A 56211-nucleotide genomic window follows, 5' to 3' on the forward strand; every position below is an offset into this window, starting at 1 on the left:
GCGAGATGCTAGTGCGCCTGATGCACGAGGCCGGCGTGCCGCACGATCAGGTGCAATGCGTGATCGGCGGCCCGGCGGTCGGCGAGGCGCTGGCGGCCGCGCCGGATGTTCATGGCGTGCTCTTCACCGGATCGACCCGCACTGGCCGCGCCATCAACCGCGCCTGCGCCGACCAACCCGGCAAGCTGCTGGCCCTGGAAATGAGCGGCAACAATCCGATCATCGCCTGGGACACGCCGGACATCGCCAGCGCCGCCGCGCTCATCGTCCAGTCCGCCTTCGACATGAGCGGGCAGCATTGCCTGTCCGCCCGCCGCCTCATCGTGCGCGACACCCTCGCCGAGCCGCTGCTCGTTGCGGTGAAAGCGCTGACGGACCGCCTGATCGTCGGCCCGCCGACCGCCGATCCGCTCCCCTTCATGGGGCCGGTGATCGACATGGACGCTGCCGACGGCCTCACCGAAAGCTTCCTCTATCTGATGAGCCATGGCGGCCGGCCGATCCGGCACATGCAGCGCCCGGTCGAAGGCCTGCCCTTCGTCACGCCCGGCATCATCGACGTGACGGCCATGGCACCGCGCAGCGACGTAGAACTGTTCGGCCCGATCTTGCAGGTCATATGCGTCGCCAGCTTCGACGAGGCGATCATCGAAGCCAACAGCACCCGCCACGGCCTGTCCGCGACGCTGATCGGCGGTGGTCCCGAGCAATATGATCGCTTCTGGGCTAATAGCCGCGCCGGCATCGTCAACTGGAACCGGCCCACTTACGCGCTTGCACCTAACGCACCAGTCGGCGGCACAGGCCTCTCGGGCAATCACCGCCCGGGCGGCAACTATATGGCAGACAATTGCGCCTACCCCGTCGCCTCATCCGAAATGCCCCAGCCACGCGCGACAATTGGGGTTGGGCTGAGGCCGATCGTGGCGGATCGGTGAGGGTCAAGGCGATCAATCATGGCTTGCCTCTGTCAGCCAGTATCGAGTGAGCAAATAGACTGCTTTATGGCTGCTCTGTCGCTTACTCATTGTAGCGCGCGGCGACCGCTTTGGCATGGGGAGCGAGCATTGTGGTGCTGACCGTCAGATGGAGATCGCTATGATATCGAAGATGATCGAGGAGGGACTGCGAATTGCAGGTGTCGTTGACGTCGACACCGGTGATGATTTCAGCTTTGAATTTCCGCTGCGTGACCTGTATTTTCCTGAATTTGGTACAGCTCACCGGGGTCAGCCAAAATTCGGATTATTCATCGGTTGGGAGTTGCGCGCTGACACAGCTCAAGCATTTCTAGAGGTGTCATCTGAGGCCGCAGCAGTTTTTGCCTGGCGCTTTACTGCACTTTGGCATCAATGTGGCGGACACTTGTGTAGCCAAGAAGCTTTCTTAGCTACTCCGATGCGAGTTCGAGCAGACACCCTTGAAACCGTAAAGGAAATTGTCGACAAATACTGGTATTCAAATCTGCAGAGAGCGCCTGCGGAAAAGCATTTTACGGAGTATAAGGAATTTACGGCTGCCCGTAAGATTGCGGTCGACGAGGCGCTGGCGCGTACGGACTGTTTCATGGAATCAGTCTACCCCATGGATGCCAGCCGGGCCAATCTTGAACGCTTGGCAGCCGATCCTGACCGCCATATGAGGTCTCTGGAGCCCTTCATGGAGAATAAGCTTCTCTCAGAACGACTTTGCATTTTCCTCATTTCAGATAATTGCGATTAGCGTCGGCAGGGATTTTCTCTGCGCCGATGGGCTGCTTGTTTTTAGACCCCGATGAACACCCTCACGCCGCCAGCGGCTGCTCGTCCCGCCGCAGCGTCAGCACCTCGACGCCGGTCGCCGTCACCGCCACAGTGTGCTCGAACTGCGCGGAAAGCTTGCGGTCCTTCGTCACCACCGTCCAGCCGTCGCCCTTGGTCATCACGCCGCGCGTGCCCTGGTTGACCATCGGTTCGATGGTGAACACCATGCCCTCGCGCAGTGTGAGGCCAGTGCCCGGACGGCCGAAGTTCATCACCTGCGGGTCCTCGTGCATCTCGCGCCCGATGCCATGGCCGCAATATTCCCGCACGACCGAGTAGCCATGCTTCTTGGCGTGGCGCTCGATGGCAAAGCCGATGTCGCCGAGGCGCGCGCCGGGGCGCACCTGGCGGATGCCCTGCCACATCGCTTGCTGGGCAACACGCACAAGCCGGCGCGCGGCGGGCGAGACCGTGCCGACGAGATAGGTCTTGCTGCTGTCGGCAATGAAGCCGTTCTTCTCCAGCGTGATATCGAGATTGATGATGTCGCCATCCGCAATGATCCGGTCGGCATCCGGCACGCCATGGCAGACGACCTCGTTGATCGAACAATTGAGCACATAGGCAAAGCCATATTGCCCCTTGCTCGCCGGACGCGCCGCCAGATTATCGACGATGAAGCGGTCGACCAGATCGTTGACCGCCATGGTGGAGCGGCCGACAAGATCCTCGCCGTCCAGCATCTCGAAGACCGATGCGAGCAAGCGGCCGGAGATGCGCATGAGGGCGAGTTCGTCCGGCGTCTTGACCATCTCAGGCGGCCTGCGCGGTGGCGAGGTCCTGCCGGTCCTTTTCCATCTTCACGATCTCGTTGAACGACAATGTGGGATGGGCCTCGGCGAGCATCCCGATCTTCATCCAGAACTCGGCCTGAGCATTGATGGAGCGGCACATGACGGCGCTGGTGCGGCGCGCTTCCTCGTGTAACCCATCCTCTATCTTGACCAAACCCATGAACCGCTCCGCATATAGAGAATATGCGGACCATATATGGTTCATATCGTCATACGTCAAACGATACGGTTCAGCTGGTGAGACCCGCCAGCGTGGCCAGGCCCAGGAAAGAGAGGAAGCCCATCGAATCGGTGACCGTCGTCACGAAAATCGAGGAGGCAACCGCAGGATCGACGTTGAACCGCTCGAACAGGATGGGCACCGCAACTCCGGCGAAACCGGCGGTGACGATATTCAGCACCATCGCGGAGCCGATCACCCCGCCCAGCAAGGGGTCCTGGAAGAACAGCCCGACGCCGATGCCAAGCACCACCGCCACGGTCGCCCCGTTTAGCACGGCCACGCGCAATTCGCGCATGATCATGCGCCAGGTGTTGGAGGCGGTGATCTGGTTGGTCGCAAGAGCGCGGACGGTCACCGCCATGGTCTGGCTGCCGGCATTGCCACCCACGCTGGCGACGATGGGCATCAGCACGGCTAGCACGACCATCTTTGCAATCGCATCCTCGAATGCGGCGATGATGGCGGTGGCGAACAGCGCGGTGATGAGATTGGCGAGCAGCCAGCGCACGCGCGCCTTGTAGCTCTCCCGCACCGGCTCGTTGATATCGCCTTCACCCGCACCGGACAGGCGGAGAATGTCCTCGCCAGCCTCTTCCTGAATGATGTGGACCACGTCGTCCACGGTGATCATGCCGACGAGACGCCCACCCGGGTCGACCACCGCAGCCGAGATCAGCGCATATTTCTGGAAGCGCAGCGCCACCTCTTCCTGATCCATATCGACCGGGATCAGCGTCTGCTCGCGCTTCATCACATCGCTCATGGCGATTTCGCGCGGGCAGCGCAGCACCCAGGAGAGCTGGCAAGAGCCGATGGGCCGGTGGGCCGCATCGACCACGAAGATTTCCCAGAAATCCGATGTCAGGTCGCGGGTATCACGCAAAAAGTCGATGGTCTGGCCGACCGTCCAATGCTCGGGCACCGCGACCAGATCGCGCTGCATGAGTCGGCCCGCGGATTCCTCGGGATAGCCCAACGCGCTCTCGATGGCGGCGCGGTCTTCCGGCTCCATCGCATCGAGGACGGTCTGCTGGTCCTCCTCGTTGAGATCCTCGATAATGGCGACGGCATCGTCGGTATCCAGTTCGCCGGCCAGTTCCGCGAGCTGCTCGAGCTCCAGCGCCTCGACGACGGTATCGCGCACATAATCGTTCAGCTCGGACAGCACTTCCGCGCCGACCAGCGAGCCCAGCGCATGAACCAGCCCGGCCCGTCGATCCTCGGGCGTCAGCTCGAGAAGGTCGGCGATGTCGGCAGGGTGCAGCGTCTCGACCAGCGCCTGCGCGGCATCGTCCTTGCCCTCCTCGACGGCGGACAGAACGGCAGAGACGAACTCCGGCCGAAGACGATCGTCCTCGTCCAGATTGGTATCGACGAGCGCGTCTTCCTCCTCGGGAGGGATCGCGCCGGGCTGCGATGCGGCCTCGGTCTCGCTCATGCGGCGCCTCCCTTTCCGGCTGCGGCCGCCACTGGCCACGCCTGCTCTCGATAATCGCTCCTTTTGCCCATGCCCGGGGCAAATGCAACGTCATGCAGCCTTCCCTTGACGAAAGCAGTCACTATAGAGGCCGCTCCATTCCCCCGCCCGCTTTCGCTCCGCATTGCGACCCGAGGCCGGTAGAGACAAGGAGACTGCCCCCATGGCCGACCAGACCCTTACCCTGACGCTCGACACCGGCGACGTCGTGATCCAGCTGCGCCCCGATCTGGCGCCCAAGCATGTCGAGCGCATCAGTGCGCTTGCCAAGGACGGCTTTTATGATGGCGTGGTGTTCCACCGCGTGATCCCCGGCTTCATGGCGCAGGGCGGCGACCCGACCGGCACCGGCATGGGCGGCTCGAAGCTTCCCGATCTGCCGGCCGAGTTCAACAGCGAGCCGCATGTGCGCGGCGTGTGCTCTATGGCACGTAGCTCCAACCCGAACAGCGCCAACAGCCAGTTCTTCATCTGCTTCGACGATGCGACGTTCCTCGATCGTCAATATACCGTCTGGGGCGTTGTGACCGAAGGCATGGAGCATGTCGACGCGCTGCCCAAGGGCGAGCCGCCGGCAAAGCCGGGCAAGATCGTCAAGGCAACGGTGAGTGAAGCCTAAGGCAAGATTGCCTGCGCGATTGTAATACTATCGCGAAGTCTTCAAGTAAAACTGAACGCCAAGTGAATGGCTCCGTTGTGTAGCACATGTGCAACAGCGGGGCCTTTCCACAATTGCTCCACAATTCATTCGGGAACGGTTCATCTGGCTGAGCCATTTTAGGGACAGTGATCGACGCAGGTCGGTCGCGAAACGAGGACCTAAACAGTCCTGTTCTGTTAATAGAAGGTTCAGTGTTATGAAAGCTTTTCCCCTCACCCTCGCCGTTGCTCTGGCAGCGGGTCTCTCGGCCCCGGCTCTGGCACAGGACGCGCAGGGCCTGCAGCCCTATGTCGGCGTGATGGGCGGCCTGCATGACTTCGACAACCAGCAGCCCGCAGGTGGACCGCCGAGCGGCTATCGCGGCTGGGTCGCTGAAGGCGTGGCCGGTCTGAACTACGACCTCGGCCCCGTCGTGGTCGGTGCCGAAGGTAGCGTCGCCAAGGGCTTCGACAAAGACATCGACTGGGAATATGGCGCCGCAGGCCGTCTGGGCCTCAAGGCCGGTAAGGACAGCATGTTCTTTGCCAAGGTCGGCTATCAGTGGACCCAGTTCAATGACAAGACCGTGCCGCTGGCCGACACCGATCGCCACTATCATGGCGTGACCTATGGCGGTGGCGTCGAGCTCTCGCTGGCCGACATGGGCAGCACGGCCGAAACCAGCAACATCCGCCTGCGTGCGCAGGTCGATACGCGCGGTAACTTCAACAGCTTCCGCCCGATGGTCGGTGTTGTTGCCAAGTTCTGATGATCCAATGACTGCGATCCGCTCGATCTGAGCAGATCGCATGAAAAGAAGCGGCCGGGAGCTTCCTCCCGGCCGTTTTTTAGTGGCTTACCCTTCCGTTCGCCCTGAGCTTGTGGAAGGGCGAACGGATGAGTGAGAGGGGGCGGCAACGCCTGCCCGCCAGCCGTTCCTTAGCCGCTGTTGCGCAGAGCCGTGGCAATGGCGTTGATCGAGAGTTCAATGCCCTCCCGTATACGAGGATCGGTCTCCCCGGCGCGGTGGCGCTTGAGCAGCTCCACCTGCAGGAGATTGAGCGGCTCGATATAGGGCAGCCGCAAGCGGATGGAGGCATCCAGCGCCGGGCTGTCCGCCAGCAGATGGGTCTGCCCGGTGGCAGCGAGCAGTTGGTCATGCGCCAGATGCCAGCCCTCGCGGATGCGCTCGAAGATCGGATCGCCCACCGCGCGGTCCGAGACCAGCGGCAGATATTTGGCGGCGATCTCCAGATCCGACTTGGCGAGCACCATTTCCATATTCGCCATGCTCGCCCGGAAGAAGGGCCAGGCCTGCGCCATGTCCTTGAGCAGGGCGTCATCCCCAAAATCGCGCAGCGCCTGCCCGACGCCATACCAGCCCGGCAGCATCACCCGCGCCTGGGCCCAGGAGAAGACCCACGGGATCGCGCGCAAATCCTCGATCCGATTGCTCTTGGTGCGACTGGCCGGGCGCGAGCCGATCTTGAGGCCGCTGATCTCCTGAATGGGGGTCAGCTCGCGGAAGAACTCGCGAAAGCCCTTGGTCTCGTACACCAGCCCGCGATAGGCTTCAAAGGCGAGACCGGAAATGCGCGTCATTGCCTGGGTGAAGCGCTCGTTGTCCGCAGGGGAGAGCCGCTCGGGCTCCAGACTGGCGAGCAAAGCCGCGCTGGTTACTGCCTCAAGATTGGTCCGCGCGCTCTCCAGCGTGCCATATTTGGCTGCGATGACCTCGCCCTGTTCGGTGATGCGAATGCGGCCCTGCACCGTGCCGGGCGGCTGCGCCTGAATGGCCGCGAAGGACGAGCCGCCGCCGCGCCCGACTGCACCGCCGCGCCCATGGAAGAGCTGCATCGCAACGCCAGCTTCCTCGAACACCGGTGTGAGCGCAAGGCTGGCTTCGTACAGGCCCCAGGTCGAGGTGAGATAGCCGCCATCCTTGTTGGAATCGGAATAGCCGATCATCACTTCCTGATGGCCCCGCGCCCGGACCAGCGCGCCGATCTCCGGCAGGGCGAAATAATCGTGCATGATGGCGGGTGCCTTTCCGAGGTCCGCGATCGTCTCGAACAAAGGCACGGCCATGATCGGGGCATAAGGCGCACCCTCGCCCTGCCCCGCGCGCCACAGGCCGGCTTCCTTGAGGAGAATGTTCACCTCCAGCATGTCCGACACGCTCTCCGCCTTGGAGATGAGATAATGGCGGATACAGGCCGCGCCATATCGGCGATGCGCCTCTGCGGCGGCCTCCACGATGCCGAGTTCGGTGGCGGTTTCCTCGCTCCAGTCCGCAAAGCGGGAGCCCAGCGGGCGGTTGGTGGCCAGTTCGCGGCGAAGCAGGGCGACGCGCGCCTCTTCATTGAGCGCGAGATAATCCGGCTCGACACCGGCAACCTTGAGCAATTCAGCGACGACGCGCTCATGCACCGCGCTGTTCTGGCGCATGTCCAGCGTGGCGAGGTGGAAGCCGAACAGCTCGACCGCCCGGATCAGCCGGGCGAGGCCGCCACCGCTGCCGAGCGCGCCATTGCCTTCGACGGCGAGGCCGCGCCCAAGCGTCGCGAGATCGGCGCGCAGTTCGCCCGCATCGGCATAGGGCTCGCCCGCCAGGCGAGAGGGCCGCGGCGGCGGGGTACCGATGAGCTGTTCATAGGTCGCTGCGACGCGCGCGTAGATACCCGCCACCGCCCGGCGATAGGGCTCGTCGCGCCGGCTGGCAGCCTCGTCACCACTGGCGGCCGCCAGATCGCGCACGCCGGCTGGAATAGCCGCAAGCTCGCTGGAGATGGAGAGCTGTGCGCCCAGCTCGTGCAACGCATCCATGTAGAAGCGCAGGGTCGATCCGCTCGCCCGGCCCAGGGCCGTGCGCAACTGCTCGGCCTGCACGAAGGGATTGCCGTCCCGGTCGCCGCCGATCCATGTGCCCAACCGCAGGAAATTCGGGACGCGCTGGCCCAGCACCCGATCCCAGCGGGCGTAAAGGCTCGGAAGCACCGGCATGAAGATATCGCGAAAATAGGAGAGCGCATTGTCGATCTCGTCGCGCACGAACAGCCGCTCACGGCGCAGTGGCCGCGTTTGCCACAGCAGGGCGATTTGACGGCTGATCGCCTCGTCGATCGGCTCGCCATGGTCCGTCTCGCTCGCGCCGGTATCGCGTAAGGCCATGAGATCGGAGATGACGTTGCGATGGTCGATCATCGACTTGCGGCGCACTTCCGTCGGGTGCGCGGTCAGCACCGGCACCACCAGCGCCGTCTCCAGCCGCTTGACGATATCGGAGGGGCTGACGCCATGCTCGCTCAGCTTGGCGGTCGCACTGGCAACGTCCGCGCCCGGTTCGGCGGCGACGCCCTGGCGGTCCTCGGCGAGATTGGCGAGCATGGAGAACAGCATGAAGCCGCGCACGAAGGCGAGCGTATCGTCCAGCGTCAGCGCATCGAGACCGCTGTCCACGCCCTCGGCCGGGGCCACGCCGCGCGCCCGGTCGACGGAGGCAGACCGGATATATTCGGTCTGCTTGAACAGGCGCTCGCCACCATAGACGCGAATGACATCCCCGAGCAGGCGCCCGAGATAGCGAATGTCAGGATTTTGGGTGATGGCGGGTCGCATGGGTGACATGCACACCATGCTGCATTGCAGCGATCAACGGGTCAAGAACGGATTGGGCGGGCGGGCCGCAAGTTCACCCACCAGATCAGTCGGTCAGGCGTGCTCCAGCGTGCACTGGAGCGGATGCTGGTTCTGGCGGGCGTAATCCAACACCTGATTGACCTTGGTTTCGGCGACTTCGTAGCTGAACACGCCGCACACACCGACACCGCGCTGGTGGACGTGGAGCATCACGCGGGTCGCCTGTTCAATGTCCATGCGGAAGAAGCGCTGCAATACGTCGACGACGAACTCCATCGGCGTGTAGTCGTCGTTGAGCATCAACACCTTATAAGGCGTGGGCTTGCGGGTGCGTGCGCGGGTCCGGGTGGCAACGCCAAGACCGGGATCGCCCGGCCCTTCCTCATCGGGCCGCCCAGCCATGAGCGGCTGATTCATGATCGCGCTTCTGTCTTGCATGGCCCAAAAATAGGGCATCGCCCCCCTTGGTTGCAAGGGCACAGAGACGGACTGCCCAAAAAAGCAAAGGCGGCCCGCCGGAGCGAGCCGCCTTTTCTGAATCCGATCGGCCCGATCAGGCTGCGATCGACTTCACCTTTTCCGTCACAACCGACACGCGGTTGCTGATCGGCTGGGAAATGTCGCTCACCAGCTTGAGCATCTTTTCACTGTTCTTGGCAGCCTCGGACGCGAAGCTGTCCATCGTCTGGCTGAGCAGCTCGCTCTGGAGCTGGAAGAACTCGGCCGGCGACTTGATGGAGGCAAAGCTCTTCATCGTGGCGCTCGACTTCTCGAAGGACTTGCGGCCGAATTCGGCGGCGTCCTGGCCCAGCGTTTCCATGCCCTTGGCAGCGATCTTGGAGGATTCGACCATCGCCTCGAGATTGCCGCGCGTCAGTTCGCCCAGCTCTTCGAAAGCCCTGCCAGACTTCTCCATGGCCGCCTTGGTCTTCTCGTTCATTTCAGTGAAGGCACTCTGCATACGGGTCTTGGCCTCCTCGGCATAGGTTTTCGCGGTGTCCATCATATCGGTCATGGTCGGTTCGCCTTTCGCTGCGGCGGATTTCCCGGTGTCGGGAAGGGGGATTGCATCCGCCAATTCTGGGTTCGAGACAGGTGAGAGGGGCGCCGGACTGGCATCAACGGCTTCAGCCTTGGGGGCAGCGCTGACGGGCCACTCCACCGGCGTTTTCACGGCCGGCACATCGACTGGCTTGCGCGCAACTGTCGACGTCGCAGGTGCGGCCTTAGGAGCCGCTGCGACGACAGGCTTGCGCGCGACCGGAGCCTTCGGCGTCACAGGCGCCTTGACCGGCATCGGAGCGGCCGCCGCGACCTTCTCACCCGTGGGCTTAGCCACAGGCTTGGAAGCGTCGTTCTTGGCCGGACTCCGTGCAACGGACGTCGCGGGCCGGGGACCGGCTTTGGACGAACGGGACTTGCGCGGGGTTGCCAACAGACTCACTCCTCGAACTTTGCTGCGATGCAACATAAGCGAATCGGATAGAGTCTGCAAGCAAAATGATGCAGTGCAACAAAACTGTCTTATAGGCGGCGAATCAACGTAAAAGCGCCGGTCAACGCTGCGTGACGTAGCGTCCGGGCGCATCCTCGATCGCGGGAAGTTTGCCTTCTCCCGGCATCCGCGCACCGCTGGCACTGACCGTCTCCGGTGACAGCTCCCCCAGCCACGCCCGCCAATCCGGCCACCAGCTTCCCTTCGTTTCCTGCGCGGTCGCGCGGAACGCGGCAAAGTCAGGCTGTGGCGCCGCGCTGGTCCAATATTGATATTTGCCTGCCGCTGGTGGATTGACCACACCGGCAATGTGTCCCGAGCCCGCCAGCATGAACCGCCGCGGCCCGGAGAACTGATCCATCAGCTTCCATACGCTGCAGGGCGGCGCGATATGATCCTCGACACCGGCCTGAATATAGGAGGGTGTTTCCACCTTGCGCAGGTCGATATGGATGCCCTCAATCTCAAGGCCGCCCGGCACGACCAGCCGGTTGTCGCGATATAATTGGGTGAGATAGGCCCGGTGCCATTTCGCCGGCAGGTTGGTGGTATCGCCGTTCCAGTAGAGCAGGTCGAACTGGGGATAATCCTTCCCCAGCAGGTAGTTGTTGACCACATAGTTCCAGATCAGATCCTGCCCGCGCAGCAGGTTGAATGTTGCCGCAAGATAGCGCCCATCCAGATAACCGTCCTTCACGAAGCCATCGATCAGCGCCAGTTGCTCGTCGTCGACGAAAAGAGCGAGATCGCCGGCCTCGGAGAAATCGACTTGGGTGGTGAAGAAAGTGGCACTGGCGACCTTGTCGCTCTCCCCGCGCGCGGCCAACCATGCGAGCGTCGCGGCCAGGAAGGTTCCGGCCACGCAATAGCCGATGGTATGAACGCTCGGCACATCGAGCAGATCGCGCACCACATCGATCGCGTCCACCTGCCCCTTGAGCATGTAGTCGCCCAGGTCGAAATCGGCCATGCTGGCATCGGCGGATTTCCAGCTCACCATGAACACGGTCAGCCCCTGATCCACCGCCCATTTGACGAAGCTCTTCTCCGGGTTGAGATCCAGAATGTAGAAGCGGTTGATCCACGGCGGGAAGATCAGCAGCGGGGTCTTCATCACCTGCGGCGTGGTCGGCTCATACTGGATGAGCTGGTAGAGCGGGGTCTCGTAGACCACTTTGCCCGGCGTGGTGGCGATGTTGCGCCCCAGCTCGAAGGCGGAGCCGTCCGTATGGGTGAGCTGGCCGCGATCGAGGTCGGCGAGCATATGCTCCAGCCCGGTCAGCAAGCTCTCGCCCTTGGTTTCGATCAGCCGCTGAAGCGCGGCGGGGTTGGTGAACAGGAAGTTCGCCGGGCTGGCCGCCTCGACAAACCGCTCGGTCACGAAGCGCAGCTTCTCCTTGTCCCGCACATCGAGACCATCGACGCTATCGGCCAGTTGCATGAAATAATCGGAGGCCAGCAGATACATCTGGCGAATGAGGTCGAACACCGGATTGTCGTGCCAGCTCGGATCGGCAAAGCGCCGATCACGACTGGTAGGCGCAGGTTTCGCATCGCCATCAGGTCCTGCACCGATGCCGTCCATTGCTCGCGCCAGCACCTGCTGCCACACCGCCATGCTGCGTTCCGCCGCCTGCGACTGGATGCGCGCGATCTTCTCCAGATTGGGCCGCGCCTCATGCCCGGGAAAGCGCGTCGCCTGCTCCGCCAGCTCGGCGCTGCGCTCCAATATCGCCTGCTGGGCAAGCCCCACCACCCGCGTCCAGTGCTGCAGCTGAGCAAGGCCGGTCGAGTCTTTCAGGTCCTGATCCATGGGAGATGCCTCGCTCGATTGTCCGGACGGTCTGTTTTCCAGACTCGCCGCCCGTTGTTTTGGTGGCACGACTGGCTGGCGCAAGCTATATGCAGCATTGGCCGGTCCTTACCACTTGCAGTGTGACACGGCCATTTCAACCCAAATGGAGATCGACATCCCAATGTCCGACGAATTCTACCGCATCAAGCGACTGCCGCCTTATGTCATCGCCGAAGTGAATGCGATGCGGGCAGCGGCGCGCGCGGCGGGCGAGGACATTATCGATCTCGGCATGGGCAATCCCGACCTGCCGCCGCCCGATCATGTGATCGCCAAGCTGGTGGAAGTGGCGCAAAAGCCCAATGCCCATGGCTATTCGCAGTCCAAGGGCATTCCCGGCCTGCGCCGTGCCCAGGCGAATTATTATGCCCGCCGCTTCGGCGTCGAGGTGGACCCGGAGACCGAAGTCGTCGTGACGATGGGCTCTAAGGAAGGCCTGGCCAGCCTCGCCACGGCGATCACCGCGCCCGGCGACGTCGTGCTCGCGCCCAATCCGAGCTACCCGATCCACACCTTCGGCTTCATCATTGCCGGCGCGACCATCCGCTCGGTGCCGACGACGCCGGACGAAAATTATTTCCGCGCGCTGGAGCGGGCGATGCACTTCACCGTGCCGCGCCCGAGCATCCTCGTCGTCAATTATCCCGGCAATCCCACGGCGGAGACGGTGGACCTCGCTTTCTACGAGCGGCTGGTCGCCTGGGCGAAGGAAAATCAGGTCTGGATCCTCTCCGACCTTGCCTATTCCGAACTGTATTTTGACGGCAACCCGACGCCTTCCATCCTGCAGGTGCCGGGCGCCAAGGACATCGCGATCGAGTTCACGTCCATGTCCAAGACCTACTCCATGGCCGGCTGGCGCATGGGCTTTGCGGTCGGCAACCAGAAGCTGATCGCGGCGATGACGCGGGTGAAGTCCTATCTCGATTACGGCGCCTTCACGCCCATTCAGGCCGCGGCCTGCGCGGCGCTGAATGGGCCGCAGGATATCGTCGAGAAGAACCGCCAACTCTACCAGAAGCGCCGCGACGTGATGGTGGAGAGCTTTGCGCGGGCGGGCTGGGATATTCCTTCCCCGCGGGCCTCCATGTTCGCCTGGGCGCCATTGCCGCCGGCGCTCAAGGAGATGGGCAGTCTCGAATTCTCCAAGCAGCTCCTCACCCATGCCAAGGTCGCGGTCGCGCCGGGCGTCGGCTACGGCGAGGATGGCGAGGGCTTCGTGCGCATCGCCATGGTCGAGAATGAGCAGCGCCTGCGGCAGGCAGCGCGGAACGTGAAGAAATATCTGCAGTCCATGGGCGTCAATACACCGGTGACCAAAGGCGCGGCCTGATGCCGGTGCCGGTACTGGAAGCGCCCGAGGTCAGCCTCGTCGCGCACACGATCCAGTTGGCGGTGGCGCCGGTGTTCCTGCTCGCAGGCATCGGCGGCTTCCTCAACGTCTGCGCCAGCCGCCTCGCCCGCGTCATCGACCGGGCGCGGGCGGTGGAAGCGCAGGTGATGCGCACGACGGGCGCGGAACATGATCGACTGATCGACGAAATCCGCATTCTCGACCGGCGCATCACGGTGGTGAATGCGGCGATCTTCCTCTCGGTGCTTGCCGCGCTTACGATCAGCGCGGTGGTCATTCTGCTGTTCGCCTCCAACCTCATTGAGGTGAATCTGGGCACGGTCATTTCGCTGCTGTTCGTGGGGTCGATGACCTCCATCGCAGCCGCATTCGCGATCTTTCTCTACGAGACCCGGCTCGGCTCGCGCGTCACGCACATCCGCAATGAGGTGCTGTATCACAAGGTGGAGAGCGAGCAGCTGAGCGAAGGGCCGCGCCCGAGCAAGCCGGCTATTCCCGCGCCCGAGGTCAGGCAGTCGCACTAAGCCCGATGCTCGAGCTGCTTCGCCTCGTCATGCCGGCGCCCATCTACCTGCCTGCCTATCGCGCGGCGTTGGAAGCGGGCTGGTCGCCGGATACGGTGCTGGGCAATCTGGCGACCCAGCGCGAGTTGGACCGGATCGACCGCGACGCCATGGCCTTTCTGCTGTCACTGGATGATCCCAGGGCCAAGGGGCCGCCGGTGCTGATGAAGGACGGCACGCCCCGGCCACGGCTGCCCGGCTATCGCCGCTGGATGTGGGATGGTGAGTTCTGCGGCAGCATCAGTCTGCGCTGGCAGGAGGGCACGGCTGCGATGCCGGACTACTGCCCCGGCCATATCGGCTTTTCCGTCGTGCCCTGGAAGCGCGGGCAAGGCTATGCCGCGCAGGCGCTGGGCGCGTTGCTCCCCGAAGCGCGCGGGCGCGGCCTTCCGCATGTGGACCTGACGACGAACACCGACAACGGCGCGGCCCGCCGGACCATCGAGCGGTGCGGCGGCATTCTAGTCGATCATGTCGAGAAGGATGCCGGCGACGGGGGAGGCCGCGCGGCAAGATATCGGATCATGCTGGGATGATCGGCCTGGCGATCGGCAGGCCGTGCTCGCCACCCTCGCCACCGAAGAGACACAAGCCCAAATGAGAGGGGCCGCCGGAACCTCCCATCGGAGGCGCCGAGCGGCCCATCAGCATGGTCAGCGGCCGGAAGTGCCGCCACCCGGGGATTTACGCCGCGTTTTGGTCCCCGGAGGAACCTCCGCGCGACCCGCCACCAATGCCTTAGCGGCAGGCTCCCCGAACGGACTTGACCGACCCCATTGCTGAACCATGAGACATCGGATCACCTCCTTTCGCTTGCGTTGAAACTCTCTCGCCGGGTTGGCTGGAAGCCGTGCGTCCCTGCGATGGCCTAGATGTGAGTCATTCCGCGCTTGCGAACAAGACTTGTAATTATCTTTTTTCGAATCATAATCATGCGCTCGCCGATTTGGGCGAATGGCGCTGGAACGGCCTAGCTCCGGCAGTCTTCCACGACGCGCCCGATTTCCGAGACCACCGGCAGAATGATCCGTTGCCCGCCTGCAGGCTCGACGGAAACCCGGCCGCGCGAGAACGCCATCCAGTCCAGCCCGGGATCGCTGGCGGGGCGCGTGATGACCATCGCGCTGCTGCCGGCCATCGGCTGTGTGGCCCCGCTCCAGTCGAGCACACCCTTGCTGGTGCGCAGGGTGATGCGCGGACTGGCGCTCCCGGCCAGCGTCATCGACACCTGCCGGCTGCTCTTCTGACAGCGCAGGACCACCAGCGGCGCGACAGGCGAGGCGCCGAAGCTGGCGACACTCTCGCTACTGCGGTTTTCGTAACGCCAGTTGCCGGACGTCACAGGCGCCACTTCCCAGGCATCGCTCGACTGCGATGGCGCAGGGACGGGCGCGGGTGCCGGAGCCGCTGGCGCAGGGGTGGGCGCCGGCGAAGGTTGCCGACCGCCCGTTTCCGGCACGACCTGACAGCCAGCCAGCGCGATAATAACGAGGGAAGCCGCAATATGCGGCGCGATGCTTCTACCGATGCGCATGATCAGGGCCGGACCTGGCCGGTGCCGCGCACGACCCATTTGTACGTCGTCAGCCCTTCCAGCGCCACCGGCCCGCGTGCGTGCATCCGCCCCGTCGAGATACCGATCTCGGCGCCGAGGCCGAATTCGCCGCCATCGGCAAATTGAGTGGAGGCGTTCCACATGCAGATCGCGCTGTCGCAGCGGGCAAGGAACTGCTCGGCAATCGCGGCGTCCTGCGTGATGATCGCATCGGTATGGTGGCTGCCATGCACGGCGATGTGATCGAGCGCCTCATCGACGCCATCCACGAAGCGCGCCGCGATGATGGAATCGAGATATTCAGTGTTCCAGTCACCATCCTGCGCTGGCTCGATGCGGGGGTCGAGCTTGGTGACGGCCTTGTCACCGCGCACCTCGCATTGCGCATCCAGCAGCGCGGCCACCAGCGCTTGCGGCTCGGCATAACCCTTGTCGATCAGCAGCGTCTCTGTGGCGCCGCAGATGCCGGTGCGTCGCATCTTGGCATTGACCACGATCTCGCGGGCCATTTTGGGGTCGGCGGCGGCGTGGACATAGGTATGGCAGATGCCATCGAGATGGGCGAGCACGGGCACCCGCGCCTCGTCCTGAACGCGCGCGACGAGGCTCTTGCCCCCGCGCGGCACGATGATGTCGATCAGCCCCACCGCGCGCAGCATCGCGCCCACCAGCGCACGATCGGTGCTGGGGACATATTGCACGGCATCGGCAGGCAAGCCGGCCTCGGCAATGCCGCGCACCATGGCGGCGTGGATCGCCCGGTTGCTCTCCACCGCTTCCGATCCGCCCCGCAGGATCACCGCATTGCCGGAGCGCAGGCCGAGCGCAGCCGCATCAGCGGTGACATTGGGGCGGCTCTCATAGATGATGCCGATGACGCCGAGCGGCACCCGTACACGGCTGAGGCGCAGGCCATTGGGCCGCTCGGATTCATCGATGATCTGCCCCACCGGATCGGCAAGATTGGCGACCTGTTCGACCGCGTCGGCAATGCCATTGATCCGCGCCTCGTCCAGCCGCAGCCGGTCCAGCATCGCCGAGGAGAGGCCATTGGCGGCGCCGCGCTCCATATCGGTGCGATTGGCTCGGATGATCTTCGGCATCGCATCCCGCAACGAACGGGCCGCGGCAACCAGCGCCTGCGCCTTCAGCTCGCTCGGCGCCTGCGCCATGTCCGCAGCGGCGCGGCGGGCACGCGCACCCATCTGGGCAATGAGCATTTCAGGCGTCTGCGTGAGATCATTCATGGTAAGAGTCGTCCTGTCCGGCGGAGGGCACTCCCCATAGCATGGGGAGAGAGTCGCGCAAATGGCGGCAACCCGACGCATGGCGGAGCGTTTGCCTTTTCAGCCGAAGGGAACCGCAAGCGATGCCCAAAAGGGAGACGAGCATGAACCGACTGAGCCAGATTTCCTCGATTGCCGCGCTCACCCTCATCCTTGTGGGATGCCAGGTGTCGCCCGATGCGGACAATCAGGCCAATGGCATGAACGCGGCGCAGGCGGACGAAGCCCTCGATAACGCGCTCAATGCCAATGATAGCGGGACCACTTCGGTACAGCCGAAATTTCTCGGCACGCTCGTTCCCCCTGCCCCCGGCGAGCAGGGCGGCCTGCCCGATGACCGCACCCCGCTCAACGAGGCGGCCGCGCGCGTGCCGACCAGCGTCGAGGCTTCCGGCGCGACCATCCAGCTTTGGGGCCTCGCGCTGGCGCAGGGGCGCTTTGGCGATGCCTATAGGCTCTACGCCGAGTCCGGGCGGGGCAGCGGCATGACGGAGGCCCAGTTTTCGAGCGCCTATAACCGCTACAGCGATGTGCAGGTTCTGGTCGGCCGTCCGCAGTCGACCGGCAATCAGCGGGTGAAGGTGCCGGTGCAGATGTACGGTCGCATGCGCGAGGATGGTCGCCCGTTCAACATGATCGGCACGATGACATTGGTGCGCAACCCGGGCGGACAGAAAGGCGAGAGCGGCCAGATGGCCTGGCTGATCGCGGAGTCGGATCTCTCGCCGCGCGGCACGGTGAAGATCATCCCGCCGGGCGGCGAGACAGGCGCCGGCGCCATTCCGCAGGCCTTCCGGGGCAACTGGTCGTCCAGCGCCGCGGCATGCGGCAAGCCCGGCGACAATATGCGGCTAGCGGTGGGCGCGGACGACCTCACATTCTACGAGAGCGTGGGCAAGGTGACGCAAGCCCGCCCGCTCTCGCCCAATCGCCTGAGCGTCACCGCCACTTACTCGGGCGAGGGCGAAAGCTGGACGGATACGGCCGCGCTGACTCTCTCCGGCGGGGGCGACGTGCTGACCATCGGGTCCGTCAAGCGCGTGCGCTGCCCGAGCTGATGCCCGGCACGAGGCCGGCGCAATAGCAGGACATTTAGCGGCCAACGTTTGAATAGCCGGGCAGAGAAATGTCCAGATTGATAGCCTTGCGTGTGTCTACGATCCGCTTTACGCCCGCCACCGCCGCCCTGTTTGTCAGACAGTATCCGCCTCCGAAGGGCAGACATACAGCGCCGGCGGGGAGAGGCGCGATGAGTCAAACCACGAGTCTGTTGGCAGGCCGGCTTCGCTGGGGCGTCCTCGCCGTGCTGTTTGGCGTCACCGTCATCAATTATGCGGACCGGGCGATCCTCTCGCTGGCGGCGCCCCTGATGACGCGCGATCTCGATATCGATCCGCTGCAACTCGGCATCGTCTTCTCGGCCTTTGGCTGGTCCTATGTCGCGGCGCAGCTCCCCGGCGGATGGTTGCTCGACCGGTTTGGCGTTCGGCGCGTCTATCTCGTTGCCATTGTGGGCTGGTCGCTGTTCACGGCCGCGCAGGGCCTGGTGGTGTTTCTCTCCGGCGCCGCCGCCATCACCGCGCTCTTTCTGCTCCGGCTCCTCGTTGGTCTGGCCGAAGCCCCGTCCTTCCCCGGTAATGCGCGGATCGTCGCCAGCTGGTTCCCGGCCAGCGAACGCGGCCGCGCCACCGCGATTTTCACCTCCGCGCAATATTGCGCGACGATCCTGTTCGCGCCCATCATGGCCTGGATCATCGGGGTCATCGGCTGGCCGGAGGTCTTCCTGTTCATGGGTGGGGTCGGGCTGGTCGCGGCCATGGCGTGGGCGCGCACCGTCCACGAGCCGCATCGTCACCCGCGCATCCAGCCCGCAGAGCTGGCACTGATCGTCGATGGCGGCGCCTTGATCGAAAAGGCCGACCCGGCAGGGCGACCGGAGGGCGAGACGGCGCGGCACGTCCGCGCCCTCATTCTCGCCCCGTCGCTTTGGGGGCTCTATCTCCACCAATTCTGCGTGAACGCCCTCACCTATTTCTTCATCACCTGGTTCCCGGTCTATCTCGTGCAGGAGCGTGGCCTCTCGATCATCGAGACCGGGCTGATGACCGCCATTCCATCGATCTGCGGCTTTCTCGGCGGCTTGCTGGGCGGCCTGTGGTCGGACTGGCTGCTCAAGCGCGGGCATAGCCTGACGCTGGCCCGCAAACTCCCCATTGTCACCGGCATGATGGGTTCGCTCGCAATTCTCGGCTGCAATTACACCAGCGCGCAGACCATGATCATGATCTTCATGAGCCTCGCCTTTTTCGGCAAGGGCTTCGGCGCGCTGGGGTGGGCCGTCATGTCCGATATCGCGCCACCCGGTGCGGCGGGTTTGAGCGGCGGCATCTTCAACATGTTCGGCAACATGTCGTCCATCGTGACGCCGATCGTGATCGGCTTCATTCTGCAGCAGACGCAATCTTTCGAGCTGGTGCTGATCTTCCTCGCCGGCTGCGGCTTCACGGCCGCCTTCAGCCTGCTCTTCCTGTTCGGCAAGGTCGAGCGCATGAAAGCGCTCGCCCCGGCCGCTGGATAAACCAAAGGCAATTTAGTCAGAGTTATTCCTCGATCGGCTTCGGCTCGGGTAAGGCGTTGGTCGGCTTCGCACCCCACAACGCATAGAACAGCACGTAGAGTTCGCACGCCGCCGTCAGCAGGAACGACATCTGAAGGCCATAGCTGTCCGCCAGCCAACCCTGCACGATGACCAGCGCGCCGCCGGCAATTGCCATGATCAGCAGCCCCGAGCCCTCCTCGGTCAACGGTCCCAGCCCCTTGATGCCGAGCGTGAAGATGGTCGGGAACATGATCGAGTGGAAGAAGCCCACGAGGATCAAGGCCCACATCGCCGCCGGGCCGGTGGTGAAGACCGTGACCAGCATCACGACGAACGCGCCGATGGAGAAGGCCGCCAGCACTGTCTCCGCCGGAATCTTCTGCATGATCGCCGAACCGACGAAGCGGCCGACCATCATCCCGCCCCACAGGAAGGTGAGGTAGCGACCGGCCTGCTCATGGGTGAGGTTGGCAATGTGCGGCTGGCTGACGAAGTTGACGAACAGATTGGCGACGCCGATCTCGGCAATCAGGTAGATGAAAATCGCCGGCACGCCGAACACGAGATTGCGGTGCCGCCAGAGCGAGTGGTTGCGGCGCTCCTCATTGCTCGCGCGATTGGCGGCCGACCCCATGGCGGGCAACGGAAAGCGCGCAATGACGATGGCGAGCACGATCAGCACGACCGCGACGAGGCCATAAGGCAGGATCACCGATTGCGCATCGGCAAGGCGCTCCGCCTGGGTGAGCACGACGCCCGCTTCCGCCGTGCCGCCCTTGGAGCGCCCGAGGATCAGATAGGCGCCGAACAAGGGCGCGAACATGGTGCCCGCCGAGTTCATGGCCTGCACGAGATTGAGGCGCGAGGACGCCGTTTCCGGCGATCCGACCACCGCAACATAGGGATTGGCAGCCACCTGGAGCAGCGTGATGCCGCTCGCTATGACAAAGAGCATGACGAGGGTGACGCCATAAGAAGGCAGACTCGCCGCGAGCATCATGCCCAGCGAGCCTGCCGCCATCACCAGCAAGCCAACGACCAGCGATTTCTGGTAGCCGATCCGCTTGATCAGCCAGGCAGATGGGATCGACGCCACGAAATAGGCGATGAACCAGACCGATTCGATTAGGGTCGTCTGCGTATAATTGAGATCGAACACGCTGCGCAGATGCGGCAGCAGCGTGTTGTTGATGACAGTGATGAAACCCCACATGAAAAACAGGCTGGCCAACAGCACCAGGGCCGGGGTGTAATTGACCCCGCCGCTGTCCCTGCTCACCCCATTTGCAACCCCTGCCGGTCCGGCCATCGGCTCCATCCCCTCATCAATTTTACCGAGGCGTTTTCGCCGGAATGTCGGCTTGCGTCAACGTCATTTGTCTGACTATAAACCCGCACAGCGCGGACAGAGACAAAAGGATTGGGGCAGGGATGCGACGTGCATATTGGATAGCGATCATCTCCGGAACGCTGGCGATGGCGATGCCAGTTTCCGTGGTTCAGGCCGCCGAGGCGCACCGTGCGGCTGCCGGCACCCTCGCCGATGGCACGGCCATTGAGGCGATCACGCTCAAGAACGCGCAAGGCGTGGAAGCGAAGATCATCACTTATGGCGCCACGCTGCAGTCGCTGCTCGTCCCCGGGCGCGACGGCAAGCGGGCTGATGTCGTGCTCGGGTTCGACAGTGCGGCCCAATATGAGGCGCATCCCAATTATCTCGGCGTTACCGTCGGGCGGTTCGCCAACCGCATCGCCAATGGCCGGTTCGCGCTGGATGGCAAGACCTACCAGCTGACGCAAAATGACGGGACCAATTCGCTGCATGGCGGCGGCAAGGGCTTCGATCGCGCCGTGTGGAAGGTCGTCTCGGTGGAGAGCGGCCCGACCGCGCGTGTCGTGCTCGCTCATGTCAGCCCGGATGGCGACGCCGGCTACCCTGGCAAGCTGGACGTCACCACCACTTACACGCTGGATGAGAGCGGCGCGCTCGGCATTGCCTTCGAGGCCAGGACGGACAAACCAACCATCGTGAACATGACCAACCATGCGCTGTTCAACATGGCCGGCGAGGAGTCACCCGGCGGCGCGCTCGACCAGTTGCTGACCATTCCCGCCAAGGCCTTCACGCCCGTCGATGCCAAGCTGATCCCCACTGGCGAGCTGCGCCCGGTGGCCGGCACGCCGTTCGACTTTCGCAAGCCGCGCCGCATCGCGCAGGACATTCGCGATGGCCGGGACGACCAGATCCGCGCCGGCCGCGGCTATGACCATAATTTCGCGCTCGACAAGGGCGTGACGGCCAAGCCCGAACTGGCCGCCCGCCTTGAAGACCCCGCCTCCGGGCGCGTCCTCGAAGTGCTGACGACCGAGCCGGGCGTGCAATTCTACGCCGGGAATTTCCTGGATGGCACAGTCCCCGGCAAGAGCAGCCGCCTGTATCGCATGGGGGATGGCATCGCGCTCGAACCGCAGAAATTCCCGGATGCGCCGAACCATCCCGATTTCATTTCCGCCCGCGTCGATCCCGGCAAGCCCTATCGGCATGCCATGATCTACCGCGTTTCAATTCAGCAGGGCACGCACCACAAATGACAGACGCCAAAGGCTCGCGCCTGCGCTCGCGCGCATGGTTCGACAATGAAGACAATATCGACATGACGGCGCTCTATCTGGAGCGTTACCTGAACTTCGGCCTCAGCCTCGAGGAACTGCGCTCGGGCAAGCCGATCATTGGCATCGCCCAGACCGGCAGCGACCTCTCGCCTTGCAACCGCCACCATCTCGTGCTGGCCGAGCGGGTGCGCGAGGGCATTCGCGAGGCCGGCGGCATCGCCATCGAATTCCCCGTCCACCCCATTCAGGAGACGGGCAAGCGACCGACAGCCGGGCTGGACCGCAACCTCGCCTATCTCGGGCTGGTGGAGGCGCTCTATGGCTACCCGTTCGATGGCGTGGTGCTGACCACCGGCTGCGACAAGACCACGCCCGCCGCACTGATGGCCGCCGCCACGGTGAACATTCCGGCCATTGCGCTCTCCGTCGGCCCGATGCTGAACGGCTGGCATGAGGGCGAGCGCACCGGATCCGGCACCATCGTGTGGAAAGCGCGGCAGATGCTCGCCGCCGGCGAAATCGACGATGAGGGCTTCATCAAGCTCGTCGCCTCCTCGGCCCCCTCGACCGGTTATTGCAACACCATGGGCACGGCGACGACCATGAACAGCCTTGCCGAGGCGCTGGGCATGATGCTGCCCGGCTCCGCCGCCATTCCGGCGCCCTATCGCGACCGGCAGGAAGTCGCCTGGCGCACCGGCAAGCGCATTGTCGAGATGGTGGCGGAAGACCTCAAGCCCTCGGACATTCTGACGCTCGACGCCTTCCACAATGCCATCGTGGTGAATTCGGCCATCGGCGGCTCGACCAATGCGCCCATCCACCTCGCGGCGGTTGCGCGCCATATCGGCGTCGATCTGCCGCTCAAGGATTGGGAGCGGCTCGGCCACAAGGTGCCGCTGCTGGTCAACCTCCAGCCGGCCGGCGAATATCTGGGCGAGGATTATTATCGCGCCGGCGGCGTGCCCGCCGTGGTCGCGCAGCTCATCCGCCACGGCCTGATCCGCGAAGGCGCGCTGACCGTGAACGGCGCCAGCATGGGCGACAATTGCCGGGATGCGCGGATCATGGACGAGCGCGTCATCCATCCGTTCGAGCAGCCGCTGGTCGAGGACGCCGGCTTTCTGGTGATGAGCGGCAATCTGTTCGATGCCGCGATCATGAAGACCAGCGTGATCAGCCAGGAGTTTCGCGACCGCTACCTCTCCAACCCGGACGCACCGGGCGTGTTCGAAGGCCCCGCCATCGTGTTCGACGGCCCGGAGGATTATCACAAGCGCATCGATGATCCGGCCACCGGCATTACCGAGAACACGCTTCTCTTCATGCGCGGCGCCGGCCCCATCGGCTATCCCGGCGCGGCGGAGGTGGTGAACATGCGGCCGCCGGCCTATCTCATTACGGAAGGAATCAGCGCCCTGCCCTGCATCGGCGACGGGCGCCAGTCCGGCACCAGTGCCAGCCCGTCGATCCTCAATGCCAGCCCGGAAGCGGCGGCCATGGGCGGTCTCGCCCTGTTGCGCGACGGTGACCGGGTGCGCATGGACCTGAATGCCTGCACGGTGGATGTGCTGATCGCCGACGCGGAGCTTGCCGAGCGCCGTGAAGCCCTGATAGCCAAGGGTGGCTATGCCTATCCCGCGTCCCAGACCCCATGGCAGGACATCCAGCGTTCGCTTGTCGGGCAGCTGGACAAGGGCGCGATTCTGGAAGGCAGCGAGCAGTTCCAGCGCATCGCCCAAACCCAGGGCCTGCCGCGCGACAATCACTAAGGCCGAAAGGGCAGCAGGATGACGGGCTGGCGGATCGTCGAGCGCGACGTGCGCGACGAGCTGGGCGAGGGGACGCTGTGGAGCGCGCGCGACAACGCGCTCTACTGGACGGACATTCTCGCGCCGGCTCTCAACAGGCTCTCGCTCGCCGATGGCACGGTCGACCGCTGGGCGATGCCCGAGCGGCTGGGCTGGGTGGTCGAGCGCGATCAGGGCGGTTTCATTGCCGGGTTCGCGAGCGGCTTTGCGCGGCTCTCGCTCGATCCGCTGATCATCGAGCCGATCGGCAACCCCGAGCCGCATCTGCCAGACAATCGCATGAACGACGGCAAGGCCGACGCCAGCGGGACAATCTGGTGCGGAACCATGCACAGCCGGATCGAGGGCGAGACCGGCACGCTCTACCGGTTCACACCGGATGGTCGCTGGACGCCAATGGACAGCGGCTACACCGTCACCAATGGCCCTGCCTTCTCAACCTGCGGCCGCTGGCTCTACCATACCGACACCATGCGCGGCCTCATCTACCGGTTCGCGCGCACGCCCGATGGCGGCATTACCGACCGCGAGATCTTCATCCGCTTCGGCGAGGGAGACGGCGGGCCGGACGGCATGACTGTCGATGCCGAGGACGGGCTGTGGGTCGCTCATTGGGGCGCCGGCCGGGTGAGCCGCTTCCGCCCCGATGGCACGCTGGATCACAGCATTGCGCTACCCGCCTCCCAGATCACCAATATCGCCTTTGCCGGTGAACGGCTCGACAGAATGTTCGTCACCTCTGCGGCGACCGGCCTGCCTCCGTCCGACTATGATGGCGCCCTGTTCGAGATCGAGACGCGGTTCAAGGGTGTCGCGCCGGGCCTGTTTCCGGCCTGACATCGACGCCAAGCTTCATCCGTCCTGCCCTAATCCTATTAGCGAGTGGCTATAACTTATAGCCTCGCAGGCCGTTGCTTCTACCTGCCTCTCCGCATGACAAGGTGGTTCAAAATAGGGAGAGGAACGATGAGCTATTCGAGAAAAATGGCGTCAAAAGCCGCGTGGCGTGGCGCCAGCCGGCTGATTATCGCGGCATGTGCGGGCCTTGGGCTTTCCGCCGCGACGGCGCAACAAGGCGCCAACTCGCAGCAGGCCTCGCCGCCGGTCGGCCCTGACTGGACCTACTATCCGCAGCCGACCAAAGCCCCCAAGGGTGCCCCCAATATCATCCTCGTCCTTATGGACGATGTGGGCTTCAGCGCCTCCACCTCTTATGGCGGCCCCATTCCGACGCCGGTGTTCGACAGTCTCGCTGCCTCCGGCCTGCGCTACACGCGCTTCCACACCACCGCCATGTGCTCGCCGACGCGCGCCGCATTGCTCACCGGCCGCAACCACCATGCCGTCGGCAATGCATCGATCTCCAACGTATCGATCGATGCGCCGGGCTATACCTCCGTGATGCCGGACAGCGCCGCGACGCTGGGCCGTGTGCTGCGCGATAATGGCTATGACACGTCGTGGTTCGGCAAGAACCATAATATCCCCGACTGGGAGACCGGGCCGATGGGTCCGTTCAAGCGCTGGCCGATCGGCCTGGGCTTCGATTATTTCTACGGGTTCAACGGCGCGGGTGCCGATCAGTTCAACCCGACCATTGTCGAGAATATCAACCCCGTGCGGCGCGACCGGACGGACGATAATTATATCTTCGACCGCGATATGACCGACAAGATGCTGGGCTGGCTGGGCGCGCAGCAGGCGCAGGACCCGAACAAGCCCTTCTTCCTGTATGTCGCGCCCGGCGCCATGCACGGTCCGCAGCAGGCCCCGGCCGATTGGGTGGCCAAGTTCAAGGGCAAGTTCGACATGGGCTGGGACAAGATGCGCGACCAGATTTTCGCGCGTCAGAAAGCCATGGGCATCATCCCCAAGGACGCCCGCATGGCGCCGCCCCTGCCCGGCGTGCCGCGCTGGGATAGCCTGCCTGCCGATCAGAAGGCGCTTTACGCGCATATGATGGAAGTGGCCGCCGCGCAGCTTGCCTTCTTCGACAATCAACTGGGTCGCGTGATCGAGCGGGTGCGTCAGGATGGCGAGTTGGACAACACGCTAGTGATCTTCATCAACGGCGATAACGGCGCGGCGCTGCACAACATGTACGGCTCGATCAACGCTTACTCGCAGTTCGCCGGCATCAAGGAAACGCCCGAGACGCTGCTGCCGCAGAAGGACAAGTTCGGTACGGAGGAGAGCTTCGGCAACTACCCGGTCGGCTGGGGCTATGCGCTCAACACGCCCTACCCATGGGGCAAGACGGTCGCCTCCCAGCTCGGCGGGCTGCGTGTGGGGATGGTCGTCTCCTGGCCTGACAAGATCAAGGACAAAGGCGGCATCCGCACCCAGTTCAGCCATGTCATCGACATCGCGCCGACCATCTATGACGTGGTGGGGATCACCCCGCCGGCCACGGTGGACGGTGTGGCCCAGCAGCCGATCGACGGCATTTCGATGAAGTACAGTTTCGATGCCCCCAAGGCCCCGTCGCAACGACGTGAGCAGTATTTCGAGATGCTGGGGAGCCGCGGCTATTACAAGGATGGCTGGTTCGCCGGCACCGAGGTCAATTGGGAACCATGGGGACCGAACAAGACCGACCCGACCAAGGCCGGCTGGGAGTTGTATAATCTCAACGAGGACTGGTCGCAGACCCGCAATGTCGCCGCGCAATATCCCGACAAGCTGGCCGAACTGAAGGCGGACTTCGAGGCGGCGGCCCAGAAGTTCCATGTCTATCCGCTCTCGGCCGACTTCTTCGAGCGGCTGAACTACAAATATCGCCCCAACGCCCTCGCGCCGGAGCGGACACGCACTTATTATACTAGCGACATCCGCTATCCGGCCGTGACCTTCCCGGAACTCAACCCCAACTGGACCGCCGAAGCCCGTGTCAAACTCACCGGCTCAGCGGTCAGCGGGCCGATTCTGACCCAGGGCGCGAAGTTCGCGGGTTATACGCTCGCGATGGAGAACGGCGTGCCGGTCTTTACCTACAACCCCTCGGGCCGCGCACAGGAACGCAAGATCCTGCGTGGCACCCAAGCACTCGGGGCCGGCGACCATGTGATCACCGCCCAGATCGCCCCGGCGAGCGAAGGACTGACGATCTCGCTGCTGGTCGACGGCAAGTCGCAAGCAACAGCATCGATCCCCCGCGTCATCAAGATCGTGACCGGCGAAGCGATGATCGGCCACGCGCTGATCGATGATCGCACAGGACCGCTGAATTTCCCCGATACGATCGAGAAGGTGACGATCACCAGCTACTGAGACCAGCACTTGCCCATGGCCGCCTGCCTATTGGTGGGCGGCCATGTCATTTGGGGTATGCAGGCCGCTTAGCGGCCGCTGTTGACCAGCAGCAAAATGGCCACGATCAGGATCGCGAGCGCCTGGAAGGTCACGCGGCCCATCATCGCCTTATTCTGGCGCAGGCTGGACTGGCTCGGGCCGGTGCCATCGCCTTTCAGCTCCGCCTCGGTCGTGCGCAGGAACGTCACGATGCCGCGAACGAGCATGAAAAGTGCGCCTAGCATGGCGAGCACCAGCAGGATGATCATGAGGGCATTGCCCATAGCTTGTCTCCTTGTGGCCCCGATTTAGGAGGCTTCGACCCTGATTCCAACCGGAAAGCGGCCAGCCCGCAAATCTTCGGCGAGCGCCGGCCCGGAAAGGCCCTGATCGCGCAGTTCCGCGAGGCTCAGGCCATCGGCGCGCTTGGCAAGGCGCTTGCCCGCCGCATCCACGATCAGCCTGTGATGCCGGTAGCGCGGACTGGGCAGGCCGAGCAGCGCCTGCAGGGTGCGATGGGCGTGGGTGGAAGCGAACACGTCCCGCCCCCGAATGACATGCGTGACGCCCTGCGCCGCATCGTCCACCACCACAGCAAGATGATAGCTGGCCGGCCGGTCCCGCCCCTTGATGATCAGATCGCCCAACGCGTCCGGCTCGACGGGGACGGTGCCGGCAAAATCATCCTGCCAGGCCAGTGGACCGGTGCGCGCCAGCGCGGCGCCCATGTCCAGCCGCCAGCTATGCGGATCGCCCGCCGCGATCCGTGCCGCGCGCTCGTCCGGCGACAGCGCGCGGCAGGTGCCGGGATAGAGCGGCCCGTCGGCGCCATGCGGGGCGTGGAGGCTTGCGGCCAGTTCCCGCGCGATATCCCCGCGCGTGCAGAAGCAGGGGTAGACGACGCCCGTTGCCTTGAGTCGGTCCAGCGCCTCTTCATAGGCATCGAACCGCGCGGATTGGATCACCAACCCATCCCAGCCGATGCCGAGCCAGCGCAGGTCTTCGTAAATACCCTCGGTGAATTCGGGCCGGCAGCGGGTGACGTCGGTATCCTCGATGCGCAGCAGGAAGGTGCCGTCATTTTCCCGCGCGAAGTCATGGGCCTGCAGCGCCGACCAGCCATGGCCGATGTGCAGGCGCCCGGTCGGGCTGGGCGCGAAACGGGTCACCACATGTCGTGGAGAGTCGTTTTCCATCATACAAGGCCTTGACGAAGACTCATCGTCTCTGCTGTCATATGCACGTCACGCTTCTCTTGGAGAGAGTGCGGCGAAACGAAAGGGGCAAGAGCGCGCATGTATCATCCCGATCGAATACGCCATCCAGAAAATTGCCCGGCGCTCGTGTTGAACGCCGATTACACCCCGCTTTCTTATTATCCGCTGAGCCTCTGGCCCTGGCAAACCGCCATCAAGGCGGTTTTTTTGGATCGGGTGGACATCGTCTCCAGCTATGAGCAGGAAGTTCATTCGCCGAGTTTCCAGATGCAAATCCCGTCGGTGATCGCGCTAAAGCAATATGTGCGGCCGAGCGAGCATCCCGCCTTCACCCGGTTCAACCTCTTCCTGCGCGACAAATTCTCCTGCCAATATTGCGGATCGACCAAGGATCTCACCTTCGATCACGTCGTGCCACGCCGCGCCGGGGGCCGCACGACCTGGGAGAATGTCGCCACCGCCTGCTCGCCGTGCAACCTCAAGAAAGGCGGGCGCACCCCGCGCGAGGCGCATATGCCGCTGCGCCAATTGCCGATCCGGCCGACGACCTGGCAGTTGCAGGACCATGGCCGCGCCTTCCCGCCCAACCATCTGCACGAGAGCTGGCACGACTGGCTCTACTGGGATGTGGAACTGCTGGCCTGAGCCAGGACCCCGTCTCCGCCTGCCCCTTGCACGCGGCTCTGGAGCCGCTAAGAAGCCGCGATGGACCGTATCCTCATCCGCGGCGGCAAGCCGCTCTCCGGCAAACTCCCGATCTCCGGCGCGAAGAACGCCGCGCTGACGCTGCTGCCTTGCGCGCTGCTGACCGAGGAGCCGGTGACCCTGCGCAACCTGCCCCGTCTGGCGGACGTGGACAGCTTTGGCCATCTGCTCAACCAGCTTGGCGTCTCGACCACCATCGAGGGATCGCGGCAGGAAGATTTCGGCCGGGTGATGACGCTCAAGGCCGCGCGCGTCACCTCATCGGTCGCGCCCTATGACATCGTGCGCAAGATGCGCGCCTCCATCGTCGTGCTGGGGCCGCTGCTCGCCCGCACCGGCGAGGCGACCGTTTCGCTGCCCGGCGGCTGCGCCATCGGCAATCGCCCCATCGACTTCCACCTGCGCGCGTTCGAGACGCTCGGTGCGACGATCGAGATGGCCAATGGCTATGTCCGCGCCATTGCGCCGGATGGCGGCCTCAAGGGCGCGCTCGTTACCCTGCCCTTCCCCTCCGTCGGCGCGACCGAGAACACGCTGATGGCGGCCGCGCTCGCCAATGGCGAGACGATCATCGAGAATGCGGCGCGCGAGCCGGAGATTGTCGACCTGTGCGGCCTGCTCGTCGCCATGGGCTGCGAGATCGAGGGCGTCGGCACGGACCGGATCGTCATCCACGGCAAGCAGCGCCTCTATGGCACCACCTATCGGGTGATGGCAGACCGCATCGAGGCCGGCAGCTATGCCTGCGCCGCCGCGATCACCGGCGGGGAGCTGGATCTGATCGGCGCCAATGCCGATGACATGCACGCGATCCTCAAGGGCCTGCGCGATGCCGGCGTCCACATTGAGGAAAGCAAGACCGGCATCAAGGTCGCGGCCGATGGCCCGCTGAAGCCGCTGACGCTGACCACGGCGCCGCATCCCGGCTTCCCCACCGACATGCAGGCGCAATTCATGGCGATGCTGACACTGGCCGGTGGCGCGAGCGTGCTCACCGAAACGATCTTCGAGAACCGCTACATGCACGTGCCCGAGCTCGCCCGCATGGGTGCCGATATCACCGTGAATGGCCGCACCGCCGTGGTGCGCGGTGTCGAGAAGCTGACCGGCGCCCCCGTGATGGCGACCGACCTGCGCGCCTCGATGAGCCTGATCCTCGCCGGCCTCGCCGCACAAGGCGAGACGGTGGTGAGCCGCGTCTACCATCTCGACCGGGGCTATGAGCGGCTGGAAGAGAAACTGAGCGCGGTCGGCGCCGACATCGAGCGCGACAGCGACGGGTAAGCTCGCGACGGCTAGGCTCGCGCCGGCCGTGCAATCCCCGGCTGAGTGACGTCTGCAGACAAACCCAGATCCTCCCCTGAGCCTGCTCGGGGAGGGGGACCGCCGGCAAAGCTGGTGGTGGAGGGGTCAAAATCCAACGCTGCGCATCCGCCCCTCCACCATTTGCTACGCAAACGGTCCCCCTCCCCATGCGAGCATGGGGAGGAACTTGGAAGGCTGCCGCAAACCTCCCCTTTCGTCATTCCCGCGAATGCGGGAATGACGGTGAAGGCTATGCCGCCGATCTTACCAGTGCAGACTTAAAACGGTGCCGCTCAGGCCGCGGTATCGATGCCCAGTTCCGCGAGCTTGCGATACAGCGTCGAGCGGCCGATGCCGAGGCGACGCGCCACTTCCGTCATGCGGCCGCGATAATGGCCGATGGCGAGGCGAATGACGTCGGCCTCGATATCGGCCAGCGCGCGCAAATGGCCGTTCGGCTCGTAGAGCGTGATGCCAATGCCGCTCTCCTGCGCGTTGCGGACCATGGGCGTGACCTGCCCGTTCTCGCGCCGCACCGGCTCGCTCTGGTTGAGCTTGCCGGAGAGTTGCGGGAAATCCGCCGCCGTGAGGGCATCCCCCTCGCACAGCACAGCCGCGCGGAAGAGCGTGTTGTGCAACTGACGGACATTGCCCGGCCAATCGTGCAGGGCGAGCAGGTTGATCGCCTCATTGGTGATGCCGAGGCTGCGCATCCCCGGCTGCGCGACAACCCGCTCCAGCAGATGACGCGCCAGCGCGGGAATATCACCGCGACGATCCCGCAGCGGCGGAATGGTCAGCTGGACGACGTTGAGGCGGTAATAAAGGTCTTCGCGGAAACGCCCCGCCTCCACCTCGTCGAGCAGCCGCTTGTTGGTCGCCGCGATCACGCGGACATCGACCTGACTGGGCAGGCGCGCGCCGACCGGCTGGATCTCGCCATCCTGGAGCACGCGCAGCAGCTTGACCTGCGCATCGAGCGGCAATTCGCTGATCTCATCGAGAAAGATCGTGCCGCCATTGGCAGTGCTGAACTTGCCGACATGCCGATCGAACGCGCCAGTAAAGGCGCCGCGTTCGTGGCCAAACAGGTCCGATTCGACCAGATTCGACGGAATCGCGCCGCAATTGACCGTGACCATCGGCGCGCGGGCGCGCGGACTGGCGGCGTGGATGGCGTGGGCGATGACTTCCTTGCCGACACCGCTTTCCCCCTCGATGAGGATGGGCACGCGGGCACGCGCCGCCTTGGCGGCGATGGCGAGCGCAGAGCGGAAGGTGGGCGAGGAGCCGACGATCTCGTCGAAGCCGAGCGGCGTCCGGTTCTTCTCGGTCAGCGGACGCAATTCGCCCGCACTACCGGCATGGTTGAGCGCAGCCTGCAGCGCGCTCAGGAAACTGTCCGGCGCGATCGGCTTGATGAGGAAATCATGCGCGCCGGCCCGCATCGCATCCACCGCCCGCTCGGCAGAGCCATTGGCGGTGATGACCAGAACCGGCAATTGCGGGCGACGGACGCCGATGGCACGGATGAGGTCGCTGGCCTCGCCTTCCTGCGTCCAGTCGTCGATCATCACGGCATTGATGCGCGCGCCTTCACGGGAATCGAGCACCTCGAGCGCATCCTCCGCCGTGCTCGCGCTCATCGCGCGCCAGCCCGCCCGATGGGCCATGGCAATATTGAGTCGGCGCTGCGCCGGCTCATCATCGACCAGCAGCAGAACAGGATTTTCGGGATCGGTCATGCTCTCTTCCGCTCGTTGCAGCCGACGGAATTAAAGAGAGGGGGTAAAGAGGCTGTTAAGCCGACCTGTCTTTGCGGCAAGCTGCTTGAGGCCGCCAAATAATGCCGCTAGGACATTGCGAAGACGACAATCTGGAACAGGATAGCCATGGCGCACGAACAGGACATGAATCAGGCAACCGGCAGCTACAGCGGCTTCGTGACGCTGATGAAGTGGGGCACGATTCTCAGCGCAATCGCCGCGCTCATCGTCATCATGATCATCGCCTGATCCCTCCGAACGGGGGGATGTTCATGAAAATCGCCGTCATTCGCGAGACCGCCGCTGGCGAGCGGCGCGTGGCCGCGTCGCCCGAAACCGTCCGCAAGTTCAAGGCGCTCGGTGCGGAGCTGGCGGTGGAAACGGGGGCGGGCCTTTCTGCCAGCGTCTCCGATGCCGAGTATGAGGCCGCTGGCGCCACGGTGACCGACCGGGCCGCCACCGTGCAGAACGCGGGCATTATCCTGTGCGTGCAGGGGCCGGAGCCCGAGAGCATTGCGGGCGCGGCGCCGGGGGCATGGCTGGTCGGATCGCTCAACCCATTTGGCGAGCGCGCGCGGATCGATCGTTATGCGGCCGCCGGGCTGGAAGCGCTGGCCATGGAGTTCATGCCGCGCATCACCCGCGCGCAGAGCATGGACATTCTCTCCTCCCAGTCCAACCTCTCGGGCTACAAGGCGGTGCTGGACGCCGCCGCCGAATATGGCCGCGCCTTCCCGATGATGATGACGGCGGCCGGCACCGTGTCCGCCGCACGCGTCTTCGTGATGGGTGTGGGCGTCGCAGGCCTGCAGGCCATCGCCACCGCCCGCCGGCTCGGCGCGCAGGTGAGCGCGACGGACGTGCGCGCCGCGACCAAGGAACAGATCGAATCGCTCGGCGCCAAGCCGATCTTCGTCGATGCGGTGAAGGGCATCGAGGGCGAAGGCAGCGGCGGCTATGCCACCGAAATGTCGCCGGAATATCAGAAGGCGCAGGCCGAGCTGGTCTCCAGTCATATCGCCAAGCAGGACATCGTGATCACCACCGCGCTGATCCCTGGCCGCGCGGCGCCGCGCCTGATCTCGGACGCGCAGATCGCGACGATGAAGCCGGGCAGCGTGATCGTGGATCTGGCTGTCGAGCAGGGCGGCAATGTCGAGGGCGCGGTGCCAGGCGAAATCGCCCTGCGCCATGGGGTGAAGATCGTCGGCCACCGCAACATGCCCTCGCGCCTCGCGGCGGACACCTCGGCGCTGTTCGCGCGCAATCTCTATAATTTCCTGTCCGCTTATTGGGACAAGGACGCCAATGCGCCGGTGCTGCCGGATGACGACGAGATCGTGAAAGGCATCCGCATCACCCAGGGCGGCAAGGTGGTGAACGAGAGGCTGCAGACAAGCAGCACCTAGTCTCCATGGGAGGGGACCAGAATCATGGACTTCATTGCAGTTCTTTCGATCTTCGTGCTGGCCTGCTTCGTCGGCTATTATGTCGTGTGGTCGGTCACGCCTGCGCTGCATACGCCGCTGATGGCGGTGACCAACGCGATTTCCTCTGTCATCATCGTCGGCGCGCTCATCGCGGCGGCGGAGGCTGGCAATCCGCTGGCTGAATGGCTGGGGCTGATCGGTGTGGTGCTCGCCTCCATCAACATCTTCGGCGGCTTTGCCGTGACCGAGCGGATGCTGGCGATGTACAAGAAGAAGGAGCGCAAGTGATGCTGGCGTTCCTGCCTGTCGGGCCGCTGGCGGCCCTCGCCTATCTCATTTCAGGCGTGCTGTTCATTCTGGCGCTGCGCGGCCTCTCCAACCCGGAGAGCAGCCGGCGCGGCAATCGCTTCGGCATGCTCGGCATGTTCATCGCCGTGGGTACCACCGTGGCGACGCATGATGCGGTGGCGATGCCGCGCATCGGCGTGGCGATCATCATCGGCGGCGTGCTCGGTTTCGTGATCGCGCGGCGGATTGCCATGACGGCGATGCCGCAGCTCGTCGCGGCCTTTCACAGCCTTGTCGGCCTTGCCGCCGTGCTGGTCGGCGTCGCCGCCTTCCTCAGCCCGGTGTCCTTCGGCATTGCTGACGAGCTGACCGGGGCGATCCATGCCGTCAGCCGCATCGAGATGGCGCTGGGCGTGGCAATCGGCGCGATCACCTTCTCGGGCTCGGTCATCGCCTTCCTCAAGCTCAACGGCAATATGAGCGGCAAGCCCATCCTGCTGCCGGGGCGCCACATCATCAACATCGGCACGCTGCTGGCGATCCTCTTCTTCACCTACGGCTTCTGGCACAGCCAGGCGCCGATGGACTTCTGGATCATCCTCGTTCTCGCCTTCGTCATCGGCTTCCTGCTCATCATCCCCATTGGCGGGGCCGACATGCCGGTCGTGGTCTCGATGCTGAACAGCTATTCCGGCTGGGCGGCCGCCGCCATGGGCTTCACGCTCGGCAACAGCGCGATGATCATCACCGGGGCGCTGGTCGGCTCCTCGGGCGCGATCCTCAGCTACATCATGTGCAAGGCGATGAACCGCAGCTTCATTTCCGTGATTGCCGGCGGCTTCGGCGCGGAAGCGGCGAGCGGCGATAGCGAGGCCAAGGAGCAGCGCCCGTGGAAGCGCGGCAGCGCGGAAGACGCGGCGTTCCTGATGAAGCAGGCGGATAGCGTCATCATCGTGCCCGGATACGGCATGGCCGTCTCCCAAGCGCAGCACGCGCTGCGCGAGATGGGCGACATGCTCAAGGCGGAGGGCGTGAGCGTCAAATATGCCATCCACCCGGTGGCAGGCCGCATGCCTGGCCATATGAACGTGCTGCTGGCCGAAGCCAATGTGCCTTATGACGAGGTGTTCGAGCTGGAGGACATCAACAGCGAGTTCGCGCAGACCGACGTTGCCTTCGTCATCGGCGCCAATGACGTGACCAATCCCGCGGCCAAGACGGACAAGTCCTCGCCGATCTATGGTATGCCCATCCTCGATGTGGCCAATGCCAAGACCGTGCTGTTCGTGAAGCGCTCCATGGGCGGCGTGGGCTATGCGGGGGTGGACAATGACGTCTTCTACATGGACAACACGATGATGCTGCTCGCCGATGCCAAGAAGATGGTCGAAGAGATCGTCAAGTCGCTCGGGCACTGACACGCAAGATGGAGTTTTGATGCGCAAGCTTGGACTGATCGGTGGCATCTCCTGGACGTCCACGGCCCGCTATTACGACCTCATCAACCGATCCGTGCAGCGCGAACTGGGCGGGCTGCACAGCGCGACGCTGCTGATCGACAGCCTCGACTTTGCCGATGTCGCCCGCTGCGCCTCGGCCAATGACTGGGATTGCGGGGCCGGCCACATGGTCGGCGCAGCCAAGCGGCTGCAGGCAGCCGGTGCGGAAGCGCTGATGATCTGCGCCAACAGCCTGCACAAGGTGGTGCCGCAGATCGGGGCGAGCGTGGACCTGCCGGTCATCCACATCATCGACGAGATTGGCGCGCGGCTGAAGACGGACAAGGTGAAATCGGTCGCGCTGGTCGGCACCAGCAATGTGATGAGCGACCGGGATTATCGCCAGCATCTGGTACAGGAAGGCGGCGTCTCACTGCTGCCAGCCGAGGCCGATCTGGCCGAGGGCATCGACAAGCTCGTCTATACCGAACTGGCTGCCGGCATCATCACCCGCGAGGCCGAGCGCTACATGAAGACCGAGCTGACCAACATCGCCAAGGAGGATGTGCAGGCCGTGGTCCTGGCCTGCACGGAGCTCGACCTGATCGTGGACGTGAACGCCAATGTGCTGCCGATCTACGACAGCACGACCATCCATGCCGAGGCCGGCGCCCGCTTCGTGCTGGGCAAATAGCCGGACCGCTTTGGGCTTGTGCCGGGGTTCGCGCCGGGCAATACATACGGTCCTAATGGTTTGAAAGACCAAGCGAGAGGATCTGCCCGATGCAAGTCTCCCCGACCAAGATCTCGTTGCCTTTGATCGCCGCCGCGCTGCTGCTGAGCACGGCGCCCGCTTATGCCCAGATGCGAGCACTCAATGACGCGGTGGTGGCGCATCCCGACCCCGAATCGCTGTTCACCAGCCCGGACCCGAAGCTGCATCGCAACAAGCAGGCCGCGCTCAAGATCGTGAAGGAGCTGCTGGAGGCCAATCACTGGGACCGCGCGCCGCTCTACCTCACCGATCGCTACATCCAGCATAATCCGATGGCGGGATCGGGCCTCAAGGCGGTGATGGACTTCTTCATGAACGTCGCCAAGCGCACACCCACGCCGATCCCCGAAAAGATGAAGACGCCGGTAGTGGCGGTGCAGGCCGAGGGCGACTTGGTGACCGTCAGCTTCGTGCGCGACGTGCCCTATCCGGGCGATCCCTCCAAGACCTACACGACGACCTGGTTCGACATGTGGCGCTTTGTCGATGGCAAGGCCGACGAGCATTGGGATCCCGCAACACTGCCCGCCGCCCCGCCGCCCGCGCCAGCCCCGGCGGCGGCCCCCGCTGCGCCGTCCCAGCCCGTGCCGCCGCCCGCCGGCTGAACAATCGAACAGGGAGAGGACCGATGACGACACGCACAACCCTGACCGGTGTGGCGCTGGGCGCGCTCATGCTCGCCGCGCAGCCCGCCCCGCTGCTCGCGCAACATGCCGGGCATGGCGATCAGGCCGATCACGCCCGCATCCTGCAAGAAGTGCAGGACCGCACCCAGATCGAGAAGCTGATGTGGGATTATGTGCGCGCGGCCGACAGCTTGAATGCCGAGGCCTATGCCGCGCAGTTCACGCCCGACGGCGCGTTCAACGACGTCAAGGGCAGCGAGGCGCTGCGCAAGATGATCACCGCCATGAAGACCAGCCAAGAGGAGCGCCGGGCCAAGGGCGAGCATATCGGCTCGATGCACCACATGATGAGCAACCAGACCATCACCTTCATCGACCGCGACCATGCGCAGGTGAATTACTACTGGCAGACGGTGTTCGCCGACCGCGCGCTCAATCCTCCGCCGCGCCTCGCCGCCGCCGGTCGCGGACGCGACGACGTGGTGCGCGTTAACGGCAAGTGGCTGATCCAGCTGCGCAATGTCGCGGTAAAGGACTAAGAGCGGAGGCCGCCCGTGCAGCAACAGGTCGCCGTCATCACGCTGGGCATCGGCGATCTGGCACGCGCGGGGCGCTTTTATCGCGAGGGTTTCGGCTGGACGCCGGTATACGAGGGGGAGGACATCCTCTTCTACCAGATGAACGGCTTCGTCCTCGGGCTTTGGGCGAAGGACGCGCTGGCGCAGGACATGCGGCGCCCGGTGGCTGGTGACGGGTCCACCGCCCCTTTCGCGCTGGCGCATAATGTCGCGACGCAGGCGGAGGTCGCGCCGCTGATTGCCCGGCTTGTCGAGGCCGGCGGCGAGCTGCTGCGCGCCGCCGACGCGCCGCCCCATGGCGGCATGCGCGGCTATGTTGCCGATCCGGACGGCCATGCCTGGGAGATTGCGTGGAACCCGGCCTGGCCGATCGATGCCGAGGGGCGCGTGACCTTCGCGCTTTGAATGGGGGTTAAGCTGTTTGTGCGCGCCTTAGCCCCTCCCCTTCAGAGGAGGGGTTGGGGTAGGGCTCAACCACCACGGATGTTCGCAATGCGAGCGATGCTGCGCATCGCCCCCACCCCCTTCCCCTCCCCTGAAGGGGAGGGGCTGATGGACGTCAGGCGTCCGTCGGCTCGGCAGGCTCCTTGGCAAGCAAGATCGGATCGTCCAGCCCCGCCGCGAGCGCATCCTCGACTGTCTCCAGCCAGATGAACTCCAGCTTCTCCCGCGCATTGGCGGGAATGTCGTCATAGTCGCGCTTGTTACGGGCGGGGAGCATGACGCGGGTGATGCCGGCACTCGCGGCGGCGACGACCTTCTCCTTGATACCGCCTACCGGCAGCACAAGACCGCGCAGGGAAATCTCCCCGGTCATCGAGGTATCGCTGCGCACCGTGCGGCCGGTGAGCAGGGAGGTGAGCGCCATGAACATGGCGACGCCCGCGCTTGGCCCGTCCTTGGGCGTGGCGCCGGCGGGGACATGGACGTGAATGTCGCTCTTCTCCAACAGCTCCGCCGAGACGCCGAGGCTGTCGGCCCGGCTCTTGAGCAAGCTCAGCGCCGCCTGCGCGCTTTCCTTCATCACGTCGCCGAGCTGGCCGGTGAGGATGAGCCGGCCGGAGCCGGACATCTTCGTTGCCTCGATGAACAGGATGTCGCCGCCGACGGGCGTCCAGGCCATGCCGGTGGCCACGCCGGGCACGCTGGTGCGCTGCGCCACCTCATTCTCGAAGATGCGGTCGCCCAGCACCTCGTGCAGATCATCGACGTCGATGGAGACCTGCGCGGCGCTGCCCTCGGCAATCCGCACGGCGGCGTTGCGGATGGTCTTGCCGATCTCCCGCTCCAGGTTCCGCACGCCCGCCTCGCGGGTGTAGTAGCGGATGATCTCGCTCAGCACGGCATCGTCCACCGTCACCTGCTCGGCCGTGACGCCATTGGCGGCGAGCTGGCGCGCGACGAGATAGCGCTGGGCAATCGCCAGCTTCTCATCCTCGGTATAGCCCGAGAGGGTGATGATCTCCATGCGGTCGCGCAGCGGGCCGGGGATGGTCTCCAGCATGTTGGCCGTGGCGATGAACACCACCCGCGAGAGATCGAACGGCACGCCGAGATAATTGTCCCGGAAGCTGCCATTCTGCTCGGGGTCGAGCACTTCGAGCATGGCGGCGGAGGGATCGCCCTGCACGCCGCGCCCCATCTTGTCGATCTCGTCCAGCATGATGACGCAATCGCGCCGCCCGGCCTTGCGGATTGCCTGGATGATGTTGCCCGGCATGGCGCCGACATAGGTCCGGCGGTGGCCGCGGATCTCCGACTCGTCATGCACGCCGCCCAGACTCACGCGCTCGAACGGGCGGCCCATGGCCCGCGCGATGGACTGGCCCAGCGAGGTCTTGCCGACGCCGGGCGGGCCGGCGAAGCACAGGATCGGCGCCTTGCCGCCGGGCGCGAGCTTGCGCACGGCGAGATATTCGACGATCCGCCGCTTGATCTTGTCGAGGCCATAATGATCCGCATCGAGCGTCTCGCGCGCCTTGGCGATGTCGATGGGCTGCTCCTCGGGAATGTCCCACGGCAGCTCCGTCAGCCAGTCGAGATAGGTGCGGATGATGCCATGTTCAGCGGCGGCCTCGGGCATCCGCTCGAGCCGGCGCAGTTCCTTGCGCGCTTCCTTCTCGACCGCCTCGGGCATCTTGGCGGCCTCGATCTTCTCGGTCAGCTCCGCGATTTCCGCCGCACGGCCATCATCCTCGCCAAGCTGGCGCTGGATCGCGGCCATCTGCTCGCGCAGGATCGCCTCGCGCTGGCGGCTGGTCAGCGTCTCCTGCACGTCCTTGCCGATCTCGGCCGAGAGGCGCAACACCTGCAGGCGCTGCTCCAGCAGGCGTGAGACACGGTCCAGCCGCGCAGGCAACGAGACAGTCTCAAGCAGTTCCTGCTTCTGGGTGGTATCCACGTCCAGATAGGCGGACACGGTATCGGCCAGCGTCGATGCCGACGCGATGTTCTGGATCGCCTCAGCCAGACCCTGCGGCGCCTGCGGCAGCAGCTGCACCGTTTCCAGCGCCTGTTTGCGCACATGGATCAGCCGCGCCTCGACGTCCGGCGTCTTGTCCTCCTGCTCGTCGAGCTTCTCGACCCGCGCGACCATGAACGGCCAGCCTTCCAGAAACTCCACGATGCGAAAGCGCGTTTCCCCCTGCAGGATGAGGTGATGGGTGTCATCGGGCGCCGTCACATAGCGCAGCACATTGGCGAGCGTGCCCATGGCGTGCATGTCCGCCGGGACGGGCGCGTCGACGCCGGCATCGCGTTGGGTGAGCACGCCAATCGGCAGGCTCTCGCGCACCGCCGCCTGTGCAGCGTTGACCGAGATCGCGCGGCTGAGCGCCAGCGGCATCACCACATCGGGGAACAGCACGAAGCCGCGCACGGGGACGATGATGATCGCATCCTCCGGCAGCGTCCGGAAAGGCTGCGTCTCGCCGGGCGCGGCGCCCTGGGGCTGCGCGGCGCCGGTGGACGTGGGATTGGCGGTGTTCGTGGTCAAAACTTCCATCAGAAGCGGCCTCCATCGACCTTGCTGAGCGTAACGAGCAGGCAGCCATTCACGGCGGTGCGACGCACACCGTGATACTGGCCGCCGGGTAACGGAAGGCGACGCTCGAAGCGGCCCTGCGGCAGTTCGAGGCGATGAATGCGCGCGGTGCGCAGCTCCGGCGGCAGGATGCGCTGGCCGCGCACGATGAGCACGCCATCCTCGATGAACGCCTCCGCCTTCTCGGCATCGACGCCGGGCAGCGCGACTATGGCCAGCACCTCATGCGCCGTCTCGATCATGTCGGCGGGCGGCTCCCAGGCCGGCGGACCGCTGGCGGCGCGGACGGGCGCGTAATTCTGCTGCTGGAGGCGCTGCATGCGATCCAGCAGGTCGACCGCATCGGCCCACATCCAGTGCCTGTTCCGCGAAGTCATGCGCGCCCTCTTCCCCATGGCTCACCGGGCGAGATGCGCGGCGTGCATCCAATAAGGTTGCTCGCCTGACCGATTTCAAGCCCGGGAGAAGGGGGCGGGAAGACTGGGCGGAGGACTGGAGGCGACACAGTGCTCCTGCGAAAGCAGGAGCCTAGAGCAGACAGGGTTGGGCCCTGGGCTCCTGTTTTCGCAGGAGCACGCGGGGGACCTAATAGCGATAATCCACCGCAATGCGCACGGTGCGCGGGCGCTGGGGGGTGGTGTAGCCGCCGGTGCCGGTGCCAAAGGGCGTGCCGAGCGCGAAGCGGTTGCCGGTTGTGTCCAGCAGGTTGGTGAGGGACAGCGCCACTCCCCGTCGCGCATCGCCGTAGCGGGCGGTGACGCCGGTATCGACATAATCGCCTTGCTCGTCGCCCAGCACCGGCCCGATGCCAAGGCGCGAGGGACCGATATATTTGAGCCAGCCGGCCAGCCGCAGATCCGCCGCCCCCAGCGGCACGCGATAGTCGATGCGCGCCTGCGCGGCATATTCGGCGACATTGGGAATGCTGCCGGGCGAGGCATCCGCGCTGAGCTGACCGAGAGAGCCCAAAGCGGGAAGCTGGGCCAGGGCGTTGGTCACCGGCAAATCGGTGGCCCGCAGCGCGGCGAGCCGGAACGCCTCGGGCGTCAGCGCAATGACGCGGCTGTGATTGTAGACGGCATTGAGATCGATCTGCAGCCCCTCGAGCGGGAAGAGCGAGAGGCTGCCGGCTATGGAGGTGATGCGGCCATTGCCGATATTGGCCGTGGTTGGCAGCCCATTGCCGTCGATGAAATCGGCCTGGATGTCGCGCCAATAGGCGTAAGCGGCCGAAAGGCTGGCCGCGAAACCATAATAAGCGCTGCCCGCCCGCACCCCACCTTCCAGGCTCTGGATGTGATCGTTTCGGAACTGGCGGACGAACTGGGATTCGATGGCAAGGCCGCCGGGCCGGAAGCCCTCCTCATAGCGGGCATAGACGGTGAGGCCCGGCACCAGATGCGCCAGCACCTCGCCGGAGGGCAGCAGCTTGGTTTCGGTTCGGCTCGCAACAATATCGCCACCCTGCAGGGCAAACAGCGGCTGCACATCCTCCGCGCTGCCGCTCAGCCGGCTGTGCGTGATCCGCCCGCCGCCGCTCAGCAAAATGCCGCGCGACACCTCGACGCTGAGCTTGCCATAGCCGGTCAGTTCCGTGACGCGATTGCGCACGCCCGTGGCAGCGGCGCGCAGCGTGGTGAGTCCGAAGGCGCGGCGCTGCTCGGCCTCATTGTCGATGGCGCTGACGCCCAGCACCCAGCCAAAGCCATTTTCGACCGGGCGCCACAACCGCGTCTCGCTGGTCAGCATCCGCGTGCGGTTGCGCTGCTCGAACACGCGTGGGAGCGTGTCCGTCCGTGTCGCATCGAAGCGCTCGTCCAGACCGTGGCTGACATAGGCATTGGAGGACTGGAAGCGCAGCGCGCCGAAATCCTTGCGGACCACCAGCGTCGCCATGCCATAATCGGCATTGGCGTCCTCGACGACAAAGCTGTTGCGGGTGAGCGGCGGGGCGTCGCGGTCGGCATATTGGGAATCGTCGATGAGCGTCGACTGATAGATGCCACCGACATCCACCGTCCATGCATCGCCCAGGTCCAGCCGCAGCACGGCCCGGCCGCCAGCGATGCGCGTGCGGTTGACATCGTTCACGCCGCGCACCGGATTGTCGATATAGCCGCCGTCGGTGATGCCATAGCCGGTCAGGCGCAGGGCATGGCCGCGCGTGCCGATGGGCATGTTGACGGTCGCGGCGACATCGGCGCCCGGCTCGCCATGCTGGGTGAAGCTGAGCCCAGCGCTGGTCTCAACCGTGAACCCGCGCGGATCAGGATCATTGGGCACCAGCCGGATGATGCCGCCGAGGGACCCCGCACCATAGAGCGTGCCCTGCGAGCCCTCCAGCACCTCGACCTGCTTGATGTCCTGCAGGCGCAGATCCGGGTCCGGCGCATTATAGGTGAGGCGCAGGTCGCCCAGATACTGCCCTACCGTCGCCTGCGTTGGCCCGGTGAAGCTGGAATCGGCGATGCCCCGGATGAACAGCTTGTTGCGCCCGGAGCCAAGATGGGTGGAGGCGACACTGGCCAAGCGCGAGGCGACGGAGTCCGTTCCGCGCTCACCGCCAAACCGCAGGTCACTGCCATTAAGCAGATGCACCGCGCCCGGATAATCCTCATAGCGCTGATCGAGCTTGCTCGCGGTGACGACAAAGGATTCAATCTCGGGCGGCGGCGCAGGACGCGGCGGCGGCGGGGCGGCCCGCCGTTTGGGCGTTTGCGTCTGCGCCACGGTGGCAGGGGTGCTGACGGCATCGATCCGCCAGCTTGTGGCGCTCAACTGCACGGCCCGGCTGCGCGTGCCGGCCAGCATCCGCGCAATGGCCTCGGCCGGCGTCATCGTGCCGCGCACGGGCTTGACCTTTGTGCGCCAGAGCGCGTCGCTCGTCACACTGATGCTGATGCCGGCCTGCCGCGCGAGCTGCGGCACCCGATCGGACAAGCGCCCTGCAGGCACGTCGATGGGCCGGGTCTGCGGCGCCTGCGCGGCCGCCGGCCCGGCGACGCCCAGCAGCGCCGCCGTGGCGAACAGCGCCAGCTGGGCACGAGCTATCTTGAGAGCGTCCACCCTCCGCTTTCCTTTGTCGCAGAGGTGCCGGAAAGGGCCGCGAGATCGTTCACCAGCCGTTCCTCGGGCAGATCGGTGCGGAGGGCCCCGCGGAAGCGGATGCCTGCCGCCGCTGGCGTGGTGCGCAGGGCAATGCCGGTGGTGCGCGCGACTTCCGCCGCGACATCATCCAGATGCACACCATCATAGACGAGCTGGCCGGCGCGCCAGCCGCCTACCGCTGCGGGACTGACCGCGCTCAGGTCCGTCGCGCTGCCATCATCCCGCACGGTGAAGCGATAGCCGGCATCGACGCGGATCGCCGCGCCGCGCGGATTGTAGACCACCGCGCCTTCCGACACGGCCACGCTGATCCGCCCGTCATTGCGCGCGACATCGAACACCGTGCCGACATCGACCAGCTCGGCGCCGCCGACCGACACACGGAATGGCGCAGCATCCTTGTGGACGACGGAGACGAGCACCTGCCCTTCCTCCAGCTCGATCCGGCGCGGATCGCTGCGACTGAGCTTGACCGAGGAGCCGCCGTTCACCGCGATCTCGCTGCCATCGACAAGGGTGACCACTTGCGAGCGGCCCAATGGGGTCTTCACCCGGTAGCTATCCGACGACGCCTGAAACAGGCCGATGCCGACCATGCCGGCGATGGAAGCCGCCAGCGCGCCCCCGACCCACAGCCGACGGCTGAAGCGACGCGGCATGGACGGTGTGGCGGGCGCGGCCCGGCCCCCGTCCCGCGCCACGGCGGCGCCCTCCGGCCAGATATCCTCCGGGCGGGCGGGCAAGGTATCAAGATCGGCATCCAGCGCGGCGAGCTGGTGATAGGCGGTCGCATGGGCCGGATCGCGCTCCAGCCAGTCGGTGAAGGCTTCCCAAGCGTTGAAGGCCGGATCGCGCTGGCGCATCAGCCAGTCGATGGCCGCAGCGTCCGCCGGATTCATCCCCGCCTGCCGATCATGCGTCATCGGACTGTCTCCTTGCGGCCAGCAGGGCAGCATAAGCACGGCGCAGATCGCTCTCGACCGTGCTGAGGCTTACCCCCAGCTCGGCGGCAATTTGGCGCTGGGGCACGCCATCGAGGCGATAGCGGCGGAAAACCTGCGAGGCGCGCGTGCCCAGCGCCTCCAGCGCGCGGTCTAACCGCCGCAAATCCTCGCGCACGATCAGCTGCGCCTCGGCACTCGGCTCGGGCACGACCTCGCCCATGCCGCGCGCCTCCGTCCAGGCTTGATCGCGGGCCCGGGCCTGCCGCTCGGCACGATAGCGATCGACCATGAGGTTGTTGGCGGCGCGATACAGATAGCCCAGCGGATTGCCGACCGGGCCGGTAGGGCGCTGGGTGACGCGCATCCACAATTCCTGAAACAGATCCTCGGCGGCATCCCCGGCGCCATGGGCAACCAGAAAGCGGATGAGCTGGACGCGATGCGCCATCAGCGCACTGGCCAGCCCCTGCCCTTCGACAGGACCGGTATCGGTTCCCGTTTCACCTCTCATGGTCCGTCCGTTGTGGCTTCCCTGTGCCTTCATCGCCCGGCACCCTGTGTCCCGGGTCGCACCTGAAGCTCCTGCGCGGTATAGCCCGCTGACACCACCACGCAAGGGCCGGTGCGGCCCGCTCCACACAGGCTCCACGCCCCCTGAGCGAACGGCGCAAAGGGATTGTGAGCCAGCGTGCGTGCAGCGATCGATCGCAAGGACGGTCATCTCCATTCAACTCCGGGTTGGGCAAGAGGGAGTTGGGGGGTGGTGGGCACGGTTCCACGCTCCCTCTTGCCCGCACACCGGCCTCAAGAACCGTTTAGAGGCCGATGCGAAGACTGGCGCGCAGCGACAGGGCCCAATTGCCCTGATACTGCTCCGCGCCGAGTTCACCGCCGATCTGGAATCCGCTGTTGCCGGCGACGCCGCGCAGGCGCCCGACCCAACCGCTTTCCCGATCATCGGGCAGCAGCGTGAACGCCTCGCCACCCTTGAACTGCGCCACCGTGGTGCCGAGATTGCCGCTCACGATCTCGCGACGACCGGCCTCGACCTCCAGCCGGGACCAGCCGGACCACTCATCCTGGCCGCCCATGTCGATGCCCAGCACTGCGGTGCCGGTGACCGCCAGCTCGTCGCTGGTCCGCGAGCGCACGATGAGGTTCATGGCATCGCCGCCGCCCGTCTCGGTGTAGCCATTCTCCTTCAGCCGGAAATAATCGAGCGACACGACCGGGCGGAAGGAGATGCCGCCCTGCGACACCCAGTCGTAGGAGAGCGTGCCCATGGCCGAATAGAGCCGGGCATTGCGATCGCTATTGGCGGTCAGTGTGGTGGCAGTGCCATCCTTCAGCCCGTCGAAGCTACGCTTGCCTTCCAGATCGACAAAGCCGACCGACCCGCGCGCCGTCGCCCGCAAGCGCCCGGTCTTCAGGCGCCAGTAGCCGGCGACCTCGATCTGGTTAGCGGTCACCTGATTGGCCGTGTCGCCATCGCGATTACGGCCCCACAGATAGGCCACCGACGTGCCGAAGCTGCCAAGGCCGGTCTTGATTTCGGCGCCGCCGCCAAAGCCCCAGCCGGAGGTCTCATAGGCCGCCGTGTCACCGCGCCCCTTTTCGACGCCCCAAACGAGCTGGTTGATCCAGTAGCCCCATTTGCCTTCATCCTTGAACGGGCCGGTGGGGTCATCCAGCATCCGCCCGAAGGTGCGCGATCCTTGGGTGACGACCTGGAAGGTGCCGCCGGCATGATCCGGCAGAAGCTGGCGCAGGCTGGTGCGGAAGTCTTCGCCATCGGTGATGCCGAGGAAGGCGGTTTCCACCCGTTCGTCCTTGGAGAGGGCGGCATAGATCGCATCGAATGCCGCAGCCTCCGAGCGGTTGAGGCCTAGGTCCGCAGTGGTCTTGCGGCCGAGGGTCACGCTGAGCGTGTTGGCGCTGCTGCTGAGCGTCGCCTTGTAGAGATAGGGCACTAGCGCGGTTTCGGCATTGAGGTTGCCGGCGCCTGTGAGCGTGCCGGCGGTCAGCACCAGATGATTGCCCACTGCATTCTCGATATCGCTGACCCGCAGCACCAGCCGCGAGTCCGCCGCGAAGCTCGCGGTGCCGGCGACCGAGAGATAGGCCGTGCTGTTGCCGGCCGCCCCCAGCGTGATGCCGAGCGCGCCCTTGTCGGTCACGGCCAGGCTGCCGATCTGCGCCGGGCCCGTGAGATCGAGTGCACCGCCCGCAAGGCTGAGCGCCAGTTGGCCGGCATTGGCAAAGGTGCCGGAATAGACGGCGGTACCGCCAATCGAGAGCGTGCTCGCGGTGCCGCCGAAATCGGTCGTGCCCTTGAAGCGCGACGTGCCGGCAAGGCTCATCGTGCTCGTGCCAGTGCCGAAGGCGACATTGCCGGTGTAGACCGCATCGCCACGCAGTTGGAGCGTGTCGGCTCCGGCGCCGAAGCTGGTGTTGCCGGTGACTGTGCCGTCCGCAATGTCGAACACGTCATTGCCGCTGCCGAACCGGACATCGCCCACAATGCTGGGCGCGGTGGCGCTGGCGGCGACCTCGGTCTGTTTGACGGTCACGCCGCTGCTGTTGGCGGTGAGATCGATAGCGATGTTGCGCCCCGAATCCGCCTTGGCGCCGGTCGCCGAGATGGCGCCGCTATTCTCGATCAGCGTCAGGCCGCCCGAGGCGTCGACGATGGCGACCGCGCTGCCGGCCTCGCCGGTCGTCGCCTTGATCGTGCCGGCATTGCGCAGGGTCGGCAGGCTGGCGCCGGCATCGACGCGTACGGCGGTCGCCGTCGCGCCATCCTTGCTGGTGCCGGTCGCCTCGACCTTGCCGGTAACGTGCAGCAGCGGCGTCGACGCCCCGGCGCCGAGGCGCAGGGCCGTCGCCGAGGCATCGCGGGCGGAGGCCTCGACGCTGCCACTGATGCCGATGCCCCCGGCGATGGTCACGGCGCCACCCTGGCCGCCGACGAGCAGGCCATTGCCCTGCACGCCGGTGTAGAGGCCGCTGCCGGACACGGTGCCGTCGATGATCAGGCCGTAGCCGCTGCCCGTCGCCGGCACCGCACCGATGGCGATATCGCGCCCGGCCGCGCCGATCCGCATCGCCGGTGCCGCGCCATAAGAGCGCACGACGGCAGAGCCTTCCTCGCTGTCCTTGATGCCGTCCTTGTCTTCATCATCATCGGTGGTGCTGCTGTCTTTGGGGGGTACGGCAAGGATGATGCCGCCCGCGACATTGCCTTCCACGATGACCGCCGAGCCGCCCTGCAGCAGATCGTCCGCATCCAGCTTGGAGGGGTCTGACGGCGGCGTGGTGTAGCGATAGCCCGTGGCGCTGATCGCGCCCTGAATGGTCAGCGTGCCGCCGACATTGCCGAGAAATGCCGCGCCGACCGCATTGACGCCCTGCGCGCCGACCGTGCCGGCGAGACGGACATTGCCGCTGATATCTCCGGCCTGCACGCCGATCGCACGATCCCCCAGCACGCTGGTCGTGCCATCGTGCGAGAAGGCGCCGGTGAGCGGACCGCCCAGCCGGATGCCGAAGGAATCATTGCCCTCGATCTGGATCGTGGCACCGCGCGCCACGGTGATGGCGCCGGAATAGGCGCCCAGCGTGCGGATGCCGTAGCGCCCGGTGCCGACCGCGAACGGCCCGTCGAGATCGCCATCATTGTCGCCGTCGGTGGGCGTGTAGCTCTCATCAATGATGATCTTGCCGCTGTGGACGATGCCGCCCGACGTGCCGGCATTGGCGACGATGCCCGCGGCATTGTCCGCATTGCTGATCTGGATTGTGCCTTCATTGGTGATCTTGTTGGCACTGTTGACCGTGACCGCAACGCTACCCGCGCCGGTCAGTTCGATCGATCCCGCCGAGCCGATGTTGATATCGTCGGCCGCGCCATTGTTGGCGGTGGCCGTCGCGATTGCGGTGGTCCGCTTGGTCGTGATCGAGGTTTCCGCTGACGCCGCACTGGCAAGAGCGAAGGCGCAGGTGGAAGCAAGCAGGAAATGACGCATGAATACTCCGCTGGTCGTTCAGTACCGGGGAGTGTTCCCTCCCCCCTTGACCAGCAGGACGGAGCCGAGGGCATACAGCCTTGGCTCCGACCGATATTCTGCGCCGCGTGATGCGGCGACCGGCGGACTGAGGCCCGCCGATCCCGCAGCTTACTGCGGTTTTGCCGCCACGCTCATCACATAAGTGGCGACGTCGTTGATGTCCTTCTCGCTCAACTGGCCCTCATAGCCGGGCATGGCGCCGGCACCCTTCGTGACGCGCTCGACGATCAGCGCGTGGGTAAGGTTGGCATTGCCATCTAGCGAGGGGCCGATGGGGCCGCTGGCATCAGCTGCGGCCAGCGTGTGACAGGCGCCGCATACGGTGCTCTCGAACACCTGCTTGCCATGGGCAGGATCGCCGGCGGGTGCATCGGCTGCCTGCGCCGGAATCAGGGCAAGCGGTGCTGCGGCGAGCAGGGCGGCAATCGCTGCTATGCTCGACATCTTGGCGGCGTTTGCGCGTGTCACAGAAAATCCCTCCATCCGAATCATTGCCATTCTAATCATCTGCGCCCTAAGTCAGGATCGACAAAAAAGTCCAGAACCGCGCCTGACGCTCAAGGCCTTCGTCCCGACGCCTGAACCGGGGCGGCTGAACGGCGGCTGACGCGCGCGACAAGACGAGAGGAGCAGAGCCATGGGCCAGGCAGACACGACGCGCTTTTCCGACGTGCGCTTTCCGCAAAGCGGTGGGTGCCAGTGCGGCGCGGTGCGCTATGAACTGAGCGCGCCGCCGCTGGGCATCTGGGCCTGCCATTGCAGCCTGTGCCGCAAGCAGAGCGGCAGCGCCTTTGGGCTCTCCATGGGGGTAGCTATCGAGAGCCTGGCGTTCACGCAGGGGACGCCGGCGATCTGGACGCGCAACACCGACTCCGGCCATCGGCTCGACTGCCTATTCTGCGCCGACTGCGGATCGCGGCTGGTCCATCGCCGTCATCGACATGAAGGCATGCAGACGCTCAAACCGGGCACGCTGGACGATACGAGCTGGGTGGTGCCGGGTCGCCATTTCTTCGCGGAGACGGCGCTGGATTGGGTGAAGCCGCTGATTCAGGGCACGGACTAACCGCCGATCTAAAACCTATTTGGAATATTTTTTGAGATTTATCATTCCAAATTGACGTGTCTGCGCCTGAGGCTGCAAACACCTCAAGTCTCTGGTGCCCCCTGCACTTGCCAATATCCCCGGTCAGGCCCATGGGATGGGGATGCTTTCGCTGCTCTCCATTCTGATCGGCGCGGTCGCGCTGATTCTTGCCATTCCCGCCATCATCCCCGGCCTTGGCTGGGCCAATTGGGTGATTGTGCCGATGGCCCTGTTCGGGGCGCTGATCGGCCAGTTCGCGGCCGGCACGGGAGCGCGCAATTTCTGCCTCGCCGTCGCCGCCTTCGGCATGTTGCGCCTGTGGGCCGGCGGCGGAATTTTCTGAACGAGAGCGGCAATATGAGCAGCCAACCCACCGACATCGCGGATGCCGAACAGGCGGCCCAACGGCGCGCTGGCCTGCTTGCCGGTGTTGGCGCCTATGCGATCTGGGGCCTGATGCCGCTTTATTTCAAGCTGCTCGGCCATGTCTCTCCTTTCGAGATCGTGGCGCACCGGGTGATCTGGTCCGTCGCCTTTCTCGCCATCGTGCTGGCGGCGATGCGGCAATATCGCGCCTTCGTCGCGATCTTCAGCCAACCCCGCATTCTTGCGGCGCTGGCGCTGAGCGCGGTGCTGATCGGTATCAACTGGCTGGTCTATATCTGGGCGGTGGACACCGACCATGTCGTGGCGGCGAGCCTGGGCTATTTCCTCAACCCGCTGGTCAATGTGCTGCTTGGCACGCTGGTGCTCAAGGAAGTGCTGCGCCGCCGGCAGGCTGTCGCCATCGGCATCGCGGGGGCGGGCGTGGCATTGCTCGCCATCGGCGAGTGGCAGACTCTCTGGATCAGCCTCGCGCTGGCGATCAGCTTTGCCTTTTATGGCTTGGTCCGCAAGCTGACGCCGGTGCCCTCGACCTCGGGTTTGGCGGTGGAGACGCTGGTGCTGTGCGCCCCGGCCCTCGCACTGGTCAGCTTTTATGCGGCGCAGGGCACGCTGGCGTTCGGCGACGATCGCTGGGTGACGATCGGCCTGATCGGCACCGGGGCGCTCACCTCCGTGCCGCTGATCCTGTTCGCGATTTCCGCGCGCGCCCTGCCGCTCGTGACGCTCGGGCTGATGCAGTATATCGCTCCCTCGCTGCAGTTCCTGTGCGGGGTATTCCTGTTCGGCGAGCCGATGTCCGCCGGGCGCTGGGGCAGCTTCCTGCTCATCTGGGTCGCCCTCGCACTGTTCGTGTGGGATAGTCTGAGCGGCGCTCGCGCGCGGCGGCGCACGCTGGCATGAGCAGCGCCGCCGCTGCCGCGGCCCCCTCCGCACCCGCACGCCGCGACCGGCCCCTGTTCGCGATCATGCTGCGGCTGCTGGCGATGATGATGATCGGCGCGACCTACGCCATCGGCAAGCTGCTGATCGAGCGCGGCGCCAATCTGGCCGAAGTGGTGTTCTACCGGCAGCTGTTCGCCTTCCCCGTCGCGGCGATCTGGGCGGTCGCACTGATGGGCACAGCGCTTCTGCCCAAGGCGCCGATGCGCACCCATATCACCCGCACCAGCCTCGGCATGATCGGCATGTTGCTCAACTTCGGCGCGGTCGCATTGCTGCCGCTGGCGGAGGCGACCTCCATCGGTTTTACCATGCCGATCTTCGCCACCATCCTCTCCGCGCTGCTGCTGCGCGAGCAAACCGGCATTCACCGCTGGAGCGCGGTGCTGCTCGGCTTTGTCGGCGTGGTCATCATGACCCATCCGGACTCCGCCAATTTCGCCTCCGCCGGCGTGTTCGTGGCACTCGGTGGGGCGATGGTGACGGCGCTGGTCGCCATCGTATTGCGCGATCTCGGCAAGCGCGAATCGGCGCCGATCATCGTCTTCTGGTTCACCCTGCTCTCGCTGCCGCCGCTCGGGCTGATGCTGATCTGGTATGGGCAAAGCCACGATCCCGTCGCATGGCTGCTGTTCATCGGCCTTGGGCTGACCGGCGGGGCGGCGCAATTGTTCATGACCTCGGCCCTGCGCTACGGGCCGGTCTCCATCGTCATCCCCATGGATTACAGCCAGATGATCTGGGCCACGCTGGCCGGCTGGCTGCTTTGGTCCTACTGGCCGGAGCCTTCAACGTGGGTGGGAGCCGGGCTGATCGCAGCGAGCGGGCTCTACATCGCCTGGCGCGAGCATGTGCGCCGCCGCGCGCTCACCGTCAGCCCGGATGAGGACCGCGCCGGAAGATCAGGCTGAGATTATTGGCCGGCATCTCGACGACGCGCTTCAGCTCGAACCCTTCGGAGGCAGCCGCCGCCTCGACATCATGTACCCAGCGCAGGCCCCAGGCGGGGTCGCGCGCGCGCAGCGACTCATCGAAAGCGAGATTGCTTGGGGCAGTCTCCACCTCGCGGCGGAAATAGGGGCCGTAAAGAAAAAGCGGCGCGCCTTCCGGCAACAGCATCGCCGCGCCGTGGAGCAGGCCGAGCGTCGCAGCCCAAGGCGAGATATGCACCATGTTGATGCACAGGATCGCGTCCGCCTCGCCGATCGGCCACGCCTCGGGATCGGCAGCGTCGATCTGCAGCGGCGGAGCGAGATTGGGCAGCGCCACCTCATCCGCCCAGGCGGTGATCGAGGCGCGCGCGACCGGGTCAGGGTCGCTCGGCAGCCAGCGCAAGGCAGGGAAGCAGCGCGCGAAATGCACGGCATGTTCGCCCGAGCCGCTGGCGATCTCCAGCACGAGCCCGGTGGCCGGCAGGGTCTGCGCGAGCAATTGGGCGATGGCATCGCGGTTGCGCACCGTGGCGGGAGCATGACGCTTGCCGCCCCGTGCGGGGGCTTCACCGGTCAGCCAAGGCTTCGACCTGTCATCCATCGATCCATGCTCCCTGTTCAAGCTCACCCTCTATAACAGACCGGGCGACGAAAAGAGGCATCAAACCGACGTAAAATGGCTCAATCCCAGCGCATGACGGTCTTGCCGATCAGCGCACCGGCCTCCAGCGCGGCGTGCGCATCACGCAGCGTGTCGACACTGGCGGTGAGTGTTCGGGTGCGGGTGGAAACCAGCGTGCCCGCATCGACCAGCGCCGCCACCTGCCGCAGAACCGCCTGCTGTTCGGCCATGCGAAAGCCGTTGCTCGACTTGGCGAACATGAACTCCCAGTGGACCGAGAGCGCCTTCTGTTTGAACGGCAGGATGTCCAGCGCGGCGGGATCGTCGATGACCATGAGATGGCCAAAGGGGCGTAGCAGCGCGGGAATGACCGGCAGATAGGCATCGGTATGCGTGGTGCTGAAGATGGCATGGAGATCATGCAGGCCCAGCGCCGCCAGTTCGGGCTGCACGTCACGGCCGATGACATGATCGGCGCCCATAAGCTGCGCGAAGGCGACCGTCTCCTGCCGGGACGCGGTGGCGATGACGGTGGCCGGGGTCAGCGCCTTGAGCAGCTGGATCGCCATCGAACCGACACCCCCTGCCCCGCCGATGATCAGCACGCGGCTGTCCGCATCATAGACGATGCCGCGCTCCAGCATCGCCTCATAGGCGGTGAGCGCGGTCAGCGGCAGGGCGGCGGCATCGGCGAAATCGAGGCTCGCGGGCTTGTGCGCGACAAGGCGATGATCGACCGCTTGCAGGCGGGCATAGCTGCCCGGCCGGTTGAGATCGCCGGCATAATAGACCGCATCACCAACCGCAAAGCCCTGCACCTGCGCACCCACGGCCTCGACGATGCCAGCAGCATCCCAACCGAGCACGACCGACGCATTCGCCGTGCCGCCGCGGCGCTGGCGGATCTTGGTATCGACCGGATTGAGCGCGAAGGCCTCAATCCGGACCAGCAGATCCTGCGGTCCGGGCACCGGATCGGGCAGATCGCGCAGGGTGAGCGCAAAGTCCGTCAGCGGGTGGGCGGCGTCATAAGCAAAGGCCTTCATCGCGGGTCGACTCCTGGCTCCTGAATTGGGCATCTGGTTGGAAAGGGCGCCGTCAGTCCTTCAGGCGGACCCAGACCGGGGCGTGATCGCTGGCTTTCTCCCGCCCGCGATAAGCCTTGTCCACCTGCGCATCGACCAGCCGGTCGGCAGCAGTGGGCGAGAGCAGCAGATGGTCGATGCGGAAGCCTGCATCGCGCTGCCAGGCCCCAGCTTGATAATCCCAGAAGGTCCACACGCCGCCGAGCGGATGGCGGGCGGCCAGCGCATCGGTCCAGCCGTCGTTGAGCAGGGTCTTGTAGGCGGCGCGGCTCTCCGGCTGCATCAGTGCGTCGCTGGCCATGGCGGGCGGCGACCAGACGTCGCGATCGAACGGGATGACATTATAATCGCCGGCGAGCACGGCGGGCACTTCCTCCGCCCAGATCTGCGCCGCGCGGGTGCGCAGCCGGGCCATCCAGCGCAGCTTATACTCGAACTTGGGACCGGGAACGGGATTGCCATTGGGCAGATAGATGGAAGCGATGCGCACGCCGTTCACATCCGCCTCGATGTAGCGGCTGTGCTCGTCTTCCGGCTCGCCCTCCAGCCCGCGCGTCACTTCCTGCGGAGTAGCGCCCTTCGCCAGAATCGCGACGCCGTTAAAGCCCTTCTGGCCGTGCCAGATGGCGCCATAGCCGGCATCTTCGATATCCTTGATCGGGAAGCCTTCGTCCTGCGTCTTGATTTCCTGTAGGCAGGCGACGTCCGGCTGGGTTTCCGTCAGCCACTCGACCAGGCGCGGCAGCCGCGCCTTGATGCCGTTGATATTGAAGGTCGCGATCCGCATGAACTAAAGCCCTTTTGCCGGCACCTGCCAGTGAGGGTCCGTCTTAGGGAGAAGCGGGGCGCTTCGACAAGCGCGTCCCGGCGCAAACGCTCAGAAAGTCAGACCGAGAAGCTGGTTCCGCAGCCGCAGCCGGCGGTGGCATTGGGATTTTCAACCTTGAAAGCCGCACCACCGAGATTGTCCACAAAATCAACCACGCAGCCGCGCACCAGATCGAGGCTCATGGAATCGACGACCAACTTCACGCCGTCCGTCTCGACCATCACATCGTCCGCCTCGGGCGCATCGGCCAAGCCGAAGCGATACTGGAAGCCGGAGCACCCCCCGCCTTCCACCGCGAGGCGGAGAATAGCCGGCTTGCTCTGGCGCTCGGCGATCCAGGCAACCCGCGCGGCGGCGGTGGGAGAGAGGCTGATATCCATGGCTGCTAGATAGGACGCACACGCCGCAACGGCAAGCGGCGGCCCGCAAGGGAGCCGCGCCGCGCTTGACGATGGAGAAGAAAACTCAGGACAGCCTGCTCACCCGAGCGGGCGAGCGGCGATCAACGATCGCGGTTGTCGGTGGGACGGTTGGCTTCCGGGCCACCCATGGCGACCTGACGATCACTGTGCTCCTTGGCCTCGGCCAGAGCCAGCTCGTAATTGGTGCCTTCCAGATAGGGCATCGGGTTCACGGCGCTGCCGGCGATGCGGACTTCATAATGAAGGTGGCTGCCGGTCGAGCGACCGGTGGAGCCCATCAGGCCGATGAGCTGGCCGCGACGGACGCGCTCATTGGGCTGGGCGATCAGCTTGGACATGTGGCCGTAGCGGGTCTCGAGGCCGTTGCCATGGTTGATCTCGACGAGATTGCCATAGCCGTTCACCCACTGCGAGCGGCGCACGACGCCATCGGCCGTCGCATAGATCGGCGTGCCGATCGGGCCGGGAATGTCGATGCCCTGGTGCATGCGAGCGCGGCCGTTGAACGGATCGCTGCGGGTGCCAAAAGAAGAGGTGAGACGCACATCGTCTACCGGCTGGCGCGACGGGATGGAGGCCTTGCTGTCCGTGCTCTGCTCGGTGGACTGCTCCATCTGGACCATCGCCGAGAAGAGCGAGGCGAACTGGGCGTCGTGGCCGGCATCGGCCAGAGCAGGAGAGGCAACCATCAGACCGGCAATCGCCAGAACCTTCGCGGCAGCTTTGAGGACACCCTCTTTGGCGAAGGTCATAGCGCTCGAATCGATCATTTGGACCCCGTGATGGGCCGTGACCGACCCCTCAATGTTTTTGTGTTTCCGGCTCATGTGAACCGGCTGGGGCTTTTCGAGCGAAGAACGGGTTAAGGCGCAAGAGGCAGGTAGAAATCGCGCGTCAAACCGGCCTGACTCCGCGCTGAGTCGTTGAACGGCGGCTTAACGGCACCGCGAAAGTGGCGCCGAACCAACATTTGGTAGCTTTCCTGCGGGTTTGCGCCGGATCGATTCATCGACCACAAAAACCACTTCGTCCCTGCGCCGACATGACGAACTTCGTCGTCAACGATTCGGGTTAGCATCCGCGCGGTCCGCTCATCGTTGAAATGCCTGAACCGCACGATGGTTTCCGGGGTGATGTCCAGCGCCCGCGCTTCCAGCACCATCGGGACGATGGCGAGGCGAGCAGCGACGTCATGCGCGGTTTCGATCGCGGCCTCCCACAGACCGTCATGGGCGGGCAGATCGCCATAGGCGCTGCCCAGTTCCTCCAGCCGGCGCGCAAGCAGGGCGAAATGCATCGCCTCGTCGGCACCGACACGCAGCCAGTCGTCGGCAAAGTCGGGCGGGAAGTCCGCGCCAAAGCGTGCGATGAGATCGAAGGCCAGGTCGATGGCGACGAATTCGATATGCGCCAGCGCGTGAATCATCGCGATGCGGGCGCGCTCCGAGCCACCCTTGCCGCGCTTGGGCATGCGGTTGGGCGGCAGAAGCTCAGGGCGCTCGGGCCGGCCGGGTCGGTCTGGCGGGGGCGTATCGAACCGGTGCGAGAGGCGCCCGAGGCGCCAGTCCCGCGCAGCCTTGCGCGCCGCCATCACCTTCTCGCGCGGATTGCTGCATTGCA

Annotated in this window: 54 protein-coding genes (2 of these 54 running past the window's edge); 28 read left to right on the forward strand and 26 right to left on the reverse strand. The window is 65.2% G+C overall.

Annotated elements, in window-relative coordinates; genetic code table 11:
• Both M2331_RS12125 and M2331_RS12130 read left to right on the forward strand, forming a co-directional pair.
• Positions 1-938, forward strand: the 3' portion of a protein-coding gene (locus M2331_RS12125; protein ID WP_181560514.1) for a succinylglutamate-semialdehyde dehydrogenase. It extends 526 nt beyond the left edge of the window; only the last 938 of its 1464 coding nucleotides appear in the window; its start codon lies beyond the left edge, outside the window; the stop codon is at positions 936-938.
• A gap of 172 nt (positions 939-1110) precedes the next feature.
• Positions 1111-1722, forward strand: coding sequence for a hypothetical protein (locus M2331_RS12130; protein ID WP_181560515.1), 612 nt, complete (start codon positions 1111-1113; stop codon positions 1720-1722).
• Between the two features lie 61 nt (positions 1723-1783).
• Here the strand turns inward: M2331_RS12130 and map are convergent, their stop codons facing one another.
• The 3 genes from map to mgtE form a co-directional block, all read right to left on the reverse strand.
• Entirely contained in the window at positions 1784-2554 is a 771-nt protein-coding gene (map, locus tag M2331_RS12135) for a type I methionyl aminopeptidase (RefSeq protein WP_181560516.1), read from the reverse strand.
• A 1-nt stretch (position 2555) separates the two neighbouring features.
• Complete coding sequence (locus M2331_RS12140) at positions 2556-2756, reverse strand: ParD-like family protein (RefSeq protein ID WP_181560517.1); 201 nt, start codon at positions 2754-2756, stop codon at positions 2556-2558.
• Between the two features lie 70 nt (positions 2757-2826).
• Positions 2827-4257: a magnesium transporter gene (mgtE, locus tag M2331_RS12145; protein WP_181560518.1), complete on the reverse strand. Its 1431-nt coding sequence runs from the start codon at positions 4255-4257 to the stop codon at positions 2827-2829.
• A 202-nt stretch (positions 4258-4459) separates the two neighbouring features.
• Between mgtE and M2331_RS12150 the strand changes: the two genes are divergently transcribed.
• Entirely contained in the window at positions 4460-4915 is a 456-nt protein-coding gene (locus tag M2331_RS12150) for a peptidylprolyl isomerase (RefSeq protein ID WP_181560519.1), read from the forward strand.
• A 238-nt stretch (positions 4916-5153) separates the two neighbouring features.
• Positions 5154-5705 carry an outer membrane beta-barrel protein gene (locus M2331_RS12155; protein ID WP_181560520.1) on the forward strand — a complete coding sequence of 184 codons (552 nt, stop codon included), beginning with the start codon at positions 5154-5156 and terminating at the stop codon, positions 5703-5705.
• 170 nt (positions 5706-5875) lie between these two features.
• On the opposite strand, the gene ppc is transcribed toward M2331_RS12155, so the two are convergent.
• From ppc to M2331_RS12175, 4 genes are all read right to left on the reverse strand, one after another.
• The gene (ppc, locus tag M2331_RS12160; RefSeq protein ID WP_413716071.1) at positions 5876-8563 is read right to left on the reverse strand and encodes a phosphoenolpyruvate carboxylase; all 2688 of its coding nucleotides are present in this window, start codon (positions 8561-8563) and stop codon (positions 5876-5878) included.
• Positions 8564-8647: 84 nt separating this feature from the next.
• Entirely contained in the window at positions 8648-9013 is a 366-nt protein-coding gene (gene clpS, locus M2331_RS12165) for an ATP-dependent Clp protease adapter ClpS (RefSeq protein WP_264592377.1), read from the reverse strand.
• Between the two features lie 115 nt (positions 9014-9128).
• Positions 9129-10010, reverse strand: a complete 882-nt coding sequence (locus M2331_RS12170; protein ID WP_264592378.1) for a phasin family protein — start codon at positions 10008-10010, stop codon at positions 9129-9131.
• A 121-nt stretch (positions 10011-10131) separates the two neighbouring features.
• Entirely contained in the window at positions 10132-11883 is a 1752-nt protein-coding gene (locus M2331_RS12175; protein WP_181560522.1) for a PHA/PHB synthase family protein, read from the reverse strand.
• Positions 11884-12046: 163 nt separating this feature from the next.
• On the opposite strand from M2331_RS12175, the gene M2331_RS12180 reads away from it, so the two are divergent.
• The 3 genes from M2331_RS12180 to M2331_RS12190 are packed head-to-tail and all read left to right on the forward strand — an operon-like array spanning position 12047 to position 14378.
• Complete coding sequence (locus M2331_RS12180) at positions 12047-13258, forward strand: LL-diaminopimelate aminotransferase (protein ID WP_181560523.1); 1212 nt, start codon at positions 12047-12049, stop codon at positions 13256-13258.
• Positions 13258-13803 carry a DUF2721 domain-containing protein gene (locus M2331_RS12185; protein ID WP_181560524.1) on the forward strand — a complete coding sequence of 182 codons (546 nt, stop codon included), beginning with the start codon at positions 13258-13260 and terminating at the stop codon, positions 13801-13803. The genes M2331_RS12180 and M2331_RS12185 overlap by 1 nt, the downstream gene beginning before the upstream one ends.
• Before the next feature lie 5 nt (positions 13804-13808).
• The gene (locus M2331_RS12190; protein ID WP_220128557.1) at positions 13809-14378 is read left to right on the forward strand and encodes a GNAT family N-acetyltransferase; all 570 of its coding nucleotides are present in this window, start codon (positions 13809-13811) and stop codon (positions 14376-14378) included.
• Between the two features lie 434 nt (positions 14379-14812).
• On the opposite strand, the gene M2331_RS12195 is transcribed toward M2331_RS12190, so the two are convergent.
• Entirely contained in the window at positions 14813-15376 is a 564-nt protein-coding gene (locus M2331_RS12195; protein WP_181560525.1) for a hypothetical protein, read from the reverse strand.
• A 2-nt stretch (positions 15377-15378) separates the two neighbouring features.
• The gene (locus tag M2331_RS12200; protein WP_181560526.1) at positions 15379-16644 is read right to left on the reverse strand and encodes a glutamate-5-semialdehyde dehydrogenase; all 1266 of its coding nucleotides are present in this window, start codon (positions 16642-16644) and stop codon (positions 15379-15381) included.
• Positions 16645-16787: 143 nt separating this feature from the next.
• On the opposite strand from M2331_RS12200, the gene M2331_RS12205 reads away from it, so the two are divergent.
• The gene (locus M2331_RS12205; protein WP_181560527.1) at positions 16788-17741 is read left to right on the forward strand and encodes a hypothetical protein; all 954 of its coding nucleotides are present in this window, start codon (positions 16788-16790) and stop codon (positions 17739-17741) included.
• 191 nt (positions 17742-17932) lie between these two features.
• A complete protein-coding gene (locus M2331_RS12210; RefSeq protein WP_181560528.1) occupies positions 17933-19261 on the forward strand; it encodes an MFS transporter in 1329 nt (442 codons plus the stop codon).
• Between the two features lie 22 nt (positions 19262-19283).
• Here the strand turns inward: M2331_RS12210 and M2331_RS12215 are convergent, their stop codons facing one another.
• Positions 19284-20591, reverse strand: coding sequence for a sugar MFS transporter (locus M2331_RS12215; protein ID WP_181560529.1), 1308 nt, complete (start codon positions 20589-20591; stop codon positions 19284-19286).
• A 167-nt stretch (positions 20592-20758) separates the two neighbouring features.
• Here M2331_RS12215 and M2331_RS12220 point away from each other — a divergent pair, with 167 nt between their 5' ends.
• From M2331_RS12220 to M2331_RS12235, 4 genes are all read left to right on the forward strand, one after another.
• Complete coding sequence (locus M2331_RS12220; protein ID WP_264592379.1) at positions 20759-21874, forward strand: aldose epimerase family protein; 1116 nt, start codon at positions 20759-20761, stop codon at positions 21872-21874.
• Positions 21871-23667, forward strand: coding sequence for an IlvD/Edd family dehydratase (locus tag M2331_RS12225; protein ID WP_181560531.1), 1797 nt, complete (start codon positions 21871-21873; stop codon positions 23665-23667). The genes M2331_RS12220 and M2331_RS12225 overlap by 4 nt, the downstream gene beginning before the upstream one ends.
• A gap of 18 nt (positions 23668-23685) precedes the next feature.
• The gene (locus tag M2331_RS12230; protein ID WP_181560532.1) at positions 23686-24543 is read left to right on the forward strand and encodes an SMP-30/gluconolactonase/LRE family protein; all 858 of its coding nucleotides are present in this window, start codon (positions 23686-23688) and stop codon (positions 24541-24543) included.
• Positions 24544-24672: 129 nt separating this feature from the next.
• Positions 24673-26976, forward strand: a complete 2304-nt coding sequence (locus M2331_RS12235) for an arylsulfatase (RefSeq protein ID WP_181560533.1) — start codon at positions 24673-24675, stop codon at positions 26974-26976.
• A 68-nt stretch (positions 26977-27044) separates the two neighbouring features.
• On the opposite strand, the gene M2331_RS12240 is transcribed toward M2331_RS12235, so the two are convergent.
• Together M2331_RS12240 and gluQRS are read right to left on the reverse strand one after the other, a co-directional pair.
• Complete coding sequence (locus M2331_RS12240; protein WP_181560534.1) at positions 27045-27281, reverse strand: twin transmembrane helix small protein; 237 nt, start codon at positions 27279-27281, stop codon at positions 27045-27047.
• A 24-nt stretch (positions 27282-27305) separates the two neighbouring features.
• Positions 27306-28196, reverse strand: coding sequence for a tRNA glutamyl-Q(34) synthetase GluQRS (gene gluQRS, locus M2331_RS12245; protein WP_181560535.1), 891 nt, complete (start codon positions 28194-28196; stop codon positions 27306-27308).
• A gap of 96 nt (positions 28197-28292) precedes the next feature.
• Here gluQRS and M2331_RS12250 point away from each other — a divergent pair, with 96 nt between their 5' ends.
• Together M2331_RS12250 and murA are read left to right on the forward strand one after the other, a co-directional pair.
• Positions 28293-28859: an HNH endonuclease gene (locus tag M2331_RS12250; RefSeq protein WP_181560536.1), complete on the forward strand. Its 567-nt coding sequence runs from the start codon at positions 28293-28295 to the stop codon at positions 28857-28859.
• A gap of 60 nt (positions 28860-28919) precedes the next feature.
• Positions 28920-30203 (forward strand): UDP-N-acetylglucosamine 1-carboxyvinyltransferase, encoded by a 1284-nt coding sequence (murA, locus tag M2331_RS12255; RefSeq protein WP_181560537.1) that lies wholly within the window; start codon positions 28920-28922, stop codon positions 30201-30203.
• A gap of 314 nt (positions 30204-30517) precedes the next feature.
• Here murA and M2331_RS12260 read toward each other — a convergent pair whose 3' ends face one another.
• Positions 30518-31969: a sigma-54-dependent transcriptional regulator gene (locus M2331_RS12260; protein ID WP_181560538.1), complete on the reverse strand. Its 1452-nt coding sequence runs from the start codon at positions 31967-31969 to the stop codon at positions 30518-30520.
• Positions 31970-32116: 147 nt separating this feature from the next.
• Between M2331_RS12260 and M2331_RS12265 the strand changes: the two genes are divergently transcribed.
• The 8 genes from M2331_RS12265 to M2331_RS12300 all read left to right on the forward strand — a co-directional run bounded on the left by M2331_RS12265 (position 32117) and on the right by M2331_RS12300 (position 37531).
• On the forward strand, positions 32117-32239 hold the full coding sequence (locus M2331_RS12265; protein ID WP_181560539.1) for an aa3-type cytochrome c oxidase subunit IV: 123 nt from the start codon (positions 32117-32119) through the stop codon (positions 32237-32239).
• 23 nt (positions 32240-32262) lie between these two features.
• Positions 32263-33399 carry a Re/Si-specific NAD(P)(+) transhydrogenase subunit alpha gene (locus tag M2331_RS12270; protein WP_181560540.1) on the forward strand — a complete coding sequence of 379 codons (1137 nt, stop codon included), beginning with the start codon at positions 32263-32265 and terminating at the stop codon, positions 33397-33399.
• Positions 33400-33423: 24 nt separating this feature from the next.
• Positions 33424-33708, forward strand: coding sequence for an NAD(P) transhydrogenase subunit alpha (locus tag M2331_RS12275; protein ID WP_181560541.1), 285 nt, complete (start codon positions 33424-33426; stop codon positions 33706-33708).
• Positions 33708-35126: an NAD(P)(+) transhydrogenase (Re/Si-specific) subunit beta gene (locus M2331_RS12280; RefSeq protein WP_181560542.1), complete on the forward strand. Its 1419-nt coding sequence runs from the start codon at positions 33708-33710 to the stop codon at positions 35124-35126. Before M2331_RS12275 ends, M2331_RS12280 begins: the two co-directional genes overlap by 1 nt.
• Before the next feature lie 19 nt (positions 35127-35145).
• Positions 35146-35841: an aspartate/glutamate racemase family protein gene (locus tag M2331_RS12285; protein ID WP_181560543.1), complete on the forward strand. Its 696-nt coding sequence runs from the start codon at positions 35146-35148 to the stop codon at positions 35839-35841.
• 89 nt (positions 35842-35930) lie between these two features.
• Positions 35931-36527 (forward strand): nuclear transport factor 2 family protein, encoded by a 597-nt coding sequence (locus M2331_RS12290; protein ID WP_181560544.1) that lies wholly within the window; start codon positions 35931-35933, stop codon positions 36525-36527.
• 23 nt (positions 36528-36550) lie between these two features.
• On the forward strand, positions 36551-37087 hold the full coding sequence (locus tag M2331_RS12295) for a nuclear transport factor 2 family protein (RefSeq protein WP_181560545.1): 537 nt from the start codon (positions 36551-36553) through the stop codon (positions 37085-37087).
• 15 nt (positions 37088-37102) lie between these two features.
• Positions 37103-37531, forward strand: coding sequence for a VOC family protein (locus tag M2331_RS12300; RefSeq protein ID WP_181560546.1), 429 nt, complete (start codon positions 37103-37105; stop codon positions 37529-37531).
• A 154-nt stretch (positions 37532-37685) separates the two neighbouring features.
• Here the strand turns inward: M2331_RS12300 and lon are convergent, their stop codons facing one another.
• The 7 genes from lon to M2331_RS12335 all read right to left on the reverse strand — a co-directional run bounded on the left by lon (position 37686) and on the right by M2331_RS12335 (position 48732).
• Entirely contained in the window at positions 37686-40130 is a 2445-nt protein-coding gene (gene lon / locus M2331_RS12305) for an endopeptidase La (RefSeq protein ID WP_181560547.1), read from the reverse strand.
• Entirely contained in the window at positions 40130-40546 is a 417-nt protein-coding gene (locus M2331_RS12310; protein WP_181560548.1) for an Hsp20/alpha crystallin family protein, read from the reverse strand. The genes lon and M2331_RS12310 overlap by 1 nt, the downstream gene beginning before the upstream one ends.
• A 208-nt stretch (positions 40547-40754) precedes the next feature.
• On the reverse strand, positions 40755-43235 hold the full coding sequence (locus M2331_RS12315; RefSeq protein WP_264592380.1) for a TonB-dependent receptor: 2481 nt from the start codon (positions 43233-43235) through the stop codon (positions 40755-40757).
• Positions 43217-44200 (reverse strand): FecR family protein, encoded by a 984-nt coding sequence (locus M2331_RS12320; protein ID WP_181560549.1) that lies wholly within the window; start codon positions 44198-44200, stop codon positions 43217-43219. The genes M2331_RS12315 and M2331_RS12320 overlap by 19 nt, the downstream gene beginning before the upstream one ends.
• Complete coding sequence (locus M2331_RS12325) at positions 44190-44732, reverse strand: sigma-70 family RNA polymerase sigma factor (protein WP_181560550.1); 543 nt, start codon at positions 44730-44732, stop codon at positions 44190-44192. The genes M2331_RS12320 and M2331_RS12325 overlap by 11 nt, the downstream gene beginning before the upstream one ends.
• Before the next feature lie 304 nt (positions 44733-45036).
• Positions 45037-48246 carry an autotransporter domain-containing protein gene (locus M2331_RS12330; protein ID WP_181560551.1) on the reverse strand — a complete coding sequence of 1070 codons (3210 nt, stop codon included), beginning with the start codon at positions 48244-48246 and terminating at the stop codon, positions 45037-45039.
• A 150-nt stretch (positions 48247-48396) separates the two neighbouring features.
• Entirely contained in the window at positions 48397-48732 is a 336-nt protein-coding gene (locus M2331_RS12335) for a c-type cytochrome (RefSeq protein WP_184117267.1), read from the reverse strand.
• Here M2331_RS12335 and M2331_RS12340 point away from each other — a divergent pair.
• The 5 genes from M2331_RS12340 (at position 48722) to M2331_RS12360 (ending at position 51612) form a co-directional block, all read left to right on the forward strand.
• Positions 48722-48895: a hypothetical protein gene (locus tag M2331_RS12340; RefSeq protein ID WP_184117268.1), complete on the forward strand. Its 174-nt coding sequence runs from the start codon at positions 48722-48724 to the stop codon at positions 48893-48895. The genes M2331_RS12335 and M2331_RS12340 overlap by 11 nt on opposite strands.
• A 30-nt stretch (positions 48896-48925) precedes the next feature.
• Positions 48926-49354 (forward strand): GFA family protein, encoded by a 429-nt coding sequence (locus M2331_RS12345; protein WP_181560553.1) that lies wholly within the window; start codon positions 48926-48928, stop codon positions 49352-49354.
• A 136-nt stretch (positions 49355-49490) separates the two neighbouring features.
• On the forward strand, positions 49491-49718 hold the full coding sequence (locus M2331_RS12350; protein WP_413715145.1) for a hypothetical protein: 228 nt from the start codon (positions 49491-49493) through the stop codon (positions 49716-49718).
• Positions 49719-49732: 14 nt separating this feature from the next.
• A complete protein-coding gene (gene rarD / locus M2331_RS12355; protein WP_181560554.1) occupies positions 49733-50662 on the forward strand; it encodes an EamA family transporter RarD in 930 nt (309 codons plus the stop codon).
• Positions 50659-51612: a DMT family transporter gene (locus tag M2331_RS12360; RefSeq protein WP_181560555.1), complete on the forward strand. Its 954-nt coding sequence runs from the start codon at positions 50659-50661 to the stop codon at positions 51610-51612. Before rarD ends, M2331_RS12360 begins: the two co-directional genes overlap by 4 nt.
• Here M2331_RS12360 and M2331_RS12365 read toward each other — a convergent pair.
• The 6 genes from M2331_RS12365 to M2331_RS12390 form a co-directional block, all read right to left on the reverse strand.
• Complete coding sequence (locus M2331_RS12365) at positions 51575-52234, reverse strand: DUF938 domain-containing protein (RefSeq protein WP_181560556.1); 660 nt, start codon at positions 52232-52234, stop codon at positions 51575-51577. The genes M2331_RS12360 and M2331_RS12365 overlap by 38 nt on opposite strands.
• 80 nt (positions 52235-52314) lie before the next feature.
• The gene (locus tag M2331_RS12370; protein WP_181560557.1) at positions 52315-53301 is read right to left on the reverse strand and encodes a zinc-binding alcohol dehydrogenase family protein; all 987 of its coding nucleotides are present in this window, start codon (positions 53299-53301) and stop codon (positions 52315-52317) included.
• Between the two features lie 52 nt (positions 53302-53353).
• Positions 53354-54127: an exodeoxyribonuclease III gene (xth, locus tag M2331_RS12375; RefSeq protein WP_181560558.1), complete on the reverse strand. Its 774-nt coding sequence runs from the start codon at positions 54125-54127 to the stop codon at positions 53354-53356.
• A gap of 98 nt (positions 54128-54225) precedes the next feature.
• Positions 54226-54549, reverse strand: coding sequence for an iron-sulfur cluster insertion protein ErpA (gene erpA / locus M2331_RS12380; protein WP_181560559.1), 324 nt, complete (start codon positions 54547-54549; stop codon positions 54226-54228).
• Between the two features lie 122 nt (positions 54550-54671).
• The gene (locus tag M2331_RS12385; protein ID WP_264573551.1) at positions 54672-55343 is read right to left on the reverse strand and encodes a M23 family metallopeptidase; all 672 of its coding nucleotides are present in this window, start codon (positions 55341-55343) and stop codon (positions 54672-54674) included.
• Between the two features lie 110 nt (positions 55344-55453).
• On the reverse strand, positions 55454-56211 hold the 3' portion of the coding sequence (locus tag M2331_RS12390; RefSeq protein ID WP_181560561.1) for a ferritin-like domain-containing protein. 49 nt of this gene lie beyond the right edge of the window; the window shows 758 of its 807 coding nt (coding positions 50-807); its start codon lies off the right edge, out of view — the gene reads right to left on this strand; the stop codon is at positions 55454-55456.

The organism is Sphingobium sp. B10D7B, from assembly GCF_025961955.1.
Lineage (GTDB): Bacteria > Pseudomonadota > Alphaproteobacteria > Sphingomonadales > Sphingomonadaceae > Sphingobium.

What these genes read in the sequence shown, in the direction of transcription:
- M2331_RS12130 (WP_181560515.1), top strand. Translation starts at nt 1,111, where the DNA reads ATGATCGAGGAGGGACTGCGAATTGCAGGTGTCGTTGACGTCGACACC.
- map (WP_181560516.1), bottom strand. Translation starts at nt 2,554, where the DNA reads ATGGTCAAGACGCCGGACGAACTCGCCCTCATGCGCATCTCCGGCCGC.
- M2331_RS12140 (WP_181560517.1), bottom strand. Translation starts at nt 2,756, where the DNA reads ATGGGTTTGGTCAAGATAGAGGATGGGTTACACGAGGAAGCGCGCCGC.
- mgtE (WP_181560518.1), bottom strand. Translation starts at nt 4,257, where the DNA reads ATGAGCGAGACCGAGGCCGCATCGCAGCCCGGCGCGATCCCTCCCGAG.
- M2331_RS12150 (WP_181560519.1), top strand. Translation starts at nt 4,460, where the DNA reads ATGGCCGACCAGACCCTTACCCTGACGCTCGACACCGGCGACGTCGTG.
- M2331_RS12155 (WP_181560520.1), top strand. Translation starts at nt 5,154, where the DNA reads ATGAAAGCTTTTCCCCTCACCCTCGCCGTTGCTCTGGCAGCGGGTCTC.
- ppc (WP_413716071.1), bottom strand. Translation starts at nt 8,563, where the DNA reads ATGTCACCCATGCGACCCGCCATCACCCAAAATCCTGACATTCGCTAT.
- clpS (WP_264592377.1), bottom strand. Translation starts at nt 9,013, where the DNA reads ATGCAAGACAGAAGCGCGATCATGAATCAGCCGCTCATGGCTGGGCGG.
- M2331_RS12175 (WP_181560522.1), bottom strand. Translation starts at nt 11,883, where the DNA reads ATGGATCAGGACCTGAAAGACTCGACCGGCCTTGCTCAGCTGCAGCAC.
- M2331_RS12180 (WP_181560523.1), top strand. Translation starts at nt 12,047, where the DNA reads ATGTCCGACGAATTCTACCGCATCAAGCGACTGCCGCCTTATGTCATC.
- M2331_RS12185 (WP_181560524.1), top strand. Translation starts at nt 13,258, where the DNA reads ATGCCGGTGCCGGTACTGGAAGCGCCCGAGGTCAGCCTCGTCGCGCAC.
- M2331_RS12190 (WP_220128557.1), top strand. Translation starts at nt 13,809, where the DNA reads ATGCTCGAGCTGCTTCGCCTCGTCATGCCGGCGCCCATCTACCTGCCT.
- M2331_RS12195 (WP_181560525.1), bottom strand. Translation starts at nt 15,376, where the DNA reads ATGCGCATCGGTAGAAGCATCGCGCCGCATATTGCGGCTTCCCTCGTT.
- M2331_RS12200 (WP_181560526.1), bottom strand. Translation starts at nt 16,644, where the DNA reads ATGAATGATCTCACGCAGACGCCTGAAATGCTCATTGCCCAGATGGGT.
- M2331_RS12205 (WP_181560527.1), top strand. Translation starts at nt 16,788, where the DNA reads ATGAACCGACTGAGCCAGATTTCCTCGATTGCCGCGCTCACCCTCATC.
- M2331_RS12210 (WP_181560528.1), top strand. Translation starts at nt 17,933, where the DNA reads ATGAGTCAAACCACGAGTCTGTTGGCAGGCCGGCTTCGCTGGGGCGTC.
- M2331_RS12215 (WP_181560529.1), bottom strand. Translation starts at nt 20,591, where the DNA reads ATGGCCGGACCGGCAGGGGTTGCAAATGGGGTGAGCAGGGACAGCGGC.
- M2331_RS12220 (WP_264592379.1), top strand. Translation starts at nt 20,759, where the DNA reads ATGGCGATGCCAGTTTCCGTGGTTCAGGCCGCCGAGGCGCACCGTGCG.
- M2331_RS12225 (WP_181560531.1), top strand. Translation starts at nt 21,871, where the DNA reads ATGACAGACGCCAAAGGCTCGCGCCTGCGCTCGCGCGCATGGTTCGAC.
- M2331_RS12230 (WP_181560532.1), top strand. Translation starts at nt 23,686, where the DNA reads ATGACGGGCTGGCGGATCGTCGAGCGCGACGTGCGCGACGAGCTGGGC.
- M2331_RS12235 (WP_181560533.1), top strand. Translation starts at nt 24,673, where the DNA reads ATGAGCTATTCGAGAAAAATGGCGTCAAAAGCCGCGTGGCGTGGCGCC.
- M2331_RS12240 (WP_181560534.1), bottom strand. Translation starts at nt 27,281, where the DNA reads ATGGGCAATGCCCTCATGATCATCCTGCTGGTGCTCGCCATGCTAGGC.
- gluQRS (WP_181560535.1), bottom strand. Translation starts at nt 28,196, where the DNA reads ATGATGGAAAACGACTCTCCACGACATGTGGTGACCCGTTTCGCGCCC.
- M2331_RS12250 (WP_181560536.1), top strand. Translation starts at nt 28,293, where the DNA reads ATGTATCATCCCGATCGAATACGCCATCCAGAAAATTGCCCGGCGCTC.
- murA (WP_181560537.1), top strand. Translation starts at nt 28,920, where the DNA reads ATGGACCGTATCCTCATCCGCGGCGGCAAGCCGCTCTCCGGCAAACTC.
- M2331_RS12260 (WP_181560538.1), bottom strand. Translation starts at nt 31,969, where the DNA reads ATGACCGATCCCGAAAATCCTGTTCTGCTGCTGGTCGATGATGAGCCG.
- M2331_RS12265 (WP_181560539.1), top strand. Translation starts at nt 32,117, where the DNA reads ATGGCGCACGAACAGGACATGAATCAGGCAACCGGCAGCTACAGCGGC.
- M2331_RS12270 (WP_181560540.1), top strand. Translation starts at nt 32,263, where the DNA reads ATGAAAATCGCCGTCATTCGCGAGACCGCCGCTGGCGAGCGGCGCGTG.
- M2331_RS12275 (WP_181560541.1), top strand. Translation starts at nt 33,424, where the DNA reads ATGGACTTCATTGCAGTTCTTTCGATCTTCGTGCTGGCCTGCTTCGTC.
- M2331_RS12280 (WP_181560542.1), top strand. Translation starts at nt 33,708, where the DNA reads ATGCTGGCGTTCCTGCCTGTCGGGCCGCTGGCGGCCCTCGCCTATCTC.
- M2331_RS12285 (WP_181560543.1), top strand. Translation starts at nt 35,146, where the DNA reads ATGCGCAAGCTTGGACTGATCGGTGGCATCTCCTGGACGTCCACGGCC.
- M2331_RS12290 (WP_181560544.1), top strand. Translation starts at nt 35,931, where the DNA reads ATGCAAGTCTCCCCGACCAAGATCTCGTTGCCTTTGATCGCCGCCGCG.
- M2331_RS12295 (WP_181560545.1), top strand. Translation starts at nt 36,551, where the DNA reads ATGACGACACGCACAACCCTGACCGGTGTGGCGCTGGGCGCGCTCATG.
- lon (WP_181560547.1), bottom strand. Translation starts at nt 40,130, where the DNA reads ATGGAAGTTTTGACCACGAACACCGCCAATCCCACGTCCACCGGCGCC.
- M2331_RS12310 (WP_181560548.1), bottom strand. Translation starts at nt 40,546, where the DNA reads ATGACTTCGCGGAACAGGCACTGGATGTGGGCCGATGCGGTCGACCTG.
- M2331_RS12320 (WP_181560549.1), bottom strand. Translation starts at nt 44,200, where the DNA reads ATGACGCATGATCGGCAGGCGGGGATGAATCCGGCGGACGCTGCGGCC.
- M2331_RS12325 (WP_181560550.1), bottom strand. Translation starts at nt 44,732, where the DNA reads ATGAGAGGTGAAACGGGAACCGATACCGGTCCTGTCGAAGGGCAGGGG.
- M2331_RS12330 (WP_181560551.1), bottom strand. Translation starts at nt 48,246, where the DNA reads ATGCGTCATTTCCTGCTTGCTTCCACCTGCGCCTTCGCTCTTGCCAGT.
- M2331_RS12340 (WP_184117268.1), top strand. Translation starts at nt 48,722, where the DNA reads ATGCTCGACATCTTGGCGGCGTTTGCGCGTGTCACAGAAAATCCCTCC.
- M2331_RS12335 (WP_184117267.1), bottom strand. Translation starts at nt 48,732, where the DNA reads ATGTCGAGCATAGCAGCGATTGCCGCCCTGCTCGCCGCAGCACCGCTT.
- M2331_RS12345 (WP_181560553.1), top strand. Translation starts at nt 48,926, where the DNA reads ATGGGCCAGGCAGACACGACGCGCTTTTCCGACGTGCGCTTTCCGCAA.
- M2331_RS12350 (WP_413715145.1), top strand. Translation starts at nt 49,491, where the DNA reads ATGGGGATGCTTTCGCTGCTCTCCATTCTGATCGGCGCGGTCGCGCTG.
- rarD (WP_181560554.1), top strand. Translation starts at nt 49,733, where the DNA reads ATGAGCAGCCAACCCACCGACATCGCGGATGCCGAACAGGCGGCCCAA.
- M2331_RS12360 (WP_181560555.1), top strand. Translation starts at nt 50,659, where the DNA reads ATGAGCAGCGCCGCCGCTGCCGCGGCCCCCTCCGCACCCGCACGCCGC.
- M2331_RS12365 (WP_181560556.1), bottom strand. Translation starts at nt 52,234, where the DNA reads ATGGATGACAGGTCGAAGCCTTGGCTGACCGGTGAAGCCCCCGCACGG.
- M2331_RS12370 (WP_181560557.1), bottom strand. Translation starts at nt 53,301, where the DNA reads ATGAAGGCCTTTGCTTATGACGCCGCCCACCCGCTGACGGACTTTGCG.
- xth (WP_181560558.1), bottom strand. Translation starts at nt 54,127, where the DNA reads ATGCGGATCGCGACCTTCAATATCAACGGCATCAAGGCGCGGCTGCCG.
- erpA (WP_181560559.1), bottom strand. Translation starts at nt 54,549, where the DNA reads ATGGATATCAGCCTCTCTCCCACCGCCGCCGCGCGGGTTGCCTGGATC.
- M2331_RS12385 (WP_264573551.1), bottom strand. Translation starts at nt 55,343, where the DNA reads ATGACCTTCGCCAAAGAGGGTGTCCTCAAAGCTGCCGCGAAGGTTCTG.